This window comes from Aeromonas sp. SCS5, from assembly GCF_001887375.1.
GTDB lineage: Bacteria > Pseudomonadota > Gammaproteobacteria > Enterobacterales > Aeromonadaceae > Aeromonas > Aeromonas jandaei.
Window position 1 is genome coordinate 1 of sequence record NZ_LFCS01000019.1, and the last position, 53,628, is coordinate 53,628.

Here is a 53,628-nt window from a genome sequence, read left to right on the forward strand (position 1 = left end):
CCGGTCAGGGTCAGGGTCGGGGCATCCTGATCATCCACCACTGTATTGGTGATGGTGCCAGTGCTAACCACATTCTCGTAATTGCCACCACTGGTCTTGTCGATAGTGACTCTCAGTGACTCTTCACCTTGCTGATAAATGTCATCTCCACGAACCGGTACCGGCTCGCTGTTGGCACTGCTGGCGCCCACCGGAATGGTGATCACCACCCCGTTGGAGAGGGTCACGGTCAGCGGGCTGCCGGTCACCGGGTTACTGACGCTGGCGGTGTAGACAATGCTGCCGCCCTCGGTCATGGTCTGGCCGTTGGTGGCCGAGCTCAGGGTCACGGTGGTGGTGTCCACTGTGTCAGCCACCACAGTGATCACCTTGCTGCTGGTGTCCAGCTGCTCGTAGTTGCCACCGCTGCTGCCGGTAATGCCCACCGTCAGGCTGCTGCCATCTTTGTAAACGTCGTCACTCGGGGCATCGACCGTCACGCTGCCGCTCAACTCGCCCGCCTTGATGGTGATGCTGGCGCCGTTGGACAGGGTCAGCACCAGGTCACTCTGCGGGGCGTTGTTGACGCTGGCACTGTAGGTGATCTGGCCCCCTTCGTTGACCTGCGCCGGAGCACCCAGGGTCACTGTGGTGGTATCGATGGTGTCGTTAATCTGGGTGGTCGTTGAAGGACCGGTAATGATCTGGTTGAAACCACCGCCCTGAGTACCAGTGATCGAAACAGTGATCGTGGACGGGTCGACATAGGGGCTGTCGGCAGGCACAGCCACAGTAACGGAACCGATAGTTTGGCCAGCAGGAATGGTAATGACAGCACCATTTGAGAGAGTAATGACCAGATCGGTGCCAAAAACAGGTACATCAACAGAGGCAGTAAAGGTGATGGAACCGCCTTCATTTACTTGAGGCTGCGCAGAGAGGGTCAGATTGGCGGAGATGAAAGGCTGATCTGCAATGCCTGTCGCATCCAGCGTCGGCGCGGTGCCGTTATTGTAGGTCGTATCAAACCCGGCCTGGGAGATGGTGGCATCACCTACGCGGTCGATGGTGACAAAGCCGCCGTTGCCGCTGGCACCAGCAACACCGCCGACGCCGCCACCGCCAGCGGCAGGTGCGCCACCCGCGGCAGAGGCTTCAAAAGTCTTGGTCGGGTCAGCGCCACCCAAAATGGCTTGTTGCAGTGCATTGATATCGCTCAGAGTGCCGGGTGCACCGTTTTGTGCCAGCTGGGGTGCATCTCCCTCTTCGGCCGACTCGCTCGGCTGACCGGCCGGCTGCACATTGAACGACTGGTTGCCGCCCATAAAGCTGCCACCATCGGGAGAGACAATCACAGCCCCTTTTGGCAGTACATCCCCTTCAACCAACAGCTTCCGGCTGCCGTCTGCGGCAAGCAGGTAAATTTTTCCTTTGAGTTGGGTTACGGTTACGCCCTGTTCCAAGGTAATGGCATTGGTAATCATGTTCTCTCCTGAATCCTGATTTGCATGCAAAAAGCCACAGCCTACTTTGCACACAGGCAGTGGAAATAACCAGTGAGAAAATTCGAAAGAATAGACTGATTTGGGGCTGAACTGTTCAGCCGGCCAGAAGGGTCGGAGCTAACGGAGGGATATAAAATAAAATCAATTTTATCAATACATTACAGAAATATGGCAGGAGCATGACAAACCATGCACCTGCCATTTCAGAGAGTTATGCGCCAGCCCAGAGGATGATGGCCAAGAGCTGCGGCGAGATGATCCGCAGGAACATCACCAGCGGGTAGACAGTGGCATATGAGAGAGCACTGGCGCCGCTGGTCGGATGCATGGCGTTGGCAAAGGCCAGCGCGGGAGGATCGGTCATGGAGCCGGCCAGCAAACCACACAGGGTGAGGTAGTTCATCTTGCCATAGAGGCGAGCCAGTACCCCGACCACCAGCAACGGAATAAGGGTAATGGCGACGCCATAGAGCATCCATGAGGGGCCATCGCCGTGGATCAGGGTATCGACGAAGCCGGCACCGGACTTGAAGCCGACCACCGCCAGAAACAGCACGATCCCGATCTCCCGCAGCGCCAGGTTGGCACTGGGCGGCATGAACCAGTAGAGCTTGCCGATGCTGCCGATCCGCGACAGGATCAGCGCCACCACCAGCGGCCCGCCCGCCAGGCCGAGCTTGAGCGCGGCTGGGAAGCCCGGCAGATAGAAGGGGATGGAGCCAAGCAGCACGCCAAGGCCGATCCCGATAAAGACCGGCAGCATCTGCACCTGCTGCAGTTTCTGCTGCACGTTGCCGACCACATTGGTCACCGCTTCGATGGCATCGAGGCGCCCCACCAGGTTGAGGATGTCACCAAACTGCAGGCTGGTCTGGCTGGTCGGCACCAGTTCGATACCGGCCCGATTGAGGCGGGAGATCACCACGTCATAACGCTGTTTGATGTCAAGATCGCGGATCTTCTTGCCCAATACCTGCTCGTTGGTCACTACCACCCGCTCGACACGCAGGTCGGTGCCACGAGTCGAGAGCGAGGTCTCCACCTCCTCCCCGAGCACCAGCAGCACCTTGTGCAGCGCATGGCGCTCACCCACCAGGTGGAGCAGGTCGCCCAACTCGATGCGCGAATCGGGACGCGGCACCATCAGCTCATCGCCGCGCTTGAGCCGTGAACAGATGACATCGGCTTCGTCGAGACTCGGGATCTCGCTCAGCATCAGGCCATGCATATTGGGGTTGCGCACCGCGATGTTGATGGTCTGCAGGCTCTCCTTGGTCTTGCCGGTCTGCAGCTCGAACTGGGCGGCTTCCTCCTCAACCTTGATGCGAAAGAAGACCCTGATCAGCCACATGGTGAGCAAAATGCCGCAGATACCGAACGGGTAGGCAACCGCATAGCCCATCCCCATCAGACCGGTGGAGCCGGGAGCTGCACCCAGTTCACCCAGGATCTGCTGGCCCGCACCGAGCGAAGGAGTATTGGTGACTGCTCCGGAGAAGACCCCGAGGATCACCGGCAGCGGCACATCGAACAGCTGGTGCAGGGCCGCAGCGACCACGCCACCGAGCAGCACCAGCAGGGCCGCAAAGCCGTTGAGCTTGAGGCCGGAGCTGCGCAGAGAAGAGAAGAAGCCGGGACCAACCTGAATGCCGATGGTGTAGACAAACAGGATCAGACCGAACTCTTGAATGAAGTGCAGGGTTTTTTCATCCAGTGCGAGACCGGAGAGGCCGGCAAAGTGGCCGACTATGATGCCGCCGAACAGCACCCCTCCTATCCCCAACCCGACGCCATAGACTCGCCAGTTCCCCAGCCAGAGCCCCAGCACTGCCACCAGCGACAACATGCTGATGGAAAGCGCGATATCACTCATTGTGTGCATCCTTTGCGAATTGAACTGTCCCTAGCTTGTCAGCAAACGATGCCGCCAACTGTGTGATAACGCACGAATTTATCCTTTGGTGCGGCAAAAATACCAATTAAGGGTTAATTAAACGACATAGCCATAAATGGCCATAAAGTGACAAATGCTGCCCCCCAGCACAAACAGATGCCAGATGGCGTGGTTGTAGGGAATTCGCTTGGCCACGTAGAAGATCACCCCGAGGCTGTAGACCAGCCCGCCCACCGCGAGCAGCAGCAGCCCTTCACCAGCCAGATGGATATAGAGCTGATAGATAACCACCAGCGACAGCCAGCCCAGCATCAGATAGGTAAACAGCGACAACTTCTTGAAGCGGTTGATGAATATCAGCTTGAACACCACCCCGGCCAGCGCCAGCCCCCAGATCACCACCATCAGCCCGCGCGCCAGCGGCGTATCGAGCGCCACCAGCAGGAAGGGAGTATAGGTACCGGCGATCAGCAGATAGATAGCGCAGTGATCAAACACCTTGCACCAACGTCGCGCCTTGCCCTCCGCCATGCTGTGGTAGAGGGTCGAGGCGAGATAGAGCAGCACCAGACTGCCACCATAGAGGCTGTAGCTCACCAGCGCTTGCGTGCCCTGCCCCCACCCCTTGATGAGCAGCAGCACCAACCCGGCAATACCCAGCAACAATCCCGCTCCGTGGCTCAGCCGGTTGGCCAGCTCTTCCCGGGGGGAGTAATCCATCACACCACTCATAACATTCACTCCGTCATCATTGGCGACACTCTACCCAGCGCCATTTCAGAGTACAAGTGTTCGCTTAAAAAATGGGGTGGCTGTCACCCGCCCCCCTTTGGTGTATGCTCTGCCGCCGATGCCCGACAGAAGCGGCATAGACACCTACCCCGGTGACCTGGTCTGGAGAACCTGATGAAGTTGACTGAGCTGTTTGCACAAGCGGATCCCGCCTTTGGCGAGGCGATGAGCACCTTGCTGGAGACCTTCCACCACTCCGACGACAGTCAGGCCCCCTACCAGCGCGACCTGTTCACCCACCAGCTCGACCAGTCCCGCATGCCCGCCAGCGGCTGCTCGACCGAGGCCTATCTCGCCCGGCTGGCTACCCTGGTACCCGGCGCCTCTCACCTCACCTCGCCACGCTACATGGGTCATATGACGGCACCATTGCCGGCCTTCACTGCCGAGCTCTCCCGTCTGGTGGTGATGCTCAACCAGAATCCGATGAAGATGGAGTCCTCCCGTCTGCTCAGCTTTCTGGAGCGGGAGGTGCTGGCCAAGCTGCACCGCCTCATCTACGGCATGGACGATGCCTTCTACGGCGAACAGATGCATGCCAAGGATGCCGCCCTCGGCGTCATGACCAGCGGCGGCACCATCGCCAACGTCACCGCCCTCTGGCTGGCCCGCAACCGCGCCTGCGGCGACAACCTGTTCGCCCTCTACGAGCAGGGCTATCGCGGCGCCGTCATTCTCGGCTCCCGGCTGATGCACTACTCCTTCGACAAGGGGATGGATCTGCTGGGGCTGGGCGCCCGCAGCGTCTGGCGCCTCGAGACCGACGAGCAGAACCGGCTCAGTCTGGCCGCGCTGGAGCAGGCGCTGATCCAGTGCAAAGAGCAGAAATTGAAAGTACTGGCGCTGGTCGGTGTGGCGGGCAGCACCGACTTTGGCTCCATCGATCCCCTGCCGGAGCTGGCCGCCATCGCCAAACGCGAGCAGATCCACTTTCACGTGGATGCCGCCTGGGGTGGCCCGACCCTCTTCTCACCCCGCTATCAAAAGCTGCTGGCCGGGATCGAGCACGCCGATACAGTCACTCTGGATGGCCACAAACAGCTGCTGGTGCCGCTCGGTACCGGCATGCTGCTCTGCCGCCAGCCGGACCTGATGATGGCGGTCAAGCGGGAGGCCCCCTACGCCATCCGAGCCACCTCGTTTGATCAGGGCCGCTTTACCTTGGAGGGCACCCGCCCGGCCAATGCCCTCTATCTGGATGCCGCCTTCCAGCTGTTCGGCCAGCAAGGCTATGCCGACCTCATCGAGGCCAACTACGACCGGGCCCGACGGATGGCCGAGCTCATCACCAGCAATCCGGCCTTCGAGCTGATGTCTACTCCGGTGATGAATCTGCTCTCCTATCGCTGCATCCCGCCCCATCTGCAGGGCAAGGTGCTGGATGAAGCGGCCAACGAGCAGATCAACGCCTTCAACGTAGCGCTGCAAAAAGCCCAGCGCGCCGAGGGACACAGCTTCGTCTCCCGTACCCAGCGCGCCGTGGTGCGCTACGGTACCCAACCTCTCACCCTGCTGCGCGCCGTGCTGCTCAACCCCCTGATTGAAGAGCGCCATATCCGCGACCTGCTGGCCGATCAGCAGCGACTGGGGCTCACCATTGCTCGCCAACTGTTTGGCGACAGCGCGGAACCGGCGTAAAAATGAGCGGTCTAATTCATTTGCCGTTGTCCACCGTGCAGGTAGACTGGGCAAAATTTGCAGGCCATCTTTGAGGACTAGACGTCAGAAATGAAGCAATTTATTGAATTTATTCCACTTATCGTTTTCTTTGCGGTCTACAAGTTCTACGACATCTACATGGCCACTGGCGCCCTGGTGGTGGTCACCGGTCTGCAGCTCGCCTATAGCTGGATCCGCTATCGCAAGGTCGAGAAGATGCAGCTTTTTACCTTCCTGCTGGTCGGCTTCTTTGGCGGTCTCACAGTGTTCTTCCACGATGACACCTTCATCAAGTGGAAAGTGACCGTCATCAACGCCCTGTTTGCGTTGGGTCTGCTCATCAGCCGCTATGGCTTTGGCAAGAACCTGATCAAGCAGATGCTGGCCAAGGAGCTGCAGGCACCCGACGCCATCTGGGATCGGGTCAACCTCGGCTGGGCCGGTTTCTTTGCCGTCTGCGGCCTGCTCAATCTCTATGTGGCCTTCAACCTGCCGCAGGAGATGTGGGTCAACTTCAAGGTGTTCGGCCTGCTCGGCATGACCCTGATCTTCACCCTGCTCAGCGGTGTCTACCTCTACCGCCACATTCCGGCTGATCAAAAAGAACAGCTTAAAAAATAACCCTCATCAGAAAAGGATTGTCTCATGTGGTATCTCATCTACTCCGAAGATGTTCAGGGCAGCCTGCCGCTGCGCAAGCAGGTTCGCCCCGCCCATCTGGCTCGCCTGCAAGCCCTGCAGGATGAAGGTCGGCTGCTGACTGCCGGCCCCAACCCGGCCATCGATGCCGAGGACCCGGCCGATGCCGGCTTTACCGGCAGCACCGTCATCGCCGAGTTTGCCTCGCTGGCTGACGCCAAAGCCTGGGCCGATGCCGATCCCTATGTGGCAGCTGGCGTCTATGCCAAAGTGACCATCAAGCCGTTCAAGAAAGTCTTTTAAAACTGCGTCAAATACAAAGAGGCCGGAGTGGGTATGCAACCCGCTCCGGCCTCTTTTTATTGGGCGATGCTCAGCGTACTGGCAAGGTCACGCCCTGGCGACAAACCAGGGGTTGAGGATGTCGGGCTTGTTATAGCGCAGCGGTGAACCGTCGAGTTGGGTGACACTGCCCCCCGCCCCCTCTAGCACCGCCTGCGCAGCGCCGGTATCCCACTCGCAGGTGGGGGCGAGGCGCGGATAGAGCTCGGCGCCCCCCTCGGCGATGATGCAGAACTTCAGCGAACTGCCCATGGAGATCAGCTCGATTTCACCAAAGGGAGCCAAGAAATCGAGGGTCTCCTGCGACAGGTGGTTGCGACTGCCCACCACTCGCCATGCAGTTCCTTCACGATGAGGCCGGGTCTGGATGGACTCGCGCTTGCCACCAGCGATGCGCCAGGCCCCCGCGCCCTTGCCGCCATACCAGAGCTTGTCCAGCACCGGCGCATAAACAAGTCCCCAGCGCGGCGCCCCCTCTTCAATCAGCGCAATATTGACGGTGAACTCGCCGTTGCGGGAGACAAACTCCTTGGTGCCATCGAGGGGATCCACCAGCCAGTAACGGGACCAGCCGTGGCGCGCCGCCATCACCTCGGGCCCCGACTCCTCGGACAATAGAGGGATGTCGGGAGTCAGCCGTGCCAACGCCTGAACGATCACCTCATGAGCCCCCTTGTCGGCCGCGGTCAGCGGACTCTCGTCGCACTTGTACTCCACCGCGAAGGGCTGGCTGTAGATGGCCATGATGGCCGCCCCCGCAGCGCGGGCGACAGGTTCAAGTTCGGTGATATCGGGGTGGTACAAGGGGTGCTCCATAACAATCTCGTCCAGCTCGCAGGGCCAACCAGTGTAACCCTTTTGACATCAACTGGTTATAGCCGATTGTACTGGGTTATTACAGCGCGGTGGCTGCCAAGCCATTTCGTTTGGGTGAATAGGCCTAGGCATAACAAAGGACGCCGTGGCGTCCCTTAGTGTTTATGGCGACCTGTCTCGGGCCGCGAGACTGCTGGCGGCTCAGATCCCCTGACGGGCTTCCTGCATCAGCAGGCGCATATCGCTGACCGCCTTGGCCAGACCATCAAAGGCGGCGCGGCCGATAATGGCGTGGCCGATGTTGAGCTCATAGAGCTCGGGGATGGCGGCGATGGCCTTGACGTTGTGGTAGTGCAGACCGTGGCCGGCATTGACCTTGAGCCCCTTGCCAGCGGCATAGGAGGCACCGGCGGCGATACGCTTGAACTCGGCATTGCGCTCGGCATCTGTGGTGGCATCGGCGTAACGGCCGGTGTGGATCTCGATAAAGGGGGCGCCACTCTCGGCGGCCGCATCGATCTGGATTGGGTCGGCATCGATAAAGAGGGATACCTGAGCCCCTACCGCGGAGAGACGGGCAACGGCATCAGTCACCTTGGCCAGCTGACCGGCCACCTCCAGACCGCCCTCGGTGGTCACTTCGGTGCGCTTCTCCGGCACCAGACAGACGAAGTGAGGCTTGATGCGGCAGGCGATGCCGATCATCTCTTCGGTCACCGCCATCTCCAAATTCATTCTGGTCTGAATGGTCTGACGCAGGATCTCCACATCGCGGTCGGTGATGTGGCGGCGATCTTCTCGCAGATGCACGGTAATGCCATCGGCCCCGGCCTGCTCGGCCACGAAGGCGGCCTGTACCGGATCCGGATACTGGGTGCCCCGGGCGTTGCGCAGGGTGGCGATATGGTCGATGTTCACACCCAGATAGATTTCACTCATTGAGAACTCCTTGAAAGTCTTCATCTGTTGACTGCGCGGTCAGCGAATCACCCCGCGCCAATATCCGTATGTCTGTAATCTGTGTCAGCCTTGGATGCTGGCTTTGCGTTTTAAAAACAGCTCCCGGCTCTTTAACTGGCGCTTGCCCAGATAGGGTTGCAGCGCCAGCCGGCTGAAACGTTTGGCCGCCTGCAGCAAGGGAGGGGTATCGAAACGTCCCTCGGCAAAGGCGAGCAGGTGGGCACCGAGAAACAGGGTACGGGGATCCGGCGCCCGCTCGCAAGCAACAAAGCCCAATTCACGCTCGAAGCCATAGAGCAGGGTCGGCTCGATGGGCGACTCGTCGTCCGCCGTGTATTCGAAATCGACTGCATAGCCGAGCGCCTGCAGCAGCAGAAACTCGAAGCGGCGCAGCGGCAGCTCAGGCGTCTCGCCGTCAGCCAGCGCCATGATGGCACGGGCATAGGCATCGAACACCTCGGGGAACGGGGTGTGGGCTTCCAGCAGGTAGTAGACCAGCTCGTTGAGATAGAGGCCGTAGAAGAGGCGATCGCCACCGAGTCGCAGGGAGTGGTCGGGACATTCGACCTGGGTAAGGTTCTTGAGATCCCCCTTGCCGCGCCAGGCGATGGTCAGCAGGGTAAAGGGTTGCAGTAGCCCCTTGAGAGGGGAGCGTGGCCCGCGAGAACCGCGAGCCACCAGAGTAAAGCGGCCACTATCCTGGGTGAATACCTCGACCAGCTGGCTGGTCTCACGATAGGGCCGGCTATGGATGACGAAAGCCGGGGTCAGCAATCCGCCATTACCTCTCAAAACCTGTCCACGCACTGTCACGAGAGGCCGTCAGCAAGGTAAAGAGCAGCGCAGGAACCGGAGTGTATGTGAATACATGAGGATTCCGAGCAGCGCATGAGCCTTGATCATGGCCTCGCAGTAAGCGCGTGCACAGGTTCTTAATCATCGCCGTAACCAAGACTACGCAGGGCGCGCTCGTCATCGGCCCAGCCTGACTTGACCTTGACCCACAGCTCGAGGTGCACCTTGTTCTGGAACAGCCGTTCCATATCGAGGCGCGCTTCGGTACCGATGGTCTTGATCTTCTCGCCCTTGTTGCCGATGACCATCTTCTTCTGGCCATCTCGCTCGACCAGAATGAGGCCGTGGATGTGATAGATACCGCTCTCTTCCACCTTGAAGCGCTCGATCTCCACCGTCACCGAGTAGGGCAGCTCCTCGCCGGTGAAGCGCATCAGCTTCTCGCGGATGATCTCGGAGGCCATGAATCGGGAGGAGCGATCGGTCACGTAATCTTCCGGGAAGAAGTGGACGTTTTCCGGCAGCAACGGCTTGGCCCACTCGCGGATCTTCTCCACGTTGGTACCCTTCTGGGCACTGATGGGCAGGATATGGGCGAAGTTCATCTGCTGGCCCAGCCACTCGAGGTGGGGCAGCAGCTCCTCCTTCTCCTTGACGTTGTCGATCTTGTTGACCGCCAGCACCACGGGGCACTTGAGATTGCGCAACTTGCCCAGCACCATCTCGTCATCTTTGGTCCAGTGAGTGCCGTCCACCATGAATACCACCATGGCCACGTCCCCCAGCGAACTGGTGGCGGCGCGGTTCATCAGGCGGTTGATGGCCCGTTTCTCTTCGATGTGCAGACCCGGGGTATCGACATAGATGGTCTGGTAGTTATCCTCGGTGTCGATCCCCAGGATCCGGTGACGGGTGGTCTGGGGTTTTTTCGAGGTGATGCTGACCTTCTGGCCAAGCAGCTTGTTGAGCAGGGTGGACTTGCCCACGTTGGGGCGGCCCACGATGGCGACAAAGCCGCAGTAGGTTGTATCTGTCATGACAGTTTTTCCAATGCTTGCTGCGCCGCGGCCTGTTCGGCCTTGCGGCGGCTGGTGCCGACCCCTTTGATCGGACCATCCAGACCTTCCACGTCACACTGGACGGTGAACTCCTGGTTGTGGGCTTCGCCCTTGACGTTGGTCACTGTATAGGTCGGCAGGGATTTGCGGCTTCCCTGCAGAATTTCTTGCAGACGGGTCTTGGGATCCTTCTGCTCGATGCCCGGCTTGATCTCCTCCAGACGGCTGGTGTACCAGCCCAGCAGCAGAGTCCGTACTGTCTCGAGATCACTGTCCAGATAGACGGCACCAATCACCGCCTCGACTGTATCGGCCAGGATAGATTCACGGCGAAAACCGCCGCTTTTCAGCTCGCCCGGCCCCAGGATCAGGTGATCCCCGAGGTCAAACTCGCGGCCCAGCTCGGCCAGGGTCTTCTCGCGCACCAGAGTGGCACGCATCCGGCTGAGATCCCCTTCCGCCGCTTGCGGGAAGCGGTGGAAGAGATCGTCGGCAATCACCAGACTCAAAATCGAGTCACCCAAAAACTCCAGTCGCTCGTTGTGACGGGAACCGGCGCTGCGGTGAGTCAGCGCCCGGGTCAGCAGTTCCAGATCCTGAAAGACGTGTCCGAGACGGGACTGCAGTCTGTTCATCTTGATATTCATTTACTTGATTCCGCCAATGCGGTTGAAGCGCACCCCTGTCGGTACCCAGCTTGGCAGCAGGGAGCCCTCTTCGCGCTCGAATTCAAAACTTATCCAGATAGCGACCGCCTTGCCAACCAAGTTCTGCTCGGGCACAAAGCCCCAGAAACGGCTGTCGGTACTGTTGTCACGGTTGTCGCCCATCACGAAATATTGCCCTTCCGGTACTACCCACTCATCAGGATAGGTGCCGGGTTGACGATAGTAACGGCCAACCATATCGGGCATCAGCGGGTTGCGCAGGGTCTCGTGGGAGACATCGCCCAGCTGCTCGGTATAGCGGTCAAGGGGGATCCCCATCTGGGTAAATTCGCCTCTTTGTTCAAACTTGACATCGAGCTTCTGGAAGCCCGGGCACGTTTTCCCCTCCTGCTCCTCGCACTTGGGCCGGATCATCAGCTCCTTGTTGCGATAGATGACCCGATCCCCCGGCATGCCGACCACCCGCTTGATGTAGTCCACCCGCGGTTCGAGCGGGTATTTGAACACCACCACATCGCCGCGCTTGGGCTCACCGGTCTCGAGGAACTTGGTGTTGGTCACCGGGTCCCGCAGACCATAGGCAAACTTCTCCACCAGGATGAAATCGCCCACCAGCAGAGTGGGCATCATGGAGCCTGACGGGATCTGGAACGGTTCAAAGATGAACGAACGCAGGATCAGTACAAAGGTGATGACCGGGAAGACCCCGGCGGTCTGTTCAATCCAGACCGGAACGGGGGCAACCTTGGCCAGGGTTTTGTCATCCAGATGAGCGCCGCCATGGGCACGGGCCACGGCAATTTTGGCGGCTCGCTGTTTGGACCAGATCATCTTGTCCAGACACCAGATAACACCGGTGATCGCGCAGACCACCACCAGGATCAGGGAAAACGTGCTTGCCATCTATTAATCCTTTCCGACGTGGAGAATCGCGAGGAAGGCTTCCTGCGGCACGTCGACACGGCCGAGGGACTTCATCCGCTTCTTACCTTCTTTCTGCTTGTTCAGCAGCTTCTTCTTACGACTCACGTCACCACCGTAGCACTTGGCGGTTACGTCCTTGCGCAGTGCCTTGACGGTGCTGCGCGCGATGATCTGGTTGCCGATGGCCGCCTGAATCGCGATATCAAACATCTGGCGCGGGATCAGCTCGCGCATCTTCTCCACCACCTGACGACCGCGATACTGGGCGTTGTCCTTGTGGGTGATGATGGCGAGCGCGTCGACGCGCTCGCCGTTGATCATGATGTCCAGACGCACCATGTCGGAGGTTTCGAAACGCTTGAAGCCGTAGTCCAGCGAGGCGTAGCCGCGGCTGGTTGACTTCAGGCGGTCGAAGAAGTCGAGCACCACTTCCGCCATCGGGATTTCATAGGTCAGCGCCACCTGCTTGCCGTGGTAGACCATGTTGGTCTGCACGCCACGCTTCTCGATACAGAGGGTGATGACGTTGCCCATGTACTCCTGCGGCAGCAGGATGTGACACTCGGCGATCGGCTCGCGCATCTCCTTGATGCTGGTGATGGCGGGCATCTGGGCCGGGCTGTCGATGTGGATGGTGGAGCCGTCAGTCAGCTCTATCTCGTACACTACGGTCGGCGCCGTGGTGATCAGATCCAGATCGTATTCACGCTCCAGACGCTCCTGAATGATCTCCATGTGCAACATACCGAGGAAGCCGCAACGGAAGCCGAAGCCCAGTGCAGTCGAGCTCTCCGGTTCGAAGAACAGGGAGGCATCGTTCAGGGAGAGCTTGTCGAGGGCGTCACGGAACGACTCGTAGTCATCGCTGGAGATGGGGAACAGACCCGCATACACCTGCGGTTTCACCTTCTTGAAACCGGCCAGCGCCTTGTCGGCACCGTTTTTGGCCTGAGTCAGGGTATCGCCCACCGGCGCGCCGTGGATGTCCTTGATACCGCAGACAACCCAACCTACCTCGCCGCAACCCAGCCCGTCGGTGTCCACCTGCTTGGGCGTGAAGATACCGATACGATCGACACCCCACACCTGACCGGTGCTCATCACCTTGATCTTGTCGTTCTTCTTCAGGGAACCGTTCTTGATCCGCACCAGAGAGACAACACCCAGATAGGAGTCGAACCAGGAGTCGATGATCAGCGCCTGCAGCGGCGCGTCCGGATCACCTTCCGGTGCCGGGATCTTGGCCACGATCTCTTCCAGTACCAGATCGACCCCAAGGCCGGTCTTGGCGGAGCAGCGCACCGCATCGACCGCGTCGATACCGACGATGTCTTCGATCTCCTCGGCAACCCGCTCGGGTTCTGCAGCCGGCAGGTCAATCTTGTTCAGTACCGGCACCACTTCCAGATCCATCTCCATGGCTGTGTAGCAGTTGGCCAGAGTCTGTGCCTCAACCCCCTGGCCGGCATCTACCACCAGCAGCGCCCCTTCACAGGCCGCCAAAGAGCGGGAGACCTCGTAGGAGAAATCCACGTGGCCCGGGGTGTCGATAAAGTTCAGCTGGTAGGTGTTACCGTCTTGTGCCTGGTAGTTCAGGGTCACACTCTGCGCCTTGATGGTAATGCCGCGCTCGCGCTCCAGATCCATGGAGTCAAGCACCTGAGCCTGCATCTCGCGGTCGGACAAGCCACCGCAAGTCTGGATCAGACGGTCCGACAGGGTCGATTTACCGTGGTCGATGTGCGCAATAATCGAAAAGTTACGAATGTGTTTCATCGAGCAAGAGTCACTCAAAATTGGTTTAAGGTCGGTTATGGAGGCGCGATTTTACTGGATAACCCGGCTGACGGCCATTCTTTAGTCGCCAACGCCAGTGAAATAGCGCCTGTTCGGTCAGGAGAGGGTACGGACGGGAACTACAACGCCGAGCATGCGGGGGCCATAACGCCCCTCATCGAGCCGGCCGGAAAAGTAACGAACCAGTAAAAAGCCGCCAGCCCCCCCCAGCAGAGAGGCAAGAATGGTGATCCCCTCTCCCCCCGAGAGCAGCGGTGCCAGCCAGAGTTGCCCCAGCAGAGCACTCGCCAGCAGGCAGAACAGCGGCAGCACATAGACCAGCGCGGCCCCGCGTAGCAGGCTCTCTTGCGGGATGCCGAGCCGAATCTGCTGGCCAACGCTCACCTCGGCAGTAAGGCGAACCCGCAATCGTGGGGCTTTCAGGGGAAACGCCTTGGCGACAGTGCCGGTACCGCAACCGGATTGCTGCTGGCAGCCGTTGCAGGCAGAGCGCCGTTCGCACTCCACCCAGGCATGATCTCCTTCGATGGCTACTACGGTCGCCAGCTCTTCACTCATCTCGTTCACGGCAACACCTCGTGCTCATGCAATGGCTGGATCTGAACACGACTCACAGCCAACGGCAAGCAGCGCACCACTGTGAGCCCAGAGCATGGACTCACTGCACGGCCTCGTTGCGAGCCAGCGGCTGCACCGACTCGGCAATCCGTTTGGCGGTTTCGGCAGGCACTTCCCCGACCACGGTGATCTCGACGCCCACCTCGTTGACGAAGCTCACCAGCGAGGTGGCGCCCTGGCGGATCAGCTGCTGGCGCACAGCCTGCTTGGGATCGACCCGGGAGACGTAGACCGAGAGATCCACCAGCCCGTCGGAGAGCATCATGTAATCCACTGGCATACTGGTGGTCACCAGCTGGTGCCTGTCCTGCGACAACACCTTGAAGCCATCGGGCAACCAGGTCACCTGCCAGTTCAGCTGCTGCTGCGGTGCCGGATAGGCATCTTCCAGCGCCAGCGCCGGGGGCAACTTGCTGTTGGCCAGGGTCACCAGCCACGGGGCAGGTTTGTTCTGCAGCTCCAGATCAACCCCAAGCAGCTGCTCGACCAGATTGCCTTCCCGCTCCACCATGTCGACACGCAGCAGCAGATGGCTCTGCTCGTCAACCCAGAGCATGAAGCCGTACTTGTCGGCCTCCTTGGGCACCAGCCTCACCACCTGAGCCACCACACCCGCGACGCGGCTGCGGCCGGCCAGTACGGGATCATAGCTCTGCAATACCCGGGAGAGCGGCATGCTGACCAGGCTCGACCAGATACCTGGGAAGCGGGCATCCTTCAGGGTGTAGGGGTCATGGCTGTTTTCAAAGAAGGTAAACTCGTTTTCGCGCTGCAGATACTCGATCGCCTTGCCGTCGAGGTAGCTGAGATGAGCCACTTCTTTGCCATTGATCACGGCGTGGCTGATGCGGATCGGTTCAAGACGCCCCTGACGGGCCTTGACCATGGACAACTCGAAATTCTGTTGATGCACGGCACTCTGCATCTGCTGCAACAAGGCCTCGGCCGACTTGTCGTCGGCCGAGGCCTTGGCACTGATTAGCAGGAGAGAGGCCAGCAAAATACGGCTGGACTGGCGCACGTTTGTATCCCTGACAACTCGTTATTGTTGGATCTGTCTGTCTTGCAACAGGCGCTGCTGTAACTGGTGATCACGCAGGAAGGCGTTGATGCGTTCGCGCTGCTCCTGCATCTGCTGTTCGGTCATTCCCTGTTGTGGCCGAACGCGGTTGCCCTCTTGCGGATAGTGGACGCTCACTGGCGCAGCACTACCACCGATGGGAATGGTATTGAGCACAGGGTTGTTCGGCACGCCGTCCTGACCCTGATACTGCTGCACCCCGAAGATGACGGCGGCGGCCACAGACGCAGCGATGGCATATTGCCCCAGCTGCTGGCCAACCCGACGAAACAGGGGTACCACATTGGAATCTGTCTTGACCGGTGCAACGACCGGTTGCGCCACCGGAGCGGCCTCGACCGGCTTGGGTGCCAGTATGGTCGGCTCATCCTCCAGCGCAGCCATGATGCTGTCACTGAGATCCAGTTGCAGATTGACCGGCAGGTCACCCCGCATGGCATCGCCAATCAGGTGGTAACGACCCCAGGTATCTTGCAAGCCAGAGTCCATCTCCAGCTCGTTCAGTACCTCTGCGTCACTCAGCTCACCATCCATCAGGGCAGAGATTTGCTCTTTGTTTGCCATAAGTTAACCCGTCTTTCCCCAGTTAATTCTCGATCAGAGGTTGCAGCTTTTTGTCGATTGCTTCCCTCGCCCGGAAGATACGGGATCTGACCGTACCCACTGGGCAATCCATGATTTCGGCAATCTCTTCATAGCTCAGCCCTTCCAGTTCGCGAAGGGTGATCGCTGTCCTCAGGTCTTCCGGCAATGCCTCAATGGCTGAAAACACGGTGCGTTTGATCTCGTCAGTCAGCGCCAGGTTTTCCGGGGTTGAGACCTCTTGCAAGGCTTCACCGCCGCCATAAGACTCCGCTTCGTCAGCCTCCACATCACTGCTCGGGGGCCTGCGCCCCTGGGAGGTCAGATAGTTCTTCGCCGTATTCACGGCAATTCGGTACAACCAGGTGTAAAAAGCACTCTCGCCACGGAATGTCGGCAATGCCCGGTAGGCTTTGATAAACGCCTCTTGCGCCACATCGGGCACGTCGCCGGGGTTGTTGACATACCGGGCAATCAGGTTGACCACCTTATGCTGGTATTTTTTTACCAACAGGTTGAAAGCTGCTTTGTCGCCGCGCTGGACCCGTTCAACCAGCTGTTCGTCCAGTAGATTCTGGTCGCTCATCAGAGCCGTAAAACCCCCATCAGGTTATCGTTCTTCTTTTCCGGCCCTTCCTAAGCGCACAAGTTCAGACAGGGAGAATCAGAGAAAGTTCGAATCTGTTTAAAAAAATGTGATGCAGGCTGCATCCTCGCCCCCGCTTGGGCTACCATGGTGCCAGTTCTTAATCCAGGCCAATGATACTTATGAAAGCAAGTGTTGAATACCTTTGCGACGTACTGATCATTGGCAGCGGTGCCGCTGGTCTGACTCTCGCATTGCGATTGGCAGACCAGGCCAAAGTCCTGGTTCTGAGCAAGGGGCCCATCAGTGAAGGGGCCACTTTCTATGCGCAAGGAGGCATCGCTGCCGTGTTCGACGAGACCGACAGCATCGAATCCCACGTGAGCGACACGCTCAACGCCGGGGCCGGGTTGTGTGACCCGGCCGTGGTCGAGTTCACCGCCCGCCACGCCCGCGAGTCAATCCAGTGGCTCATCCAGCAGGGGGTTCCCTTCGATCAGGAGGAGAACGCCGACGGTGAATCCCAGTACCACCTGACCCGCGAAGGGGGTCACAGCCATCGCCGTATCTTCCACGCGGCGGATGCCACCGGCAAGGCGGTGCAACTCACCCTGATTGATCAGGTTCGCGCTCACCCCAACATCCAGCTGATGGAGCGCTTCAACGCGGTCGACCTCATCACCACCCGCAAACTCGGTCTGCCAGGCAACAAGGTTCTGGGCGCCTATGTCTGGAACCGCAATGCCGAACAGGTCGAGGTGGTTCGCGCCCGCTTCGTGGCGCTGGCCACCGGCGGCGCCTCCAAGGTCTACCAGTACACCTCCAACCCCGATGTGAGCTCTGGCGATGGCATCGCCATGGCATGGCGCGCCGGCTGCCGGGTGGCGAATCTGGAGTTCAACCAGTTCCACCCCACCAGCCTGTTCCACCCGGACGATCCCAACTTCCTGCTGACCGAAGCGCTGCGTGGCGAGGGGGCCTATCTGCGCCGCCCGGACGGCAGCCGCTTTATGCCTGAGTTTGACGAGCGTGCCGAGCTGGCGCCGCGCGATATCGTCGCCCGCGCCATCGACCACGAGATGAAGCGACTCGGGGCGGATTGCATGTATCTGGACATCAGCCACAAACCGGCCGATTTCATCATCAAGCACTTCCCGACCATTTATGAGCGCTGCCTCGCGGTCGGCATCGACATCACCAAGGAGGCGATGCCCATCGTCCCGGCCGCCCACTACACCTGTGGCGGCGTGATGATTGACAACAATGGCCAGACCGACATCCCCGGCCTCTACGCCATCGGCGAAGTGACCTACACCGGTCTGCACGGTGCCAACCGGATGGCCTCCAACTCCCTGCTGGAATGTGTGGTCTACGCCCATCAGGCGGGGGCCGACATTCTGGCCAAGCTGCCGATGAGCTCCGAGCCGCCGCGCCTGCCCGCCTGGGACGAGAGCCAGGTGGAGGATTCTGACGAACTGGTGGTCATTCAGCACAACTGGCACGAGCTGCGGCTGATGATGTGGGACTACGTGGGCATAGTGCGTACCAACAAGCGCCTCGCCCGGGCCAAGCGCCGCATCGATCTGCTCAAGCAGGAGGTGCAGGAGTACTACGCCCACTTCCGGGTCTCCAACAACCTGCTGGAACTGCGCAACCTGTTGCAGGTGGCCGAGCTTATCGTCAACTGCGCCCTGCAGCGCAAGGAGTCGCGCGGCCTGCACTACAACCTCGATTACCCGGAGATGCTGCCGGACTCGAAACCGACCGTACTGACCCCGGAGCGGGATTGATCCCCGCTCCTGCCATACCAATGACCCCGCTTCGGCGGGGTAATTTTTTTAGGGCAATCCGGGACAAACCGTCGAACAGAGAGCCTCCCTCGTTGCTTGTGCAAAGAGGCAAATCGGGAAGTGATGAAAACAATCAGCGCCGGTCGGCGGGAAAGTTGATTGCCCGGGCCAGCAGGCGGTAGTGATCGGGAGCCAACGCATCGGCGAAAAGCCAGAGCGCGCAAGGGCGCCCCTGCTCCGGATGCAGCTCAAGGCGCAGCACGCCGGGCAGAATGCGGCTCTTGTTGCCAAGCCGATAGGATACGTTCTGCCAGCGCAGCCACTGGCCATCCCACTCCAGCTCGAACGGAGTATGGGGCAATGCCCGCCAGCTCAGGGCAAGTGCCAGCAACCAGACGGCAACAAATAGCGCCCACTGCCAGCCGGTTACGAGGGCGCTGACCGGCCAGAGCAGCAACAGAGCGAGGGCCACCAGCCAGTAGCGCTGATGGCGGGAGGGGTGAACAGGGATGATCACCCGCTCCAAGGCATCAGGCCTGACGGTCGTGACGGGCCTGATTGCGCTCCAGGATCATCTTGATCATGGCGCTGAAGGCGGGATCGGCCGGCACAGCGTGCCCCATGGTCCAGCGGAACAGGTCCGGATCATCGCTCTCCAGCAGGCGGATAAAGGTCTGCTGATCGGCTTCGCTCAGGGAGTCGAACTCGTGTTCGAAAAAGGGCATAAAAACAACATCCAGCTCGAGCATGCCACGGCGGCAGGCCCACTTCAGGCGGGATTTTTCAACTGGGCTCAACATGGAACTCTCCTTACAAAGACCCGAGGATGGTACCAGCTGGATTTTCCGGCTGACAAACATTAGTTACGTCTTTACCATGCAGGTCACATACTTTCTCTCTGGAATACCATCGTGAGCCTGCAACCCCCTGTTTTTCCTGCCGAGCCGACCCGCTTCGCCCTGACCAAGATAGCCATCACCCGACTGAGTGGTCAGGATCGCGTCAAATATCTGCAAGGTCAGGTCACCTGCGACGTCAACGCCCTGCAACCGGGGCAGAGCACGCTGGGTGGTCACTGTGATCCCAAGGGCAAGCTGTGGAGCGATTTTCGCCTGCTCTGCCTTGAAGAGAGCCTGCTGCTGCTGACTACCCCTTCGGTACTGGAGCGCCAGCTGCCGGAGCTGAAAAAATTTGCCGTCTTCTCCAAGGTCGAGATTGCCGCCGACGAACGCCACGCCACCGGTCTGGCTGGCAAGGGCACCGATGCGTGGGTCGCCGCGCAGTTTGGTCTGGAGCAGAGCGGTTTGGTCGCTGGCGGCATGGCGGTGAAGATCGAACAGGATCGCTGGCTGCTGGTAAGCAGTGAGCAAGCCGATGCGCTGCCGGCGGGTGACGAATCCCTCTGGTGGGGGCTCGAGATCAAGGCCGGCCTGCCGCACATGGAGGCGGTGCATCAGGGCGAGTTCATCCCGCAGATGCTCAACCTGCAGGCGCTCGATGGCATCTGCTTCAACAAGGGCTGCTACATGGGGCAGGAGACGGTGGCCCGCGCCAAATATCGAGGCGCCAACAACCGCGCCCTGTTCCTGCTGGCGGGCAATGCCACTGAGCCGGTCAATGCGGGCGATACCCTGGAGATCCAGCTCGGTGACAACTGGCGTCGCAGCGGCATGGTCCTCAACGCCTGGCAACATCAGGGTCAGGTGTGGCTCACCGCCGTACTGCCGAAAGATACCGAGGCTGACGCCCGTTTTCGCCTCAAGCAGGAGGAGAGCTCCCAGCTCACCCTGCAACCCCTCCCCTACGAACTGACCGAGTAAGGTCGGCTAGCGAGGCACCCGCGCCAGCAGGGCCTCCTTCAGCCAGCGCCCCGCCTGCCCCAGCGGGCGGGCGCGATGCCACTGCAGCTCCAGCGCCAACGCATGGCTGGCGATAAAGTCGGGCTCCAGCACCACCACCTCGCCCCGCTTCAGCGGCTGATGCAGTAGAAATTCCGGAATCGCGGACCAGCCAAGGCCCCGCTTGACCAGCTCCAGCACCCCCAGATCCCCCTCGACCCACCACACCTGAGCCGAAATGCGAAAACGCTGGCGCTCGCTCCCTTCCCGTCGTCCGGTCACCATCAGCTGGCGTGCCCCCTGCAAGTCGACCTCCCGCAGCGGCTGCTTGCGGGCCAGCGGATGATCCGGTGACACCACCAGCGGCATGGTCACCTCTCCCAGCGAACGGGCGACAATCTCCCGCTGGGGATGCACCTTCTGGTAGCTGATGCCGAGCTGGGCCCGGCCAGTCACCAGCATCTCGGTCACATCCTCCATCAGCGGAAAGAGCAGCTCCAACTCCACGGTCGGGTAGCGGGTGGCGAACTCCTCCAGCAGGGTGCCGAGCCAGGGCAGGTGAGAGTCATCGTCGATGGCCAGAGTGAGGCGTGACTCTACCCCTGCCGCCAGTTCGCCGGCAATGGATTGCAACCGCTCACTCTGGGCCAGCAGGATCCCCGCCTCCTGCACCATGCGCGCCCCCGCCTCCGTCAACTGCGGATAGCGACCGCTGCGGTCAAACAGGGTCAGCCCCAGATCGATCTCCAGATTGGCGATGGCGCTGCTCACCACCGACTGCGCCTTGCCCAGCTTGCGGGCAGCGGCGGAGAAGGAGCCGCTCTCGGCGGCGGCCAGCAAGATTTTCAGTTGTTCCAGCGATGGATTCACCCTTCGGCTCCTCTTTTTAGCCCCCAGCAGGCCAGTTATCTATCTATTTTAGCGATAGATACCAACGTGAAACCATCGCAATTTAGCGATAGATTGCCCCCATGTTTTCAACGTGACTGTTCAAGAGAGTGATTTATGCGTACCCGTAACGACCGCATCCGCCAAGCCATCGGCTTTGAAGTGATTGGCCTGTTCATTGCCGCCCCGCTGGCCAGCTGGGCGACCGGCATTCACCTCAGCCACATGGGGCCACTGGCGCTCTTCTTCTCGGTGATGGCGACCCTCTGGAACTACGTCTACAACATCGGGGTCGACAAACTGCTGCTCAAATATCAGGGCCACACCTACAAGAATGTCTGGCAGCGGGTGGTGCACGCCATCGGCTTCGAAGGGGGTCTCCTGACCGTGGCCCTGCCGGCCATGGCCTGGTGGCTCAACGTCAGCATGCTGGAAGCGCTGGTGCTGGATCTGGGCTTCGTTGCCTTCTATCTGGTCTACGCCTTCGTCTACAACTGGGTTTACGACAAGGTATTCCCGATCCCGGGCGAGTCGATGCCGCACCTGCAGCAGAATGCACTGGGTTGAAGAGAGACCGGCAACAGACGGTAAAAACAGGGCACCATCATGAAACGTAATGATGGTGCCGGAGAGGAGGTCGGGACGCGCTGACCGGGCGGTCAGCGGCAGGGGATCAGGCTTGTGCCTTGGCGGCTTCGCTGCTCTCAGCCTCTTCGCTCTCCTGTTGGGCCTGGGCGGCCTGCAGGGCTTCCAGTTCGTTCTGGTAGTCGCTCAGGATCTGCTGGGCCACGGCCATGTCACCCTTGTGCTTGCGCTCGAACAGATGGTGCTGCACCACGCCGTTGAGATACTCCACCGTGATGGGCTGCTCAAGGGTTCCCATCAACTCCTCTTTCTCCAGCTCGGCATTGATTTCATCGGCGGTCGTGCGCAGCAGCCCGGCCAATTGAACCAACATGCGGCGCTCACCTTCGCGCAGCAGGCTCAACATGCGGTTTCTCTGCTGCTCATTCTGTTGGGTCATACATTTCCTTACGTCGATAGGGAACAATCCCGCTCATTCTGCCCTGTCCCCGAGACAGCGTCTATCTCATGCCCCCCACTAATTTCCGGCGCTCGCTCACAAATGGCGCCAGATGCTATTTGCTCCGGCTCTGGGGTATAGTAGCCGCTGATTTTCGGGATATTTCTGCAGCAAAAGGGTGTCCCGCCAGCTTATTCATCGAGGCGAACTTCTCCGTTATGACCGATGCCATTGTGGTGCTCTGCACCTGCCCCGACCAAACCAGTGCCGACCTCCTCTGCGAACAGCTGCTGAACCGCCAGCTGGCCGCCTGCATCAATCAGCTGCCGGGGGTCACCTCCGTATACCGCTGGCAGGGCAAGGTGGAGCGGGCGACCGAGATCCAGCTCGTCATCAAATCCCGCCAGCCGCTCTTTGCCGAACTGCAGGCGTGCATTCTTGCCCATCACCCCTATGAGGTGCCCGAGCTGCTGGCGCTGCCGGTGAGCGCCGGCCTGCCCGCCTACCTCGCCTGGCTCAAGGATGAGACCCCATGATGCGCAGTCGCCTGTTCACCCTCCTGCTGGTGCTGCTGACACTGGCCACGGCCGGACTCGCGCCGGCCCGGGCCAGCGGCACCGATATTCTCGGCTCCCTCGGCCTTGCGGCGAACGCCAAACCGACGTTCCTCAAGGTGGATGAGGCGTTTCGTCTCGAGAGCGAACAGCGGGGTGATCAGCTGCTGCTGACCCTCAACATCGCTGACGACTACTACCTCTATCGCCACAGCCTGCGCTTCAAGGGAACCAACCTCAGCTTCAGCGACCCGGCGCTGCCGGAGGGGAGCGAGCATGAGGATGACTTCTTCGGCAAGACCCGGGTCTACTACCAACAAGTGACCATAGCCGTGCCGCTGCGAGAGGTGGGCGAGCACGCCACCCTGCGCCTCACCTATCAGGGCTGTACCGATGGTCTCTGCTACCCGCCGACCGACAAGCTGATCGAGGTTGCCCCGCTCGCCGCGTCTGGCACGGATAACCCGCAGGCGGCCAACCCGTCGCTCAGCCAACAGGATCAGCTGGCCGCCGCCCTCGGCAGCCAGGGCTTCTGGCTCAGTGTCGCCGCCTTCTTCGCACTGGGGCTGGGGCTCGCCTTTACCCCTTGCGTCTTCCCCATGTACCCCATTCTGACCGGCATCATCGCCGGTGCTGGCCATCGCCTCTCCACCGGCCGCGCCTTCCTGCTCTCCATGGTCTATGTGCAGGGGATGGCGGTGACCTACACCCTGCTCGGACTGGTGGTTGCCTCGGCAGGGCTGAAGTTCCAGGCTGCACTGCAACACCCCTATGTGCTGATCGGCCTCTCGCTGATGTTCGTGCTGCTCGCCCTCTCCATGTTCGGGCTCTACACCCTGCAGCTGCCGAGCAGCTTGCAAACCCGGCTCTCCGGCCTCTCCAACCGCCAGCAGGGCGGCTCGGTGGCTGGGGTCGCCATCATGGGAATGATCTCCGGGCTGGTCTGCTCCCCCTGCACCACGGCGCCGCTCTCGGGGGCGCTGATCTACGTGGCCCAAAGCGGCGATCTCTGGCTCGGTGCTGCGGCGCTCTATGCCCTCTCGCTCGGGATGGGGCTGCCGCTGCTGCTGCTCGGCACCTCGGGCGGCAAGCTGCTGCCCAAGGCGGGCGCCTGGATGGATGTGATCAAGCAGCTGTTTGGCTTCGCGTTGCTGGCGGTACCGATCCTGCTGCTCTCAAGGCTCTGGAGCGATCAGGTCACCACCCTCGCCTGGCTTGGCTGGGGGCTGCTGCTGTGCGGCTATCTCTATCATCACAACCAGCATCAGCCCCACTCGGTGGCCAAAAGCCTGCGCGGCTTCGTGCTGCTGCTGGCGATGATCAGCGCCGTAGTGGTGGGCAAGGATCTGCTGCAACCGCCCGCTACCGGCGCTGTCACGACGGGCACCAACCAGAGCGCCCCGCAGTTTGTCCGCATCAAGACCCTGGCTGACCTCAAGGTGCAGCTGGCTGCCGCCCGCGGCAAGCCGGTGCTGCTCGACCTCTACGCCGACTGGTGCGTCGCCTGCAAGGAGTTCGAACACAAGACCTTCAGCGACGCCGCAGTGCGCGAGCGTTTCGGCCAGATGGTGCTGCTGCAGGCGGATGTCACCGCCAACGACGATGCCGATGTCGAGCTGCTCAACACCCTCAACGTGCTCGGGCTGCCGACCCTCATCTTCTTCGACCGCGAGGGCAAGGAGCTGACAGGCCAGCGGGTCACCGGCTTTATGGGGCCGGCGGAGTTCCTCGCTCACCTCGACAGGGTCAGCCATGCCAAGTGAGCTGCGCCGACTGCAGGCAAGCGACGCACCTGCCTTGCAGCGGCTGCTGGAACTGGCCCCAGCCTATCAGGCGGCGGTGAGCGATGCGCCTCTCTCCGCGCAAGCCGCAGAAGAGGAGCTGGTAGCCTGCCCACCCGGCCTGCCGCTCTCTGCCAAGCATCTCATCGGCCGCTGGGAGGAGGGAGTGCTGACTGCGGTGGTGGATCTGCTGCGCGGCTATCCCGACCCGACCACCGCCTATCTGGGGTTGTTGCTGGTGGGAGAACCCTGGCAAGGGGCTGGCCGGGGGCTGGCGCTCTATCGCCACGCCTGCTCGCTGGCGCGCTCATGGGGAGCCACCCGGCTTCGCCTGTCGGTCATTGCCAGCAATGAATCCGCACTCTCTTTTTGGCAGCGCAGAGGGTTCACCGAGTGCTATCGTCGCGAGCTGGCCGGCTATCGGGCCGAGGCCATCGTGCTGGAACGCGCACTGGAACCGTGAACCGAGGTTTGCCACCGCCCGTTCGCGTGGCACAATCTGCCCTTCCGTTTTGCTCTTTTTGCACCTGTTCGGAGTTTTGATGAAAAAGTGGTTCATCCCCCTGCTGGCCCTCTGGCTGTTTGGTTGTAGTGCAGGGCCCGGAGAAGATGTTATCCGCCAGCAGGTCACCGCCAAGTTGCTGGCCGAAACGGATGCCAACCTGTTCGATATCAGCGACTTCACCATCCTCGGCAAGGAGGAGCGGATGGAGGGGGTCTATCTGGTCAAGGTGAGCTACCAGCTCCACTTCAAGCAGGGACTGGATCAGCTGCAGGTGCTGCACGATGAAGATCTGATTTATGACCGTGTCGGCCCCTTCCAGCAGGAGATGGGACTGATGGAGCTCGAGCGCAAATATGGCGAGTTCGAAGCGGGTCAGGTGCTGCCGCAAGAGGCAGAGGTGTGGATGATGAAGGGCGAACAGGGGTGGCGACTGGCTGAACCGGCGCAATAAAGGGCTGCCCGCCCCTTACTCTCTGCAAGCTAGGCAACGGCAGCTCTGCCGTGGTTGACCAGCTCAGACCTGGGTATCGACCCGATACCCTTTTCGCTCTGCGGGTTCACCCGGCAGCTTGCTGGCCAACCCCGACAGCACATCCTTGAGGGTGATCCCGCTATCTGCCGCACCGCTGCTCTCCAGCAGCTTGATCAGCTGGCTCTGCAAGGGGTCAATCGCGTCGTTCTGCCCCCCTTGGCTGCTCTCTTTGTCCTTCCCGCCTGGTTGATCCAGCGTCTCCAGCAGACGCGCCAGATCCCGTTTCAGCGGGCTCTCGCTGTTGTCGGCGAACGCAATCTTTCGTTGTTCCTGTTCTTGCCGCTGTTGTTGCTGCAACGCCAGCTGTTGCTCCTGCTGCTGTTGCAGGGCAACCATCATGGTATTGATGAACGCCTCCTGCGAGTCCTTGATTGACATATGGCTGCCGCCACCCCCTTCTCCTTTCGACGACAGTCCGAGACTGTCCAGCACAGAGCCAAGATCGCGCAACATCCGGCTGTCACTGCCAGCTGATGACGACAGCGTCGTCCTCGCCAATGGCTGCGCGGTAGAAGATCCCTGCCGTTGCACCAGCGGGCTGGGCCCGCCTGACGCGACCACATTCATCTCCATCTCGGCCCTCCTTCACATCTTTTTCGGCCAGCTAACCCGCTCTTGTTCACCTGACCCGGCATCACTCTCACACCTAAAAGATAGCGCCAACCGGAAGGGATTGGCGCTAACGCATTTTTTGGTCTATCAGGCTGTGTGCTAGTGCAGTGCCGCTATAAACAAGGGCTGGCGGGGCACAATGCCCCACCAGTGGATCAGAAGATATCCTTGAAACGGTGCCACAGCATCCCCAGCGCCAGCAGCGGAGAGCGCAACGCCGGGCCACCCGGGAAAGTGATGTGAGGCACGCTGGCGAAGAGATCGAAACCCCGGCTCTCGCCGCGGATCGCCTCGGCTACCAGCTTGCCCGCCATATGGGTGGCGTTGAGGCCGTGGCCCGAGTAGGCCTGGGCATAGAGCACGTTGGGGTGAGCCTTCAAGCGGCCAATCTGCGGCAGCCGGTTGGCGCCAATCCCGATCATCCCGCCCCACTGAAACTCGATGGCGGTGCCAGCCAGCTCGGGGAAGACTCGCAGCATCTTGGGCAACATAAAGGCCTTGATGTCGCGGGGATCCCTTCCCGAGTAGTTGCAGGCCCCGCCGAACAGCAGACGACCGTCGGCGGAGAGACGGTAGTAGTCGAGCGCCACGTTCTGATCGCACACCGCCATGTTTTGCGGCAGCAAGCGCTGGCGCAAGCGGCGATCCAGCACTTCGGTGGCGAGAATGTAGGAGCCGGCCGGCAGCACCCGCCCGCCCAGCTCTGGATTGAGGTCATTGAGATAGGCGTTGCAGCCGATCACCAGATAGTCGGCAGTGACCCGGCCGTGGGCGGTGGTCACCTCCACCTGCTTGCCGTAATCGATATGGGTCACTCTGGAGTGTTCAAACAGGGAAACCCCGAGGCTGGCTGCGGCGCGCGCCTCGCCGAGCGCCAGATTGAGGGGATGGAGATGGCCGGAGCCCATGTCGATGAGGCCGCCGATATAGCGATCCGACCCCACCACGCTATGGATATCTTCCCGCGGCACCAGCCTGAGTTCGTGCTCATAGCCCAGGCTCGCCAGATGGTCGAGATCCTCCTCGAAGCCGGCCAGATGGCGCTGACGGGTGGCCAGATCGCAGTAACCCCAGGTGAGGTCACACTCGATATTGAAACGCTCGACCCGCTCGCGTACCAGCTGCACCGCCTCCAGCCCCATCAGGTCGAGCTCGCGTACCCCTTCCTCACCAATCCAGCGGGCGAACTGGCTGGTATCGTGGCCGATACCGCGAATAAGCTGGCCGCCGTTACGCCCGGAGGCACCCCAGCCGATGCGGTTGGCCTCCAACAGCACCACCTTGTAGCCTGCATCAGCCAGGTTGATGGCGGTGTTGAGACCGGTAAAACCGCCGCCGATGATGCAGACATCCGCTTTCAGCTCGGCCTCGAGTTCCGGCCACTGCTGCGGATCGTTGCGGGTCGCGGCGTAGTAGGAGGCCGCGTGCTCCTGATATCCGATGTGCTTTCCTGCCTGCATGTTCAGCATCCTGCCTTGTTGCAAATTGTTTAATAAAATAAGCAAACTTGTTTCGATAATACCCAGCTACGGCACGGCAAACCAGCTACCACGGATCACAGAAATGCAAAAGGCGCCCCGAAGGGCGCCTTTTCATGCAATCAAGGTGCTGTAACGAATTACAGTACGTCGATGGCGTTCAGGTCGGAGAAAGCCTGTTCCAGACGCTTGATCATGGAAGTCTGACCTTCACGCAGCCATACGCGCGGGTCGTAGTACTTCTTGTTCGGCTTGTCGGCACCTTCCGGGTTGCCCAGCTGACCTTGCAGGTAAGCTTCGTTCTTCTTGTAGAAGTGCAGCAGACCTTCCCAGGTAGCCCACTGGGTGTCGGTGTCGATGTTCATCTTCACTACGCCGTAGGAGATGGACTCGCGGATCTCTTCCAGAGTGGAACCTGAACCACCGTGGAATACGAAGTCCAGAGACTTGGCCGGAATACCGAACTTCTCGGAAACGTACTTCTGGGAAGCGTCCAGGATGGACGGGGTCAGCTTGACGTTACCCGGCTTGTATACACCGTGTACGTTGCCGAAGGAGGCAGCGATGGTGAAACGCGGGCTGATCTTGGACAGACGCTCGTAAGCGTAAGCAACATCTTCCGGCTGGGTGTACAGAGCGGACTGATCCATGTGGCTGTTGTCGACGCCGTCTTCTTCGCCACCGGTGCAACCCAGTTCCAGCTCCAGAGTCATGTTCATCTTGGCCATGCGGGTCAGGTACTCGCAGCAGATGTCGATGTTCTCTTCCAGAGACTCTTCGGACAGATCCAGCATGTGGGAGGAGAACAGCGGCTTGCCGGTTTCAGCGAAGTGCTTCTCGCCCGCTTCCAGCAGACCGTCGATCCACGGCAGCAGCTTCTTGGCAGCGTGGTCGGTGTGCAGGATTACCGGCACGCCGTAGGCTTCGGCAACAGCGTGAACGTGCTTGGCACCGGAGATGGCACCCAGGATGGCAGCTTTCTGACCTTCCAGCTTCAGACCCTTACCGGCGGTGAACACGGCACCACCGTTGGAGAACTGAACGATAACCGGCGCTTTAACCTTGGCGGCAGCTTCCAGTACGGCGTTCACGGAGTCGGTACCAACGCAGTTTACGGCCGGCAGAGCGAAGCCGTTCTCTTTAGCGATGGCGAACACTTTCTGAACGTCATCACCAGTGATCACGCCGGGTTTTACGAAGTCGAAAATTTTCTTAGACATGTTTAATCGTCCTGTCTCGTATGCCGTTAATAAAAAATGGGGGGTTCATCATGAACCGGCACAGCGGGCACATGATAAACGAAACGGGAGGCTTTTGCCCCCCGTTCCGGGTCAATTAGGCTTTGGCGCGCTGTTCCAGAATCTCAACGGCCGGCAGAACCTTGCCTTCTACGAACTCCAGGAAGGCGCCGCCGCCAGTGGAGATGTAGGAGACTTTGTCAGCGATGCCGAACTTGTCGATGGCAGCCAGGGTGTCACCACCGCCAGCGATGGAGAAGGCCGGAGAAGCAGCGATGGCTTCAGCGATAACCTTGGTGCCTTCAGCGAACTGGTCGAACTCGAACACACCAACCGGGCCGTTCCACAGGATGGTCTTGGCGTTCATGATGATGTCAGCCAGAGCCTTGGCAGAATCCGGGCCGATGTCGAAGATCATGTCGCCGTCGGTCACATCGTTAACAGACTTGATGGTGGCCGGAGTGGACTCGGAGAACTCGGCACCTACAACCACGTCGGTGGTCACAGGAATGTTGGTCTCGGCAGCCAGTTTCTTGGCTGTGTCGATCAGGTCGTGCTCGCACAGGGACTTGCCGACGTTGTGACCGGCAGCAGCGATGAAGGTGTTGGCGATGCCACCACCGACAACCAGCTGGTCAGCGATTTTGGAGAGGGATTCCAGAACGGTCAGCTTGGTGGAGACCTTGGAGCCGCCAACGATGGCAACCATCGGGCGCTCGGGCTTCAGCATGGCTTTGCCCAGCGCTTCCAGTTCACCAGCCAGCAGCGGGCCGGCACAAGCGACCGGAGCGAACTGAGCCACACCGTAGGTGGAGCCTTCGGCGCGGTGAGCAGTACCGAACGCGTCCATTACAAAGACGTCACACAGGGCGGCGTATTTTTTGGCCAGCTCTTCGGTGTTCTTCTTCTCGCCTTTGTTGAAGCGGCAGTTTTCCAGCACAACCAGCTCACCGGCAGCGACTTCTACGCCATCCAGGTAATCCTTGGCCAGGCGAACCGGGCAGGACAGAGCGTCTTTCAGATAGTTGACAACCGGCAGCAGAGAGAACTCTTCGTTGTACTCGCCTTCGGTCGGACGACCCAGGTGGGAGGTGATCATCAGCTTGGCGCCCTTTTCCAGAGCCAGCTTGATGGTCGGCAGGGTAGCGACGATACGTGCATCGGAGGTGACCTTGCCGTCTTTTACCGGCACGTTCAGGTCAGCACGGATCAGAACGCGTTTGCCCGCCAGATCCAGGTCAGTCATCTTGATAACAGACATATTCAGTCCTCTATATTTTCCAGGTAATGTTAAAAACAGTAACCTTTCGCCCGGGGCAGGCTCAGCCTGCAACCATCATGGCCCGGGTGGTATCCAGCATCCGGTTTGCGAAGCCCCATTCGTTATCGCACCACATCAACATCTTGACGAGGTTGGCATCGCTCACTCGGGTCTGGGTACCATCAATGATGCATGAGTGCGCATCATGATTGAAGTCTACGGAGACCAGCGGTTCTTCCGTGTAATCCAGAATACCGTGTAATGTACCTCTGGATGCCCGTTGCAGGGCTTGATTTACGTCACTAACTGTCACTTTTTTACGAACAGTAATACTCAGATCCATCGCTGTTACATTGATGGTCGGCACCCGCACCGCGATCGCCTCGAACTTGCCGGCGAAGTGGGGCAGGATACGCTCCAGCCCCTTTGCCAGCTTGGTATCCACCGGAATGATGGACTGGCTGGCAGCGCGGGTTCGGCGCAAGTCACTGTGGTAGGCATCGATGACTTGCTGATCGTGCATGGCCGAATGAATTGTCGTAATAGTACCACAATTTATCTCGAATTCTCGATGCAATGTTTCAATCACCGGCACCACGCAGTTGGTGGTACAGGAGGCGTTGGAGACGATCCGCTCGCGCCCTGTCAGCACCTGATGATTGACCCCGTAGACGATGGTGGCGTCCACATCCGCTTCGGCCGGATGGGAGAACAATACCTTGCCCGCCCCCGCTGCCAGATGCAGCTCGGCATCGGCCCGCGAGCCAAATACCCCGGTGCAGTCGAGCACCACATCCACCCCCAGCGCCCGCCACGGCAAGTTCGACGGATCCCGCTCGGCAAACAGGGAGATAAGATCCTCCCCCACCAGCATGCTGTTGCCAGCCAGCTGCACCGGATAGTGAAAACGACCGTGGCTGGTATCGAAGCGGGTCAGGTGCACCATGGCTTCGGGAGCCGCCAGCTCGTTGATGGCGACAATCTTGATGGTCTTGTCGCGCCCGCTCTCGTAGAGGGCTCGCAGTACATTGCGGCCGATCCGTCCGTAACCGTTGATGGCAATCTTGATCATCTGGCAGCCAGTTCCTTACCACAGATTTGCTAGCGCATGGGCTAGAGAAAAGAGCAGCCGACCGGCTGCCTGGGCCCGGCTCACGACAGCAGGGCATCCTTGAATTCACCGCGGGCCAGCAGGGCCGCCCCGAACACCCCGGCACTGTCGCCCAAGGCTGGAGCAATAATGGGGGCACTGAAACGGGGATTAAAGAGGAAGGGCAAAATAGTCTGCCGTCCCACGCTGTAGAGGCTCTGCACGTTGCCCACCCCACCGCCGATGACAATAACATCCGGGTCGAGAATATTGACCACATTGGCCAGCGCCTGACCAAACAGCAGATGCAGACGGTCAATGGTGAGCCTGGCCACATGATCGTGGGCGGTGGCAGCCGCGATTTGCGCCAGCGAGAGGCGACGCTTGGCCTTGGCCTCGTACCAGGCCTCCAGCGCCGGACCGCTGATCAGGGTCTCGACGCAGCCGTGCTTGCCACAGTAGCACTCGGGGCCGTCGGGAGAGAGCACGTTGTGGCCCCACTCACCGGCGATGCCGTGATGACCGTTGAGAATGCGGCCGTTGATGACGATGCCGGAGCCGACCCCGGTGCCCATGATGATGCCGAACACCACTTTCGCATCGGGATGGTGCTGGCGCACCGCACCGAGATGAGTTTCTGCCAGCGCGAAGCAGTTGGCATCGTTGGCAATCAGTACCGGCACGCCGAGCCGGCGCTCCAGATCTTCCTTGAACGGCTTGCCATTGAGCTCGGTGGTGTTGCAGTTCTTCATCAGGCCGGTCTGCGGATCCCGCGCCCCCGGCGTGCCCATGCCGATGACGGCCGGGCGCTGGCCAATCTTCTCGGCGCACTCTGCTACCAGCTTGGCGATCTGGCCGATCATGTGCTCATAACCGCCGGCACGCTCGGTGGGAATGCGATGGCGCAGCAGCACCTCGTCCCCTTCCAGTACCACGCATTCGCACTTGGTACCGCCAAGATCGATACCCCAATCCAGTGACTTGCTGCTCATCTTGCCTCCTGCACGGCCGCCACGCTCTCGTCGTCGCAGCGCCATTTTTTAATGTAAAACGGGGCCTGACGGCCCCGGATATCAAACAAACTCTTCTTCGCTCGCCCCGGCCTTAGCGACCGTGGTACTGGGCAGAGAGCTCGTGTACCGCGTTGACGAACACGCCAGCGTGTTCCGGGTTCACATCCTGATGGATGCCGTGGCCGAGGTTGAAGACGTGGCCATTGCCGTGACCGAAACCGGCCAGAATGGAGGCGACCTCTTCACGGATGCGAGCCGGGGTGGCGTAGAGCATGGAGGGATCCATGTTGCCCTGCAGCGCCACCTTGTCGCCGACCCGACGCTTGGCGTCGGCGATGTCGGTGGTCCAGTCCAGACCCAGCGCATCGCAACCGGTGGCGGCAATCTGCTCCAACCACTGACCACCGTTCTTGGTAAACAGGGTGACCGGCACGCGGCGACCGTCGTGCTCGCGGATCAGGCCATCGACAATCTTGTGCATGTACTGCAGGGAGAAGTCGCGGTAATCGCGCGGTGTGAGCACGCCGCCCCAGGTGTCGAACACCATGACCGCCTGCGCACCCGCCTTGATCTGGGCGTTGAGGTAGGCAATCACGCTGTCGGCCAGCTTGTCGAGCAGCAGGTGCAGGGTTTGCGGCTCTGCGTACATCATCTGCTTGATCTTGGTGAACGCCTTGGAGCTGCCCCCCTCCACCATGTAGGTGGCCAGGGTCCATGGGCTGCCGGAGAAACCGATCAGCGGCACTTCGCCCTTCAGCTCGCGGCGGATGGTGCGCACCGCGTTCATCACGTAGCCCAGCTCATCTTCCGGATCCGGGATCGGCAGCGCCTGCACGTCGGCCATGGAGGTGATCGGGCGCTCGAAGCGCGGGCCTTCACCCTGCTCGAAGTAGAGACCCAGCCCCATGGCATCGGGCACGGTCAGGATGTCGGAGAAGAGGATGGCGGCATCGAGCGGGTAGCGACGCAGCGGCTGCAGGGTGACTTCACAGGCCAGCTCGGCATTGCGGCACAGGGACATGAAATCCCCCGCCTGGGCGCGAGTCGCCTTGTATTCCGGCAGATAGCGCCCTGCCTGGCGCATCATCCATACCGGCGTCATGTCTACATCCTGACGCAGCAAAGCGCGCAGGTATCGATCGTTCTTCAGCTCTTTCATCCCAGTTCCTGAATTCATATCACGCATAAAATGGCGGCCATAATACCACTTTGCCCAGTCAAGCGGACTGCCCAAAACGTGGCAAATGGGTGATCGGTTGCAAAGATGTGAAGGGGCGCAAACCAGAGCGCCCCGTTTTTAAAAAGAAGTGCAAAAAAGTTGGCGAAAAGATAAGCGTCGTTACCCCTCGCCAGCCAGTGACAACTCGATCAGCCGCCGGGCGATGGTGCCGTGAGGCGGCAAACGCGGCAGCCGGTCGGCGACAAAGAAAGCGGCGGCCACCAGTTCGTCATCCTGCACCTTGATCTCGCCGCTCTCGTAGTCGGCGGTAAAGCCCATCATCAGGCTGTGGGGGAAGGGCCAGGGCTGGCTCGCCACATAGCGCACATTGCGCACCCGGACGCCGCTCTCCTCGAACACCTCCCGTGCCACGCACTGCTCAAGATTCTCCCCCGCCTCCACAAAACCGGCCAGCACGGTATACATGGGATCATCCGCCTGATAGTGACGGCGATGGGCCGCCAGCAGGATCTCCGGCCCCTTGCGCACCGCCACTATGATGCAGGGGGAGATGCGCGGATAGACGCTGTGCCCCTGCTGGCACTCCTGTGCCCACTCCCCCGCCTTCGGGGTCATGGGGGCGCCGCACTCGCCGCAGAAACAGTGGGTGCGGCGGAAGGTAACGAGCTGCCAGGCGCGGCCCGCGAGACGAAAGCCCTCCTCGTCCCCCGCCACCATCAGCTGGCGCAGGGGGGCCATCATAGTCGTGTCGGCCTCAGCCCCCAGATCCAGCAGATAGCAGGGCAGCCCCTGCCACTCGTCAAAACGCTCGAAACGGGCACCGGCCAGCGCTTCGGGCAGGCACGCCTTCACGCCGCTCGGCACCTGACCCGCCTCATCGAGCAGGATTTGATGGTCACCCGCCACGACAAACCAGCGGGCTTGTTCAGTTAATGACATCGGATAAACACTCTCGTTAAGTCAGATTAAACAACGCCACGGTCACAGCAAGCTGCAGCAGGGGCAAAATAGCGCGAATGGGCCCCATCTTACGACTGGCAAGCGCCACTGACGACCCCGCCGCCCCAACAAAATCGCCTCCGATCTTCGCCCCGCCGGGGCCAAAACCGGCGAGCAAGAGGAGCACACCAACAAAGAGGCCGCCCGAAGGCGGCCTGCAGTCAATCGTTATCTCGCTGCGCCGATCAGGCATCGCCCATCGCCAGCAGGGAGGCGTTGCCGCCCACCGCCGTGGTGTTGATGGTGCGGGTCTTCTCGGTAACGAAGCGGCTCAGGTAGTGAGGGCCGCCCGCCTTGGGGCCGGTGCCGGAGAGCCCCTGCCCGCCGAACGGCTGCACCCCGACCATGGCGCCGATCTGGTTGCGGTTGATGTAGACGTTGCCCACATTGATGCGGCTCGCCAGCTCCTCGGCGTGGGATTCGTTGCGGCTGTGGATCCCGAGCGTGAGGCCATAACCGGTGCCGTTGATGTCGCTGATCACCTTGTCCAGATCCCGGGTGGCGTAGCGCACCACGTGCAGGATGGGGCCGAACTGCTCCTTGGCCAGCTCGCGGATGGAGCCGATCTCCAGCGCGGTCGGCTGGACAAAGTGCCCTTCCATGGTCGCGGCCGGCATCGGCGCCTGCGCAATCAGGCGAGCGCGCGGCACCATGTAGGCGAGGTGCGCATCGAGACCGGCCTTGGCCTCGGCATCGATGACCGGGCCGACGTCGGTATTGTGCTCGGCCGGGTTGCCCACTTTCAGCTCCTGCATGGCGCCGGCGAGGATCTCCAGCACCCGCTCGGCGATCTCCTCCTGCAGGTAGAGCACCCGCAGGGCCGAACAGCGCTGCCCGGCGCTCTGGAAGGCGGCGCTCACCACGTCGCGCACCACCTGCTCCGGCAGGGCGGTGGAGTCGACGATCATGGCGTTCTGGCCGCCGGTCTCGGCGATGAGCGGCAAAATTGCGCCATCGCGCTGGGCCAGGGTCATGTTGATGAGCTTGGCGGTCTCGGTGGAGCCGGTGAAGCAGACGCCGCCGATGCGCGGATCCGCCGTCAGCTTGGCGCCGACGGTGGCGCCGTCACCGGGCAGCAGTTGCAGCACGTCGCCCGGAATACCGGCCTGATGGGCCAGCGTCACCGCCAGATGGGCGATAAGGCCGGTCTGCTCCGCCGGTTTGGCGATGACGGTGTTGCCGGTGGCCAGCGCAGCTGCGATTTGGCCGAGGAAGATCGCCAGCGGGAAGTTCCACGGGCTGATGCAGACAAACACCCCGCGCCCCTGCAGGAACAGCTCGTTCTGCTCGCCGGTGTAGCCGGGCAGCAGGGTCGCCTGCCCCATCAGGCTGCGCGCCTGTACCGCGTAGTAGCGGCAGAAATCGACCGCTTCACGCACCTCGTCGATGCCATCTTGCAGCAGCTTGCCCGCTTCGCGGGTACAGAGGGAGACAAACTGCTCGCGGTTCGCTTCCAGCAGATCCGCCAGCTTCTCCAGCGCGGCGGCACGCTCGCTCACCGGGGTTTCGCGCCAGCGCGGGAAGGCGGCGTGGGCAGATGCCAAGGCCTGCTCCACCGCCTGCTCGTCGGCCCAGTGGATCTTGCCGACGGTGAGGCTCACATCCTGCGGGCTCAGCACGGTGCGTGCCTCGCTGCGCTTGAGGGTCTCGCCATCGACGATGGGGCCCGCCAGCCACTGCTTGCTCTCCAGCTCTTTCAAGCGGGCGAAGAAGGGGCGCTGGATGGAGAGGATGTTCATGTTGACGCCGCTGGAGTTCTTGCGGTCGGTGAACAGGTTCACCGGCTGCGGAATGCGATCGTTGGCAAAGCCGGAGTAGCGCTTGAGGGTGCGCAGCGGATGCTCGGCCAGCGAGTCCACCGGGGTATTGGGATCCACCAGCTTGTGAACGAAGGAGGTGTTGGCCCCGTTCTCCAGCAGGCGGCGCACCAGATAGGGCAGCAAGTCCTTGTGGGCGCCGACCGGCGCGTAGATGCGGCAGTGCAGGCCGGGATTGTCGCTCAGCACGGCGTTGTGCAGCTCCTCGCCCATGCCGTGCAGACGCTGGAATTCAAACTGGCGATCACCGGCCATCTCCAGAATGCTGACCACGGTATTGGCATTGTGGGTGGCAAACTGGGGAGCGATAAAGCCGCGAGTCGGCTCGCTCAGCAGGTAGCGGGCGCAGGCGAGGTAGGAGATGTCGGTACCCGCCTTGCGGGTAAACAGCGGGTAGCCGGGCAGGCCAGCCTGCTGGGCATATTTCAGTTCGCTGTCCCAGTAGGCGCCTTTTACCAAGCGCACCGGAATGAGGTCACCCTGCTCGCGAGCCAGCGCGGTCAGCCAGCAGAGTACCGGCAGCGCGCGCTTGGAGTAGGCCTGCACCACCATGCCGAGCTTGCCCCAGCCACGGTTGGCGTCGGAGCGGTAGAGCTGTTCGAACAGATCGAGAGAGAGTTCGAGGCGGTCCATCTCCTCGGCATCGATGCTGATGGCCACATCCTTGTCGCGGGCCAGACGCACCAGCCCCACCAGCCGCTCGCACATCTCGCCGAGCACCCGCTCGCGGTTGGCCACGTCATAGCGCGGATGGAGCGCCGACAGCTTGATGGAGATGGAGGGGGCCGGGCCGCCGTCGCTGATCCGCTCGTTGCCCACCGCCTCGATGGCGTTGCGGTAATCGGTCAGATACTTGTCGGCATCCTGCATGGTCAGTGCCGATTCACCCAGCATGTCGTAGGTGTGGGTGTAACCCAGCTCGCGGGATTTGCGGCTCGCCTTGAGCGCCTCTTTCATGTCGCGCCCCAGCACGAACTGCTTGCCCATGATCTTCATGGCGGCGTACATGGCGGATCGCACCACCGGCTCGCCCAGCTTGTTGACCATGCGCCCCAGCAGGTTGGCCGGGTTGCCGTCGAGCTTCTTGTCCAGCTTGATGATCTTGCCGGTCAGCATCAGTCCCCAGGTGGAGGCGTTGACCAGAGTAGAGTCGCTCTTGCGGAAATGGGATGACCAGTTGGCGCCGGAGAGCTTGTCCTTGATCAGGGCGTCGGCGGTCTCGGCATCGGGAATACGCAGCAGCGCCTCGGCCAGACACATCAGGATGATCCCCTCCTGGGTATCCAGGCTGTACTCCTGCAGGAAGGCGTCGATACCGTCACCGGAGCCGCTCTCCTTGCGCACCTTGGTCACCAGAGTACGGGCACGCTGGGTCACCTGCTCCAGCGAGGCGCCATCCCCCGGCAGCATGGCCGACAGTTCGGCCAGATAGGCATTTTCATCCACCACGTAGTTCTGGGTGATGGCTTCGCGCAGGGCGGCCAGATCAGAGGGGATATAGTCAGCGGCAAGCACTTGAGTAGCTTTGAACATATGGGGTCTTCCTGTACGCCCTAAGGCTGATATCGACAAAGGCGGTCGCGCCGCCGAAACGCCGACAATGTATACAATATCCTCCGCTATATGAAATGAATTTGTTGCCACTCTTTAACAAAGATCGCTAATTCACCCCATTCATTCCCTTTTGAAGCCAGCCTGCCAGTAAACATGAGGGTCATCTGACTTCATTTTGTATACGATCTGCCTCCACCCTGTCGCAAAGCAGCCACGCATCCCGCCCAATAGCGGATGCCCCCAATGCGCCCAAAAAAAGAAGGGTCGCCACGGCGACCCTTCTCATCAATTCATTCAGCCAGAGGCTGTCAGTTCATCCAGCGATCGCTACGGCTGCGACGGCGGGGCAGCATGGGCAACAGGATGCCAAGCAGGATACCTGCTCCGACCATGGCACCACCACGGATGAACCAGTCCATCTGCATGTCGTGCTCCTGATTGTCGTAGCTCTGGGTCAGGGCATCGTTCTGCTCTTTGAGATTGTTCATCTCTTCACCCTGGCTGGCCAGCTGGGCCTTGAGGGCAGCGATCTCCTTGCTCTGGGCTGCGATCTGGCCATCCTTCTCGGCGAAGCGTTTCTCGTTGTCGCCGTTGAGGTTTTGCAGGCGGGCCTTGAGCTCGTCACGCTCCTTTTCTACCTGCGGCAGCTGCTCGCGCAGGCTGATCTGGCTCTGCAGTTCGCTGCTTTTGATCCATCCATCACGGCCGCGACCGTCCACCACCTGAGTGAAACCGGCCTCGCCGTTCACCGCCTTCACCTCCAGCGGTTCACCAGCCTTGACGCTACCGAGGATCCGGTACTGGGTACCCGGACCATTGTGGATAAAGGTAAAGATGTTGTCTGAAACATAACGGGTATCGGCCAGTGCCTGTTGGGCACACAAGCAGATAAGAATCCCGAGAAGGGCGCGCATGGTTGATCGATTCTCTTTTTCAGGTTTGGACAAGAGGTTGAATGTTAAGCCGCCAGCAGGTTAAAGGACAAGCAAAGAAAAAGCACCTCCCCCGCTCTGCCACAACCGATAGCTGGGAGCTGGCTCGCAACTTGCGCTCCCGTGCGACAACCCTACTTCTTCTTGAGCTCGCGCACCTCGTCGCGCAACGCCCGCAACTCGCGCAGCAGCTGCTCCTGCTGGTTGTTGTAGTGGTGGCGCCACTTCTCGGTCTCGCTCTCCTTGGCCGGCTGCAAAAAGATGCTGGCCATGAAACCGCTGATGGCACCAAACAGGCCAACCCCGAACAGGATCAACAGGCTGGCGACAAAGCGCCCCTCCTCGGTTTTGGGCACCAGATCGCCATAGCCCACGGTCGACAGGGTCACCAGCGTCCACCAGAACGCATCGTAGGGTGTCTCAATCTGGCTGCCGGGCTGGCCCGACTCAATCCAGTACATGACGCCGGAGCCCACCCCCAGCAGCAGGAAGAAGAGGAACAGAATGCCGGAGAGGGTGGTCTCGTTGCGCTCGCGGCGGAACATGGCCCAGAGATCCGGGTGCTCCTTGAACAGTTGATAGACCCGCCACAGCTGGAGCAGACGGGCCCAGCGCAGCTGTTCCACCATCGGCAAGCTGCCCGGCAGATAGATCCAGTTGGCCTTGAAGAATGCTTTGCGATCGGGCGCCCTGAGCCAGCCATAGGCAAAGTGGGCGATGAAGAAGTAGCAGATCAGGCTGTCGAGGTCATAGAAGAGCTGCAGGGTCTGGGGGGTCAGTGTCTGATGGCCCCACCAGCGGGCTGTTACCAGTAACACCGAGACTATCGACAGAAATGCCATCAGCAAATCCATCGCCCGCAAGTGAGTTAAGTGATGCCGCATACATTTTCCAACTTTAAACACAGTGCAAATTAATAAAAGAGAAGATAATGCCGATAGCCTTGAGGGCAAAGGAAAAAGCGATTTTCAAAGGAGATTTTACGATGCAGTTGAACCTGCTGGAGAAGCGGATGAGCAACATTCGGCTGGTGCCGAAAGTGGTGTTGCTGATGGTGATCAGTACCATTTTGCTACTGACCAAACTCTGGTTTGATGCCAACAATCTGGAGGCCACCCTGCTCACCGAGGGGCTGGATCCGGAGAAGGCCAACGCCATTGCCGACCGCCTGCTCTGGAGCGGCCTGATGGAGACCACCATCATGGGGCTGCTGTTCGTTATCCTGCTGATGACCGGCTCCCGTCTGATGGTCAAGCAGGTACACTATCTGGTGGATCTGCTGGAGCGTTTCGCCAAGCGGGACCTCAGCCACAAGGTACTGCTCCGCTCCCGCGACGAGTTCGGTGACATCGCCAAGGCGGTCTCCCACTCCCAGGAGAACCTCAAAGAGGTGTTTGGCAGCCAGCGCGCCGCCTGCAAGGAGCTCAACGACATCGCCTCCCAGGTGACCCTCTGCATGGAGGAGGCCAACGAGGCGATCAGCGAAGAGTTCGCCCAGATTGAGCAGCTGGCCAGCGCCATGAGCCAGATGGTAGGCGCCATTCGCGAGGTGGCTTCTCACGCCGATCAGGCCTCCCAGGCCACTGCCGAGACCAGCCAGCTGGCCGAAGCGGGGAGCCGCTGCGTGGCCGAAACCGTCAATACCATCGACACCCTCTCCGGCAACATCCAGCGCTCCGCCAACGTGGTCAACGAGGTGGAGCACGGGGTCGAGCGAATCGGCTCGGTAGTCGACACCATTCGCGGCATCTCGGAGCAGACCAACCTGCTGGCGCTCAACGCCGCCATCGAGGCCGCCCGCGCCGGTGAAGCGGGTCGCGGCTTTGCCGTGGTGGCCTCCGAGGTGCGCGAGCTGGCCAACCGGGCTCAAGCTGCCACTGTCGAGATCCAGAAGATGATCGAGCAGTTGCAGGGCAATGCCCGTCAGGCTGGCGAGCTGATGGCCCAGAGCGTGCAACAGGCCGACAAGGGGGTTGCCCAGGTGACCCAGGCGGGCGATCAGCTCGCCACCATAGTGGAGCGGGTACAGGGCGTGGCCGACATGAACCGCCACATCGCCGCCGCTTCCGATCAGCAGAGCTCGGTAGCCGAGGAGATGCGCGGCAATCTGGAGCAGGTCAAGCAGATCGCAGAAGGCTCCGTGGTGGTGCTGCGCGAACTGCAGGAGGCCTCGGTACTGGTGGAGCAGCACAGCCAGGAGCTGGATGGCCAGATCCAGTCCTTCAAGCTCGCCTGACTTTCCCGCTCCAATCCGGTTAGACTGGAAGGCCCCGCGAGGGGCCTTTCTCATTTCTGACCCACGGCAAGGAGCCAACATGCAGCAGAGCACGACGCACTCACCCATCGAGATCAGTGACGACAAGGGGCGGCTCGATCTGCCGCTTATCCACCGCTTCTTGTCTGAAGAAGCCTACTGGTGTCGCGGTATTCCCCACAGCACTGTGGTGCGGGCCATCAACCACTCCCTCTGCGTTGGCGGCTATGTCGATGGTCAGCAGGTTGCCTTCGCCCGGGTCATCACCGACAAGGCTACCTTTGGCTATCTGGCCGATGTCTTCGTGCTGCCTGAGTATCGCGGCCGGGGCTACAGCAAGGCGCTGGTGGCCGCCATTGTCGACCATCCCGAGTTGCAGGGGTTGCGCCGCCTCTCCCTCGCCACCTCTGATGCCCACGGCCTCTACGCCGGTTTCGGCTTTGCTCCACCGGCCAACCCGGGCAGCCTGATGGAGATCTACGATCCCGCCATCTACCAGCGCACCTGAATGACTGGCTGCCGATAATTCCCGCCGGATCATGCTTCTCGCCCCTGCGCTGTGACGCGGGGACCTGACAGTGCTAGATTGGCAGCCAGATTTTTATCCGGCAGTTTCGTTAATCACAAGGACGGCAACCGTGGCCCAGCACTCTCCCTCTTTCTCCGCCTTCTCCCCCCTGCTGCAGGAGCTGGCCCAGCGCCAGTGGCAACGGCTGACTGAACTGGCCCCAGACTATGGCAACCAGCCCGAGCCGGTGCGCCAGACCCTGCTGACCCTGCTCGGCCTCTCCGATTTTGTCGCCGACTCTCTCTTCAAACAGCCGGAGTTGCTGACCGAGCTGCTCGCCTCCGGAGATCTGGAGCGCTCTGAGCGCTGGCCCGCCTACCAGAGTGACCTCACAGCCCTGCTCGCCGAGGTAAGCGATGAAGAGGCGCTCAAGCGCATCCTGCGCCAGTTCCGCCGCAGCCGCATGCTGGTGATCGCCTGGCGCGAGCTGCTGGGCCACGCGACTGTAGAAGAGAGCTTTATCCACCTGACCAAACTGGCTGATGCCCTCATCTGCTCTGCCCGCGACTGGCTCTACGCCAAACAGTGCGGCGAGCTGGGCACCCCGATGGATGGCAATGGCAACCCGCAACCGCTGCTGATCCTCGGCATGGGCAAGCTCGGCGGTGGCGAGCTCAACTTCTCCTCGGATATTGACCTTATCTTCACCTTCCCCGAAAACGGCTACACGGTTGGCGGGCGGCGCGAGCTCGCCAACCAGCAGTTCTTTATCAAGCTGGGTCAGCGCATCATCAACGCCCTCCACCAGCCCACCCAGGATGGTCAGGTGTTCCGGGTCGACATGCGGCTGCGCCCCTTTGGCGATGCGGGGCCGCTCGCCATCTCGTTTGCCGCCATGGAAGATTACTACCAGCACCACGGCCGCAACTGGGAGCGCTACGCCATGGTCAAGGCGCGGGTACTGGGGCCCCAGTGCGAGCACGCAGTGGAACTGGCCGAGATGCTGCGCCCCTTCGTGTTTCGCCGCTATATCGACTTTGGCGTCATCGACGGCCTGCGCCAGATGAAGGCGATGATCGCCGCCGAGGTGCGCCGCAAGGGGCTGGAGGGCAACATCAAGCTGGGGGCTGGCGGCATTCGTGAAGTGGAGTTTATCGCCCAGGCGCTGCAACTTATTCGCGGCGGTCGTGAACCGGCGCTGCGGGTGCGCCACCTGCCCGAAGCGCTGGCCGCCATCGCCCAATGTGGCGCCCTCGAATCCGCCCATTGCGATCGCCTGCTGGCGGCTTATCGCTTTCTGCGTCGGGTCGAGAACATATTGCAGGAGATCGGCGATCAGCAGACTCAGACCCTGCCCACCGAGGAGCGGGATCGCCAGCGGCTGATCGCCGCTCTCGGTTTTGCCGACTGGGGTGCCTTTATGGCTCATCTCGATGAGGAGATGGCCGCCGTCCATCAGGAGTTCGCCGCCGTGGTGGGGGAAGAGAAGGAGGCTCCCGCCCATCTCGAGCAGCTCTGGCTCGATCTCTGGCGCACCGAGCTCGATGCCGCCGAGCTGGAAAAACTGCTGAGCGCGCAGGGAGTGGCCGAGCCCGCCCCGCTCTGCGCCGCTCTGCTGCGTTTCAAGGAGGAGTACAAACGCCGTCAGGTGGGGCCGCAGGGGCGCATCGCGCTGGACTGGCTGATGCCGGAGCTGCTGCGGCTGGTGGTGGCCAGCGAGCAACCCGCCCGCCTGTTCGAGCGGGTATGCGAGTTGCTGACCCGCATCTTCACCCGCAGCGCCTATCTGCAGCTGTTGGCGGAAAATCCGGGCGCCCTGCGCCAGCTGGTACGGCTGTGCGATGCCAGCCATCTGGTGAGCGAACAGCTGGCCCGCTACCCCATCCTTCTTGACGAGCTGCTCGATCCCCAGCACCTCTACCACCCCACCCCGCTCGATCAGTACAAGCCCCAGCTGCGCCAGTTCCTGCTGCGCATCCCCGAAGAGGACGTGGAGCAGCAGATGGAGGCGCTGCGTCAGTTCAAGCAGGTGCAGCTGCTGCGCATCGTGGCGGCCGACATCGCCGGCGCCCTGCCGCTGATGAAGGTGAGCGACCACCTCACCTGGCTGGCGGAGGCGATCACCGAGGAGGTGGTCAATCAGGCCTGGGCCCAGATGAGCGAGCGCTACGGGGTACCGCCCGAGGTGGCGCTGAGCGGTCAGCGTGGCTTTGCGGTAGTGGCCTACGGCAAGCTGGGTGGCATCGAGCTCGGTTACGGCTCGGATCTCGATCTGGTGTTCCTGCACGGCGGCGACCCCAACAGCTACACCGACGGGCGCAAACCCATCGACAGCCGCCAGTTCTACCTGCGCCTCGCCCAGCGGATCCTGCACCTGTTCAGCACCCGCACCCCGTCCGGCATCCTCTACGAGATCGACATGCGGCTGCGCCCCTCCGGCGACTCCGGCCTGCTGGTCTCGTCGCTGTCGGCCTACGAGCAGTATCAGCAAAACGAAGCGTGGACCTGGGAGCATCAGGCGCTGGTGCGGGCCCGCCCCATCTATGGCGATGATGCCATCGTTGCCGAGTTTGCCCGCATCCGCCGCGATGTGCTGGCCAGGGAACGCGACCTGCCGACCCTGGCCCGCGAGGTGCGCGAGATGCGCCACAAGATGCGGGATCACCTGCTCAAGGCCGGCGCCGGCGAGTTCGACCTCAAGCAGTCACCCGGCGGCATGGTGGATATCGAGTTTATCGCCCAGTATCTGGTGCTGGCCCACGCCTGCGGCGAGCCCGATGCCCTCACCCGCTGGTCCGATAACGTGCGCATCTTCGACGAGTGCGTGATGGCGGGGGTGCTGACCCTGGAGCAGGCGGAGGGGCTGAAGCAAGCCTATCTGGAGATCCGCAACCTAGGCCATCGCCTCAACCTCTCGGAGATCTCCCGCAAGGTGAGCGACGATCAGCTGCAGAGTGAGCGCAGCCATGTGCTCGCCGTCTGGCAAACCCTGCTGGGGGAGTAATTCCCGCCAGCGGCAATGAAAAAGGGCCCGCCTGAATTGCTTCAGGCGGGCCCCTCTCTTATCGGAAAATCAGCATTCTTGCGGCTGCTCAGCCTGATCCATCACCGTCTCCACCAGCATGCTGTTGAAACGCTGATAGGCCTCTTCCTCAAGAAGCCCCGGATAGCTCAACACCCGCAGCGCATGACCTTGATAGTCAGGATGATAGGGTGGGTGGAGATGGGCATAATCGTTGAGACAAAAGCCCAGCCCCTGATAGAAGCGCAGACGGCGAATGGCAATCTCGTCCTCTGGCGGATCGATCTCGAGAATGACGGTTTTGCCTGCCCGCTCGCAAAATTCGGCCAGCAGGCGGCTGCCGTAGTTGCGGCCGCGCAGCGCCGGATTGATGGCCAGATGTTCGATATAGATCTGCTCGTCACACGCCCACCAGAAGATGAAACCGAGCAACAGGCCGTCCTGATAAAAGATTTGGCAGTGATAGCGAGGATCCCGCATCTTCTGTGGCTGATGCTGTGACTGGCGCTGCTCGTAGCGGGGAAAACTCTCGCCATAGATCTGCCAGACCAGCGGCCACGCCGGATGGTTTACCTCTCTAATCACTTCACTCTCAATCATCAGAACTGCCTCTCATATATTTTACAGAACGTTCATCTATACATGAAAAGTTCTGCCACATCATCCTCTGATGAAATAAAAGCCAGAACGCCAGATTAGCGGGCGCCATCCGGTTGCGAGACAAACTGCTGCTGGCTGCCATCGGGCAGCAGCGCCAGCACGCTTTGAGCGGCCAGTTTGATCCCTGCCAGCTCGGTGGCCGGGCCGAAGTTGGCAATCAGTCGAGTGCCATCGGCAAACTCGCTCTGCTGCACCACGCCTCTTTTATCGAGCCAGCGAAAACCGGTGAGGGACTGGTTGTAGAGCCGCTCATGCAGCGGGCGGAAGAAGGCATCGAGCCCCTTGAGATAGGGAATGCGCACGCTGGCACTATCCAGACTGAGGTTGAGCAGCGGCGGCACGTTGTAGAGCTGCTGCAATAGTTCGGTCACCTGACGGCTCTCCCTGAATTTGAGGCTGTCCATCGTCCAGTGATGGGTGGTCACTATGCTGTCGTGAAAGACGCTCTGGAACAGCGGCAACCGCAGCGCCGGATCGAAGTAGAGCCCCTGATACTCAGGTTTTAGATGGCTCTGGCGAAAGAAGAACGCGGGCTGATAGTCGGGATACCAGGCTCCCAGATAGTAGGGAGAGCGCTTGTTGCGGCGCATATCGGGATCCTGCCAGCCAAAGCCGCTGGTCTGGGGGCCGTGGGCAAAGGCCGCGGTGCGGTTGGCAACCGCGCCGCCCTCCTCGGAGCCCACCAGCACCCCCTGACTCCTGGCAATCCACGCCATCCCGGCCATCCGGTTTTGCGCATCCTGCGCCTGGCTGGTCGGCTTGGCCGGGTCGAAGTCGTCAAACACCATGCCGGTCGCAGCCACATCGAGGAACCAGCTGTTGTAGTGGCTCGCCTGCTGCAACCAGGGTACGCGCTGTTCCATCACCGGGCGCACACAGGCCTGATTGGTGTAGACGCCGCTATTTTGAAAGCCGCTCTTGCGCCGACCGTTCTCCTGCATGATGCCGCAGCGCAGGTAGATATCCTGCCCCATCTGGGCGGTGAGCCAGCTCTGTTGGCTATTCCCCTCCGGCAGCGCGGTATCGTAAGAGTCGTAAGGGGCGATGAGATAGCCCGCCTGTTTGGCAAGTTCAATCCCCTCTGGCGCAGCAAAACCGGCGGTCCACTGGGGCAGACCCAGCCAGAGTTTGGGTAGTCCAGACTGCTTGAGAGCAGCGATCATCTTGGCTGAGCTGCCATCACCCCAGCTCTGTGGCTCGTTGAGCGCAGCCCCCAGTTGTTTAGTCGCCAGCACTCGCCGGGCAGTGAAATCGGCCGGTTGCTGACCCGGATGGCGCAGCGCCAGCGCCTGCTCAACTCCGGTCAGCACCAGATTTTGCAGATAGCGGTTGCGCTCAAGATCGGGCGCTTGCAGAGCACTCTTACTCTCCCCCTTGAGCCAGTCGGCGGGGATCAGGCGGCGCAGCGCGGGCCAGCTCTTCACATCCTGAGGCACCAGCAGTCGCTCGCCCCAGAGATAGAGGTGAGAGGCACCAATCAGCCGCTTGCCATCCTTTACTGCCGCCAGCTTGCTCTCGAGCGAGACCAGCTCGCCCCGCTCCTGCAGCCAGCTGCGATAGGCCTTGGCCGCCGCCAGCCAGTCGTTGCCCGGTTGCAGCGACACCGCCACCTCATAGGGGGCGGTCAGATTGAGGCGATTGACGCTATGGGTCGCCGTCAGGGCAATACCATCTTGCTTGGGCGCAAAGGTGAGCCGGTTGTTGAAGGGGTTGGCAAAGAGGATCGCCAGCTGCTGATCGCCGTGATCCAGCCCGACCAGCGGCAGGGTGAGATTTTCGGTGGTATTGATCCCCTGATACTCTTGCGCCAGCGCCTTGCGCCACGCGGGATGAGTAGCGGGAATGCGAAAGCCCTCGTGGATCGGCAGCATCAACGCCTGTGCCCCTGCCGGCACCCGCGGCCACACCAGCTCGCCAGCACTTGCACGGTTCAGGGTGAGGATCAGACGGTTGCCCTCGAGACGGGCAGAGGCTCGCACCTCGCCATCGGCACGGGTCAGCCAGCTGGCACGCTCCCCCTCCTGCTGCAGCGTGGTGACCGGTTGGCGCGGACCGGGGGAAGAGATGGCAAGGTGCTGGCCCGAGGGTAGGATAGCCTCGGCCGCCAGAGTGGCGGGATCCAGCTCGATACGCCACTGATCGTTGGCCAGAGTCAGCGCCTCGGCAGGCAGGGAGAGCAGCGGCATCAACAGCAGCAGGTGGAGTCGGCTCGCCAGCACGGGGAAAGAAGTCATGGTCGGTGATTCCTGATAAAAACGGGAGCCGCCATTGCAGCAGATCGGCAGGCTCAGATTGTCAGGGCAATGTCAGGATTAAGCCCAGAGCCAAAACGGAGAGGCTGCTCTGCCATTTCCTGTTTGATAGCCACCGCCATCCCCTGGCCAATTGTTGCAAATAACATCAGCAAAAAGTAACAGTCATTGCACCAGCGAAACAATCTGTGACTGAGGCAGCCCATCCATCGCTGCCTGCAACGACTCAATCCCCCGGCATCACTCCACCGGCCCCGCCTGACTGTGACTCAGCTGCAACACCAGCTGACCGCGCTGGCTGGTCTGCACCAGCGAGAGGGTGCGCCAACTGTCGGGCGTGGTGGCAGGCCAACCCACCTTGCCATAGAGAGGCAGGCGGTTCCACCACAGCAGGGAATATTGCGGGCGGGCCAGCACAGCCTGATCGAGCCAGAGCGGAGTGCACGAAGCGGGATTGGCGGGGGGATTGGCCACCGTCTGCGGCGAGCGGGAGAGCCAATCCAGATCCTGCACCGCAGGCAGCGGCAGCACTACCTGCCACTCCTTGCCAGCCACCGCCAGCCGTAGCTGATAGAGTCCGGCTGGCATAGGCGTAGGCAGATCGGCCCCCACGACCCTGACCCCCTTGCTCCCTTCCGCCTCCCACTGGGCACCTGCCAACCGATTGCGGCCAGCGGGATCGATAAGTTCCGCGGCGGCGATGGCCCCCTCCCCGGTCAACTGCACCCGATAGTCCCGCAGCAGCGGCGCATCGCGCTGGATCAGCTCAAGGCGCAGCTCGCTCACCCCATCAGGCAGAGTGAGCGGGAAATCCTTGCCGCAGTGCTGGGCACTCAGCACAGCCAGCATCCCCTGCCAGTTGCGGCGCTCGGCATCGCTGTTAAGCGCAGGCCACGCCTGCTGCAAAGATTGCCAGGCGTGCCGGTTATCCCCCTGCAACAGCGCCAAGGTAGCCGGTTGCAGCGGGTCGGCGCGTTCGGTTTCCAGGAGGCGATCGGTTGCAATCACACTGCCTGCATTCAGAAGGCCGACGCTTAGAGCCAACAGCAGTCCAGCCCGCGTTGCACGCTTCACGCTGGCACCTCCAGCCGGTAGCCGATGCCGCGCACCGTCTCGATGACCAGCCCGGGCAGCTTCTGGCGCAGTTGCAGAATATGGGTATCGACGGTGCGGGTGGAGGGGAACGCCTGATAGCCCCACACCCGATTGAGGATCTCCTCCCGGCTCAGCACCCGCCCCGCCATCCGCACCAGCAGGGTGAGCAGGGCAAACTCGGTGGGGGTAAAACTCACCTCCGCATCCTGCCAGCTCGCCTGCATCCGGGCGGGATGAAGCTGCAAGCCGCCCACCGCCTGAGTACCATCCCCCAACTGGCGCAGCTGGGCCCGGATCCGCGCCAGCAGCTCGTCATGGGAGAAGGGCTTGGTCAGGTAGTCGCGCGCCCCTGCATCGAGCCCGGCCACCCGGTCGCTCACCTCCACCCGGGCGGTCAACACGATCACCGGCAGTGCCTTGCACGCCAGCCACTGGGGCAGCCAGTCGAGGGCATCCCCCTCCGGCATGGTGCGATCCAGCAGCACCAGATCCGCCGCCAGCCACTGCTGCTCCGCCGCTGCCAGGGTGTCGCACCAGAGGCAGCGATACCCTTCACGGGTCAGATAGCGTTGCAGGTTCTCCGCCAGCAGCGCCTCGTCTTCAACAAGCAGGATGGTTTTCATGATTCGGGGTCGCTCCAGAGTTGGCAGGGCAGCGTCAGGGTGAAGGTGGTGGGCGGGCCGGAAAGGGTGAGGCGCCCGCCAAGACGGCGCAGCAGATGGCGCACGATGGCAAGCCCCAGCCCCAGACCATCGGCACGGGCACCGCGGCGTAGCAGGGTGGCGAGCCGGTAATTTGGCAGCTCGCCGCCATCGCTGACCGCAAGGATCAAACGCCCCGCCTGCCAGCTGGCACAGATCCGAACCGGCGCGCGGCCATGCTGGCTGGCGTTACGCAGCAGGTTGTCGAGGGCGAGATCGAGCCAGTAGAAGGGGAGCGCCAGAGTCATCTCCCGCTCAAGACAGAAGGTGGCACTATGCCGCTCGCAAGCCAGGGTGAGCCACTCGGTGAGACTGACCGCAACCCGCTCATCTTCGAGAGTCTCTGCCGCCAGATAGTGGCGACTAGCCTGCGCCAGCTGATGCAGACGGGCGACACTGCCCAGCAGCTGACCCACGCTCTGCTGGGCGGAAGGGGGCAGCCGGTCGAAATCGTGGCGCAGCTCCTCGCTGATGCCGGAGAGCGCCATGATGGGAGTGCGCAGCTCGTGGGTCAGCATCTGCAATGCGACACGCCGCTCCCGCAGCAGGCGCCAGCGCTGCCAGCTGGCCCACCCCAGCAACAGGATAAAGCCAAACGTGCTGGCCAGCGCCAACCACTGCCAATGCAGCGTGGGGCGCTCGTTGATGCAGATCCCCCCTATCCGCTCCTGACAGGGGCCATCGACCCGGCTATCCAGCGTCATGCCAAGCCGTTCGGCCAGCGGTTGCCACTGCCCGGCGCCATAGCGACGCCACTGCCCATCGGCAAGCAGCCAGAGCTGACCCGATTGCAGCAGCCAGCGCTCGCCCCGCAGCAGGGCGTCTAGGTTGTCATCGCCGAGCTGCCCCAACAGGTCGCGCCGCTCCCGCACATGGAGCAGATGGTTGAGCCCCGCAGTCGGATAACGAGCCAGCCAGCGGGCAGCGCTGCTTCCCCCCAGCGGATAGATGGGGTGAGCGGCAAACCAGCGGGTCGAGGGCGTAGCCCCTTGGCCACAAAGCGCCTGCAGCAGTGGCAGCCACTCGGCGGGCAAGTCTTTCTCTGTCCCGCACTCCTGCTGATAGCGATAGATGGCTTGCAACTGGCGCAGCGGATAACGCTGCCAGGCGGGATAGAGGGAGTCGGGAGCAATCAGGCGCCGGTCGAGCCGCTGCACCTCATCAAGAGGCAGCGCCTGTTCGGGAACCTGCCTGACCAGCTCGCCCGCCAGGCGATCCGCCAATGGCCCGGCCAGCACGGGAGAAGCCATGCCGTAGCAGATCAGGGAGCAGAGCAGCAGGATCAGGCGCATGGGTTCAACTCGAGATGACTCCGGATCAAGGCACAGCAGGTCACTGCGCCATAAAAAATGTCAGCGCCATTTTTCAATGGCGCTGACATCCGGTCAACCGCTAAAGCCCATATGAACCGTCATCTATTTGAACAGCCCCTTGAGCAGCTGGTCGGCCACCCCTTTGACGGCCTCGTTGTCGGCCTTGTCACCCAGCAGCTTCTTGAGGCCCCGTTCGGCCTCCTTGCGCGCCTTATCCTCCAGCAGCTTGTTGTTGCTGAGCAGTGCCTTCACATCGAGCTGATAGCTGGGGGCTTGCCAGTGGCCGCCGATCCGCACCGGAATGGTGATCTCCTTCAGCTCGTCCACATCCTTGCCCCCCTGCCCCTTGCTGCTCTCGACGATGGAGGTGAGGAACAGGAAGTCGAGGCTCTCCGGCACCAGCGCAGTCTGCCCCTCCCCCTTGACCCGCAAGGCTGGGGCAAAGAGCTGGATGTCGTTGCTGCGGGCGACGCCATCGGCAATCTGGAAGCTGGCGGTCAGGGCGCTGAAGTCGGTCTTGCGCTCCTCCTTCACCTGCTCGGCCCCCTTGCCGGTGAGGGTGGCCCGTGCCTCGCGGATCATCTCCGGCAGATTGATGCCGTGCAGGGCACCGTCGCTCAGCTTCAAGGTGACCTTGCCCTGCATCCCGTTGCGCAGTGCCAGCGCGGAGAGACCACGCCCCTGCACCTGCACATCGAGATCGCCCTTGCCCTCCAGCAGATCACTCTGGGCCAGAGTCTGCAACAAGGGACGAATGTTCACCCCGGCCACCTGTTTGTGCACCTTGTAGGTGGCGGGTTGCTGGCGCGCGTCGAGTACCCCGTTCGCGTTTACCTGACCACCTGCCACGGTCGCGCTGAACTGTTTGAGCGTCAGCAGCCCTTTGGCCAGAGCCACCTGAAGATCGACAGCACCGAGATCCAGCCCTTTCAGACGCAGGCTGCCGAGTTGCAGCCGACCATCCAGATCCACCCCTTTGAGCGCGCCCAGATCCGGTTCAACCGCGGAGAGAGCTTCGCTCTTGCCGGTTGCCGCTTTATTGCCATTTGCAGCAGTGTTGGCAACACCGGTCGCCGGTTTGTCCTCTTTCGCCTGCGCAGGTGTGTTAGGTGGCGATTTGGCGAGCCATTTGTCGAGATCCAGCTTCTCCCCGTTGAGATCGAAGCTGATTGCGGGAACAGCGCCAAGCTGCACGGTTCCATCACCACTCAGCAGTGCCTCATCGGCACTCATCACCAGCTTGCTCAGGGTAATCAACTGCTTGTCGAGCTCGGCACGGGCAAACCCGGCCAGTTTCAGCTTCATCTGTGGGCGTGGCAGCGCATCACCTTCCAGCGCTGCCGTCAGCAGCACATCGGAGAGCTCGGCCAGCTTCATCTCTTTATCGAGCCGTCCCTTGAGCGTGCCTTCCAACGAGCCAGCCAGTGAAGCTTGCTGCCCCTCACCCTTGGCTCCTTTCAGCACCAACGTGAGGTTACTCCACTCACCCAGAGCCAGTCGGTCTCCCTTGATAGAGAAACTGTCGAGTCGCAGGGACGGGTCACTCAGGCTGCCGCTGAGGCTCAGATCTTTCAGTTCACTCGCCATCACCTCCTGCGCCAGCTTGATCTGGGTCTGCCCTTTAACATCGAAAGCGAGCTTGTCGGCACTCCCCTTGGCGGCCAGCGTCACGGGTACCCACTGACCGGTGGCCAGCTGCCCCATATCGAGATCGAGTCGATCCAGTCGCAGTGAGGTGCCGCTGCGATCATCCTGTACCAGCGCACTGGCTTGGGAGAGCGCGACACCCTGCAAGCTGATCTGCCAGGGCTTGCTATCAGCGGTTGGCGCAGGGGGGGCGGGGACGACCGGTTCGCTTGCATCAGCAGTGGCATCTTTGATCAGTCCGCTCAGATTGGAGCTGCCATCCGCCTTGGTCTGGATAAAGAGATGGGCGCCACTCAGGATCACCTTGCCAATCTCCAGACGATGTGAGAGCAGCGGCAACAGGGCCACCGAGGCCTCGCCCTGTTCGAAACGAACCAGATCCGGCTCGGCAAAACCGGCCGGATTGCGTAGGGCGACCTTTTCCAGCGAGAGGCCGAGACTCGGCCAGAAACGCCAGTCAATCTCCCCCGCCATCACCAGTTCCCGGCCCATGCTCTTGCGCACCTGTTCAGCCAGTTGGGGTTTGAATTGATTGGGGTCGATAAGGCTTATCAACGTCACTATGGCCAGCAAGGCCGCCACGGCGATGCCGAGCAAGATGAGAACTATCTTCTTCACGATATGCTCCTTGAATCCGGATCCACTGCAGACTATACCACTCACCGTCTGACGAATGGCGTCTGCGGGACAAAAGCGGACAAGGATGAGACAGGGATGGTCGCTGCCAATCCCCATCGTCATCAGCAGGGATCAGGCTTGCAAAGGGGATTGCTGCAACCGCGCCATCGCGGTACGCGTCGACTCGAAAGCAAAGCGGGACAAGGGGATATCGCTAATCTTCAACCACTGACAGGCGGCCACATCGTCAGCCGGCTGGATGACCGGTTTTTCACTCAGCTTGATAGCGAAAAAGGTGTCACAGGTGTGATAGGTGATGCCATCGTAGGGGTAAATATTGGGGAAGGAACCGAGATAGGTAAAAGGTTGAGCGCTGACATCGAGTCCCAGCTCCTCCTGTAACTCGCGCACCAGCGCCCCCTCCAGCGACTCGCCGGGATCGACAAATCCGCCTGGCAGATCCAGCAACCCCTTGCCCGGATTGCCTGCTCTTACCGCAACCAGCACCTCATCCTGCCAGCAAAGCGCCACCATCACAGCCGTCGCCACATTCTGGAAAAAATGAAAACCGCAGCCACAGCAAAACTCTTTGGGGCTGACGCTCTGCAGGGTTTGACCGCCGCATTTTGGACAAAACATGGGCTATCTCCGACGAAATAAAGCGCCATTTTAAGCTGTTGCGATCGTTTTTTATGAGTAAAACCGACGGGGAAGACGAGGAATTCAAAGGGAGAGGAATAAAACGGAGCAATTATCAGGCGATTTGCTGATTTTCAG

At 61.2% G+C, this 53,628-nt stretch carries 49 protein-coding genes; 13 read left to right on the forward strand and 36 right to left on the reverse strand.

Annotation, left to right across the window (positions count from 1 at the left end; genetic code table 11):
• The 3 genes from BS300_RS21520 to BS300_RS19540 all read right to left on the reverse strand — a co-directional run.
• Positions 1–1,463 (reverse strand): retention module-containing protein (locus BS300_RS21520; protein WP_239693844.1); only part of this gene is annotated, 1,463 nt, incomplete at its 3' end.
• A 232-nt stretch (positions 1,464–1,695) separates the two neighbouring features.
• Positions 1,696–3,357, reverse strand: a complete 1,662-nt coding sequence (locus tag BS300_RS19535; RefSeq protein WP_071914768.1) for a putative transporter — start codon at positions 3,355–3,357, stop codon at positions 1,696–1,698.
• A 117-nt stretch (positions 3,358–3,474) separates the two neighbouring features.
• Positions 3,475–4,110: a hemolysin III family protein gene (locus BS300_RS19540; RefSeq protein ID WP_071914770.1), complete on the reverse strand. Its 636-nt coding sequence runs from the start codon at positions 4,108–4,110 to the stop codon at positions 3,475–3,477.
• Between the two features lie 174 nt (positions 4,111–4,284).
• Between BS300_RS19540 and BS300_RS19545 the strand changes: the two genes are divergently transcribed.
• From BS300_RS19545 to BS300_RS19555, 3 genes are all read left to right on the forward strand, one after another.
• Positions 4,285–5,808, forward strand: coding sequence for an aminotransferase class V-fold PLP-dependent enzyme (locus BS300_RS19545; RefSeq protein WP_071914772.1), 1,524 nt, complete (start codon positions 4,285–4,287; stop codon positions 5,806–5,808).
• A 90-nt stretch (positions 5,809–5,898) separates the two neighbouring features.
• The gene (locus BS300_RS19550) at positions 5,899–6,450 is read left to right on the forward strand and encodes a septation protein A (RefSeq protein ID WP_071914774.1); all 552 of its coding nucleotides are present in this window, start codon (positions 5,899–5,901) and stop codon (positions 6,448–6,450) included.
• A 24-nt stretch (positions 6,451–6,474) separates the two neighbouring features.
• Entirely contained in the window at positions 6,475–6,771 is a 297-nt protein-coding gene (locus BS300_RS19555; RefSeq protein ID WP_069556199.1) for a YciI family protein, read from the forward strand.
• 87 nt (positions 6,772–6,858) lie between these two features.
• Here the strand turns inward: BS300_RS19555 and cysQ are convergent, their stop codons facing one another.
• From cysQ to rpoE, 11 genes are all read right to left on the reverse strand, one after another.
• Positions 6,859–7,614: a 3'(2'),5'-bisphosphate nucleotidase CysQ gene (gene cysQ / locus BS300_RS19560; RefSeq protein WP_071914777.1), complete on the reverse strand. Its 756-nt coding sequence runs from the start codon at positions 7,612–7,614 to the stop codon at positions 6,859–6,861.
• Positions 7,615–7,827: 213 nt separating this feature from the next.
• Entirely contained in the window at positions 7,828–8,565 is a 738-nt protein-coding gene (gene pdxJ / locus BS300_RS19565; RefSeq protein ID WP_071914779.1) for a pyridoxine 5'-phosphate synthase, read from the reverse strand.
• 84 nt (positions 8,566–8,649) lie between these two features.
• On the reverse strand, positions 8,650–9,360 hold the full coding sequence (gene recO, locus BS300_RS19570; RefSeq protein ID WP_041210624.1) for a DNA repair protein RecO: 711 nt from the start codon (positions 9,358–9,360) through the stop codon (positions 8,650–8,652).
• 158 nt (positions 9,361–9,518) lie between these two features.
• Positions 9,519–10,418 (reverse strand): GTPase Era, encoded by a 900-nt coding sequence (era, locus tag BS300_RS19575; RefSeq protein ID WP_033112795.1) that lies wholly within the window; start codon positions 10,416–10,418, stop codon positions 9,519–9,521.
• Positions 10,415–11,086 (reverse strand): ribonuclease III, encoded by a 672-nt coding sequence (rnc, locus tag BS300_RS19580; protein ID WP_033112794.1) that lies wholly within the window; start codon positions 11,084–11,086, stop codon positions 10,415–10,417. Before rnc ends, era begins: the two co-directional genes overlap by 4 nt.
• Entirely contained in the window at positions 11,087–12,010 is a 924-nt protein-coding gene (gene lepB / locus BS300_RS19585) for a signal peptidase I (protein ID WP_033112793.1), read from the reverse strand. It lies immediately after the preceding gene.
• 3 nt (positions 12,011–12,013) lie between these two features.
• Positions 12,014–13,807, reverse strand: coding sequence for a translation elongation factor 4 (lepA, locus tag BS300_RS19590; RefSeq protein ID WP_033112792.1), 1,794 nt, complete (start codon positions 13,805–13,807; stop codon positions 12,014–12,016).
• A gap of 117 nt (positions 13,808–13,924) precedes the next feature.
• Complete coding sequence (locus BS300_RS19595; RefSeq protein ID WP_033112791.1) at positions 13,925–14,386, reverse strand: SoxR reducing system RseC family protein; 462 nt, start codon at positions 14,384–14,386, stop codon at positions 13,925–13,927.
• Between the two features lie 100 nt (positions 14,387–14,486).
• Positions 14,487–15,467, reverse strand: coding sequence for a MucB/RseB C-terminal domain-containing protein (locus BS300_RS19600; RefSeq protein ID WP_041210625.1), 981 nt, complete (start codon positions 15,465–15,467; stop codon positions 14,487–14,489).
• Between the two features lie 21 nt (positions 15,468–15,488).
• Entirely contained in the window at positions 15,489–16,091 is a 603-nt protein-coding gene (locus BS300_RS19605; RefSeq protein WP_033112789.1) for an RseA family anti-sigma factor, read from the reverse strand.
• A gap of 22 nt (positions 16,092–16,113) precedes the next feature.
• Positions 16,114–16,695 (reverse strand): RNA polymerase sigma factor RpoE, encoded by a 582-nt coding sequence (gene rpoE / locus BS300_RS19610; RefSeq protein WP_033112788.1) that lies wholly within the window; start codon positions 16,693–16,695, stop codon positions 16,114–16,116.
• Between the two features lie 182 nt (positions 16,696–16,877).
• Here rpoE and nadB point away from each other — a divergent pair, with 182 nt between their 5' ends.
• A complete protein-coding gene (nadB, locus tag BS300_RS19615; RefSeq protein ID WP_071914781.1) occupies positions 16,878–18,485 on the forward strand; it encodes an L-aspartate oxidase in 1,608 nt (535 codons plus the stop codon).
• Between the two features lie 133 nt (positions 18,486–18,618).
• On the opposite strand, the gene BS300_RS19620 is transcribed toward nadB, so the two are convergent.
• A complete protein-coding gene (locus tag BS300_RS19620; protein ID WP_071914823.1) occupies positions 18,619–18,996 on the reverse strand; it encodes a protein YgfX in 378 nt (125 codons plus the stop codon).
• A 19-nt stretch (positions 18,997–19,015) separates the two neighbouring features.
• Positions 19,016–19,285, reverse strand: coding sequence for a succinate dehydrogenase assembly factor 2 (locus tag BS300_RS19625; RefSeq protein WP_033112786.1), 270 nt, complete (start codon positions 19,283–19,285; stop codon positions 19,016–19,018).
• A gap of 111 nt (positions 19,286–19,396) precedes the next feature.
• Between BS300_RS19625 and ygfZ the strand changes: the two genes are divergently transcribed.
• Positions 19,397–20,305 carry a tRNA-modifying protein YgfZ gene (ygfZ, locus tag BS300_RS19630; protein ID WP_071914784.1) on the forward strand — a complete coding sequence of 303 codons (909 nt, stop codon included), beginning with the start codon at positions 19,397–19,399 and terminating at the stop codon, positions 20,303–20,305.
• A gap of 6 nt (positions 20,306–20,311) precedes the next feature.
• Here ygfZ and BS300_RS19635 read toward each other — a convergent pair whose 3' ends face one another.
• Positions 20,312–21,193: a LysR family transcriptional regulator gene (locus BS300_RS19635; protein ID WP_033112784.1), complete on the reverse strand. Its 882-nt coding sequence runs from the start codon at positions 21,191–21,193 to the stop codon at positions 20,312–20,314.
• 135 nt (positions 21,194–21,328) lie between these two features.
• On the opposite strand from BS300_RS19635, the gene BS300_RS19640 reads away from it, so the two are divergent.
• A complete protein-coding gene (locus tag BS300_RS19640) occupies positions 21,329–21,778 on the forward strand; it encodes a PACE efflux transporter (protein WP_043849855.1) in 450 nt (149 codons plus the stop codon).
• A gap of 106 nt (positions 21,779–21,884) precedes the next feature.
• On the opposite strand, the gene BS300_RS19645 is transcribed toward BS300_RS19640, so the two are convergent.
• The gene (locus BS300_RS19645) at positions 21,885–22,235 is read right to left on the reverse strand and encodes a hypothetical protein (RefSeq protein ID WP_041210630.1); all 351 of its coding nucleotides are present in this window, start codon (positions 22,233–22,235) and stop codon (positions 21,885–21,887) included.
• Positions 22,236–22,453: 218 nt separating this feature from the next.
• Here BS300_RS19645 and cutA point away from each other — a divergent pair, with 218 nt between their 5' ends.
• From cutA to BS300_RS19665, 4 genes are all read left to right on the forward strand, one after another.
• Entirely contained in the window at positions 22,454–22,771 is a 318-nt protein-coding gene (cutA, locus tag BS300_RS19650; protein WP_071914786.1) for a divalent-cation tolerance protein CutA, read from the forward strand.
• Entirely contained in the window at positions 22,768–24,552 is a 1,785-nt protein-coding gene (locus BS300_RS19655; RefSeq protein ID WP_071914788.1) for a protein-disulfide reductase DsbD, read from the forward strand. The genes cutA and BS300_RS19655 overlap by 4 nt, the downstream gene beginning before the upstream one ends.
• Positions 24,542–25,033 carry a GNAT family N-acetyltransferase gene (locus BS300_RS19660; protein WP_071914790.1) on the forward strand — a complete coding sequence of 164 codons (492 nt, stop codon included), beginning with the start codon at positions 24,542–24,544 and terminating at the stop codon, positions 25,031–25,033. Before BS300_RS19655 ends, BS300_RS19660 begins: the two co-directional genes overlap by 11 nt.
• 79 nt (positions 25,034–25,112) lie before the next feature.
• Complete coding sequence (locus tag BS300_RS19665) at positions 25,113–25,526, forward strand: hypothetical protein (RefSeq protein WP_042029699.1); 414 nt, start codon at positions 25,113–25,115, stop codon at positions 25,524–25,526.
• A 63-nt stretch (positions 25,527–25,589) separates the two neighbouring features.
• Here the strand turns inward: BS300_RS19665 and BS300_RS19670 are convergent, their stop codons facing one another.
• The 11 genes from BS300_RS19670 to BS300_RS19725 all read right to left on the reverse strand — a co-directional run bounded on the left by BS300_RS19670 (position 25,590) and on the right by BS300_RS19725 (position 39,734).
• The gene (locus BS300_RS19670) at positions 25,590–26,180 is read right to left on the reverse strand and encodes a hypothetical protein (RefSeq protein ID WP_071914792.1); all 591 of its coding nucleotides are present in this window, start codon (positions 26,178–26,180) and stop codon (positions 25,590–25,592) included.
• Positions 26,181–26,374: 194 nt separating this feature from the next.
• The gene (locus BS300_RS19675; RefSeq protein WP_143241860.1) at positions 26,375–27,679 is read right to left on the reverse strand and encodes an FAD-binding oxidoreductase; all 1,305 of its coding nucleotides are present in this window, start codon (positions 27,677–27,679) and stop codon (positions 26,375–26,377) included.
• Between the two features lie 158 nt (positions 27,680–27,837).
• On the reverse strand, positions 27,838–28,917 hold the full coding sequence (gene fbaA / locus BS300_RS19680; protein ID WP_042029694.1) for a class II fructose-bisphosphate aldolase: 1,080 nt from the start codon (positions 28,915–28,917) through the stop codon (positions 27,838–27,840).
• A gap of 115 nt (positions 28,918–29,032) precedes the next feature.
• Positions 29,033–30,196: a phosphoglycerate kinase gene (locus BS300_RS19685; protein ID WP_041210638.1), complete on the reverse strand. Its 1,164-nt coding sequence runs from the start codon at positions 30,194–30,196 to the stop codon at positions 29,033–29,035.
• 61 nt (positions 30,197–30,257) lie between these two features.
• Positions 30,258–31,268 (reverse strand): erythrose-4-phosphate dehydrogenase, encoded by a 1,011-nt coding sequence (epd, locus tag BS300_RS19690; RefSeq protein ID WP_042029692.1) that lies wholly within the window; start codon positions 31,266–31,268, stop codon positions 30,258–30,260.
• An 80-nt stretch (positions 31,269–31,348) separates the two neighbouring features.
• Entirely contained in the window at positions 31,349–32,278 is a 930-nt protein-coding gene (locus BS300_RS19695; protein ID WP_071914796.1) for an ROK family protein, read from the reverse strand.
• Positions 32,279–32,390: 112 nt separating this feature from the next.
• Entirely contained in the window at positions 32,391–33,458 is a 1,068-nt protein-coding gene (hemE, locus tag BS300_RS19700) for a uroporphyrinogen decarboxylase (protein WP_005335440.1), read from the reverse strand.
• Between the two features lie 180 nt (positions 33,459–33,638).
• Positions 33,639–34,418, reverse strand: a complete 780-nt coding sequence (gene nudC / locus BS300_RS19705) for an NAD(+) diphosphatase (RefSeq protein ID WP_071914798.1) — start codon at positions 34,416–34,418, stop codon at positions 33,639–33,641.
• A gap of 245 nt (positions 34,419–34,663) precedes the next feature.
• Positions 34,664–37,828, reverse strand: a complete 3,165-nt coding sequence (gene putA / locus BS300_RS19715) for a bifunctional proline dehydrogenase/L-glutamate gamma-semialdehyde dehydrogenase PutA (protein ID WP_071914802.1) — start codon at positions 37,826–37,828, stop codon at positions 34,664–34,666.
• Positions 37,829–38,157: 329 nt separating this feature from the next.
• Positions 38,158–38,763: a TIGR04211 family SH3 domain-containing protein gene (locus BS300_RS19720; protein ID WP_041210644.1), complete on the reverse strand. Its 606-nt coding sequence runs from the start codon at positions 38,761–38,763 to the stop codon at positions 38,158–38,160.
• Positions 38,764–38,915: 152 nt separating this feature from the next.
• A complete protein-coding gene (locus BS300_RS19725) occupies positions 38,916–39,734 on the reverse strand; it encodes a potassium channel family protein (protein WP_043849864.1) in 819 nt (272 codons plus the stop codon).
• Between the two features lie 32 nt (positions 39,735–39,766).
• Here BS300_RS19725 and BS300_RS19730 point away from each other — a divergent pair, with 32 nt between their 5' ends.
• From BS300_RS19730 to glnE, 3 genes are all read left to right on the forward strand, one after another.
• Positions 39,767–41,017, forward strand: coding sequence for a methyl-accepting chemotaxis protein (locus BS300_RS19730; protein WP_071914804.1), 1,251 nt, complete (start codon positions 39,767–39,769; stop codon positions 41,015–41,017).
• A 79-nt stretch (positions 41,018–41,096) separates the two neighbouring features.
• On the forward strand, positions 41,097–41,543 hold the full coding sequence (locus BS300_RS19735) for a GNAT family N-acetyltransferase (RefSeq protein ID WP_041210647.1): 447 nt from the start codon (positions 41,097–41,099) through the stop codon (positions 41,541–41,543).
• Positions 41,544–41,673: 130 nt separating this feature from the next.
• The gene (gene glnE / locus BS300_RS19740) at positions 41,674–44,547 is read left to right on the forward strand and encodes a bifunctional [glutamate--ammonia ligase]-adenylyl-L-tyrosine phosphorylase/[glutamate--ammonia-ligase] adenylyltransferase (RefSeq protein ID WP_071914806.1); all 2,874 of its coding nucleotides are present in this window, start codon (positions 41,674–41,676) and stop codon (positions 44,545–44,547) included.
• A 69-nt stretch (positions 44,548–44,616) separates the two neighbouring features.
• Here the strand turns inward: glnE and BS300_RS19745 are convergent, their stop codons facing one another.
• The 7 genes from BS300_RS19745 to BS300_RS19775 all read right to left on the reverse strand — a co-directional run bounded on the left by BS300_RS19745 (position 44,617) and on the right by BS300_RS19775 (position 53,490).
• Positions 44,617–45,165: a GNAT family N-acetyltransferase gene (locus BS300_RS19745; RefSeq protein WP_071914808.1), complete on the reverse strand. Its 549-nt coding sequence runs from the start codon at positions 45,163–45,165 to the stop codon at positions 44,617–44,619.
• 95 nt (positions 45,166–45,260) lie between these two features.
• Complete coding sequence (locus BS300_RS19750; RefSeq protein ID WP_071914810.1) at positions 45,261–47,459, reverse strand: glycoside hydrolase; 2,199 nt, start codon at positions 47,457–47,459, stop codon at positions 45,261–45,263.
• 258 nt (positions 47,460–47,717) lie between these two features.
• Positions 47,718–48,485 (reverse strand): DUF2861 family protein, encoded by a 768-nt coding sequence (locus BS300_RS19755; protein ID WP_239693845.1) that lies wholly within the window; start codon positions 48,483–48,485, stop codon positions 47,718–47,720.
• Positions 48,486–48,547: 62 nt separating this feature from the next.
• Complete coding sequence (locus tag BS300_RS19760) at positions 48,548–49,195, reverse strand: response regulator transcription factor (protein WP_071914815.1); 648 nt, start codon at positions 49,193–49,195, stop codon at positions 48,548–48,550.
• On the reverse strand, positions 49,192–50,565 hold the full coding sequence (locus BS300_RS19765; RefSeq protein ID WP_071914817.1) for a DUF3404 domain-containing protein: 1,374 nt from the start codon (positions 50,563–50,565) through the stop codon (positions 49,192–49,194). Before BS300_RS19765 ends, BS300_RS19760 begins: the two co-directional genes overlap by 4 nt.
• 123 nt (positions 50,566–50,688) lie before the next feature.
• On the reverse strand, positions 50,689–52,851 hold the full coding sequence (locus BS300_RS19770) for an AsmA family protein (RefSeq protein ID WP_071914819.1): 2,163 nt from the start codon (positions 52,849–52,851) through the stop codon (positions 50,689–50,691).
• Between the two features lie 132 nt (positions 52,852–52,983).
• A complete protein-coding gene (locus BS300_RS19775; protein WP_071914822.1) occupies positions 52,984–53,490 on the reverse strand; it encodes an NUDIX domain-containing protein in 507 nt (168 codons plus the stop codon).
• Between the last annotated feature and the right edge of the window lie 138 nt (positions 53,491–53,628).

Coding starts and splice junctions, on each gene's coding strand:
- BS300_RS19545 (WP_071914772.1), top strand. CDS start 4,285: ATGAAGTTGACTGAGCTGTTTGCACAAGCGGATCCCGCCTTTGGCGAG.
- epd (WP_042029692.1), bottom strand. CDS start 31,268: ATGATCAAGATTGCCATCAACGGTTACGGACGGATCGGCCGCAATGTA.
- cutA (WP_071914786.1), top strand. CDS start 22,454: ATGACCGATGCCATTGTGGTGCTCTGCACCTGCCCCGACCAAACCAGT.
- BS300_RS19540 (WP_071914770.1), bottom strand. CDS start 4,110: ATGAGTGGTGTGATGGATTACTCCCCCCGGGAAGAGCTGGCCAACCGG.
- BS300_RS19775 (WP_071914822.1), bottom strand. CDS start 53,490: ATGTTTTGTCCAAAATGCGGCGGTCAAACCCTGCAGAGCGTCAGCCCC.
- rnc (WP_033112794.1), bottom strand. CDS start 11,086: ATGAATATCAAGATGAACAGACTGCAGTCCCGTCTCGGACACGTCTTT.
- BS300_RS19595 (WP_033112791.1), bottom strand. CDS start 14,386: ATGAGTGAAGAGCTGGCGACCGTAGTAGCCATCGAAGGAGATCATGCC.
- lepA (WP_033112792.1), bottom strand. CDS start 13,807: ATGAAACACATTCGTAACTTTTCGATTATTGCGCACATCGACCACGGT.
- hemE (WP_005335440.1), bottom strand. CDS start 33,458: ATGAAAGAGCTGAAGAACGATCGATACCTGCGCGCTTTGCTGCGTCAG.
- BS300_RS19550 (WP_071914774.1), top strand. CDS start 5,899: ATGAAGCAATTTATTGAATTTATTCCACTTATCGTTTTCTTTGCGGTC.
- BS300_RS19655 (WP_071914788.1), top strand. CDS start 22,768: ATGATGCGCAGTCGCCTGTTCACCCTCCTGCTGGTGCTGCTGACACTG.
- era (WP_033112795.1), bottom strand. CDS start 10,418: ATGACAGATACAACCTACTGCGGCTTTGTCGCCATCGTGGGCCGCCCC.
- lepB (WP_033112793.1), bottom strand. CDS start 12,010: ATGGCAAGCACGTTTTCCCTGATCCTGGTGGTGGTCTGCGCGATCACC.
- BS300_RS19675 (WP_143241860.1), bottom strand. CDS start 27,679: ATGCAGGCAGGAAAGCACATCGGATATCAGGAGCACGCGGCCTCCTAC.
- BS300_RS19670 (WP_071914792.1), bottom strand. CDS start 26,180: ATGGAGATGAATGTGGTCGCGTCAGGCGGGCCCAGCCCGCTGGTGCAA.
- BS300_RS19765 (WP_071914817.1), bottom strand. CDS start 50,565: ATGCGCCTGATCCTGCTGCTCTGCTCCCTGATCTGCTACGGCATGGCT.
- BS300_RS19695 (WP_071914796.1), bottom strand. CDS start 32,278: ATGAGCAGCAAGTCACTGGATTGGGGTATCGATCTTGGCGGTACCAAG.
- nadB (WP_071914781.1), top strand. CDS start 16,878: ATGAAAGCAAGTGTTGAATACCTTTGCGACGTACTGATCATTGGCAGC.
- BS300_RS19685 (WP_041210638.1), bottom strand. CDS start 30,196: ATGTCTGTTATCAAGATGACTGACCTGGATCTGGCGGGCAAACGCGTT.
- BS300_RS19640 (WP_043849855.1), top strand. CDS start 21,329: ATGCGTACCCGTAACGACCGCATCCGCCAAGCCATCGGCTTTGAAGTG.
- BS300_RS19745 (WP_071914808.1), bottom strand. CDS start 45,165: ATGATTGAGAGTGAAGTGATTAGAGAGGTAAACCATCCGGCGTGGCCG.
- BS300_RS19750 (WP_071914810.1), bottom strand. CDS start 47,459: ATGACTTCTTTCCCCGTGCTGGCGAGCCGACTCCACCTGCTGCTGTTG.
- BS300_RS19730 (WP_071914804.1), top strand. CDS start 39,767: ATGCAGTTGAACCTGCTGGAGAAGCGGATGAGCAACATTCGGCTGGTG.
- BS300_RS19665 (WP_042029699.1), top strand. CDS start 25,113: ATGAAAAAGTGGTTCATCCCCCTGCTGGCCCTCTGGCTGTTTGGTTGT.
- BS300_RS19760 (WP_071914815.1), bottom strand. CDS start 49,195: ATGAAAACCATCCTGCTTGTTGAAGACGAGGCGCTGCTGGCGGAGAAC.
- BS300_RS19535 (WP_071914768.1), bottom strand. CDS start 3,357: ATGAGTGATATCGCGCTTTCCATCAGCATGTTGTCGCTGGTGGCAGTG.
- BS300_RS19720 (WP_041210644.1), bottom strand. CDS start 38,763: ATGCGCGCCCTTCTCGGGATTCTTATCTGCTTGTGTGCCCAACAGGCA.
- BS300_RS19645 (WP_041210630.1), bottom strand. CDS start 22,235: ATGACCCAACAGAATGAGCAGCAGAGAAACCGCATGTTGAGCCTGCTG.
- BS300_RS19625 (WP_033112786.1), bottom strand. CDS start 19,285: ATGTTGAGCCCAGTTGAAAAATCCCGCCTGAAGTGGGCCTGCCGCCGT.
- BS300_RS19660 (WP_071914790.1), top strand. CDS start 24,542: ATGCCAAGTGAGCTGCGCCGACTGCAGGCAAGCGACGCACCTGCCTTG.
- pdxJ (WP_071914779.1), bottom strand. CDS start 8,565: ATGAGTGAAATCTATCTGGGTGTGAACATCGACCATATCGCCACCCTG.
- BS300_RS19735 (WP_041210647.1), top strand. CDS start 41,097: ATGCAGCAGAGCACGACGCACTCACCCATCGAGATCAGTGACGACAAG.
- nudC (WP_071914798.1), bottom strand. CDS start 34,418: ATGTCATTAACTGAACAAGCCCGCTGGTTTGTCGTGGCGGGTGACCAT.
- BS300_RS19605 (WP_033112789.1), bottom strand. CDS start 16,091: ATGGCAAACAAAGAGCAAATCTCTGCCCTGATGGATGGTGAGCTGAGT.
- rpoE (WP_033112788.1), bottom strand. CDS start 16,695: ATGAGCGACCAGAATCTACTGGACGAACAGCTGGTTGAACGGGTCCAG.
- BS300_RS19555 (WP_069556199.1), top strand. CDS start 6,475: ATGTGGTATCTCATCTACTCCGAAGATGTTCAGGGCAGCCTGCCGCTG.
- putA (WP_071914802.1), bottom strand. CDS start 37,828: ATGTTCAAAGCTACTCAAGTGCTTGCCGCTGACTATATCCCCTCTGAT.
- fbaA (WP_042029694.1), bottom strand. CDS start 28,917: ATGTCTAAGAAAATTTTCGACTTCGTAAAACCCGGCGTGATCACTGGT.